The sequence below is a fragment of the Polycladospora coralii genome, assembly GCF_014773435.2.
GTDB classification, from domain to species: domain Bacteria; phylum Bacillota; class Bacilli; order Thermoactinomycetales; family Thermoactinomycetaceae; genus Polycladospora; species Polycladospora coralii.
Genome location: NZ_JACXAG020000003.1, coordinates 1 through 57,671, shown reverse-complemented (window position 1 = coordinate 57,671; position 57,671 = coordinate 1). Strand labels below are relative to the sequence as shown.

The window sequence follows — 57,671 nt, the reverse complement described above, 5'->3', positions numbered from 1 at the left end:
CGTTCAGTACGAGCCTTAACCACTCCAAGTAAAGGAACGAGTCTTTTATGCAATTTAGTGTATTAGCAAGCGGTAGCACCGGGAATTCGCTCTATGTAGAAACAGAGCAAGTCCGCATCTTAATTGATGCTGGGCTTAGCGGAAAACAAATTACAGAGCGTCTTTCACTTGTAGGAGCAGATCCCGCTACACTTACCGCCATCTTTGTTTCACACGAACACATTGATCATGTAAAAGGAGTTGGCGTGTTAGCAAGAAAGTATCAAATTCCGATTTACATGAATGAAGCGACGTGGCGCAATCTCCCCTCCAGTGTGGGAGAAATTTCACCAACCTTACAGCATATTTTTCCTGTTCATTCTAGTATCGAATTAAAAAATATTCGGATAGAGTCTTTTCCGATTTCACATGATGCCGCTCAACCTATGAATTTCTGGATTGCAAATCGAGATGCTAAATTAGCTGTTGTAACAGATTTGGGGTATGTCAATCAGAAAATTGTAGATCGTGTCACGGATGTTGATACCTTAATATGGGAGAGCAATCATGATGTTGAGATGCTACGTATGGGTGCATATCCATGGAGTGTGAAAAGAAGGATTCTAAGCGATGTGGGGCATCTCTCAAATGAAGATGCTGCAGTTGCCTTAACCGATATCTTAAAGGGAAAAGGTGAAAATGTCTATTTAGCGCATTTAAGCAAGGATAATAACTTGCGCGAGTTAGCTCATATGACGGTGAAAAATATATTAGAGGAAACAGGATTACGTAAAAATCGGGATTTTCATCTACATCCTACGTTTGATGATAAGCCTACGCCATTGCGAAAAGTAAGAACATCATGATTTTCTCTGATACAAGCTATGGTATCTGTTGAAGAAGTTCTTCGTAAAGTGGATGATCATTCACTTTACGAAGAACTCTATATACTTGTTCATTATTTCCCATTTAAGTGGCATATATTTTGTCCTGCATGCGCTTTCGCCTTGCATAGTAGCTGAAAAGACCGCTCTGCCAAAATACAATTCCGCATATTGAATCATTAACACCACTAATACGCGTTAAAATGAATATTTTATTTTATTTGATAAAATTTGTACATTAAAAGTCATATTAAAGTCTGATATTTGTACCCGGTTCACTCCTTCTCTCCATCGTAGAGATCGAGTATAATACGTTTAGAACAGTCAAATAATGTCTAAAGATAAAATGATCAGGTCAGCTCAGTCATCCAACCGTTAGAGAATTCTCCCTTAATCATGAGCAATTCACACCTCAATATCATACACGACATACTTGGATACAAAATCTTGCTACCGATCTGCAATCATACTCGTAGAGGAGGCTATATTATGGGATTTTATGATGACCAACCACAGTTTCCATCCCCAAAAAAGAAGAAGTCATCTACCATTTTGACAGCTTTGATATCAGCTATTATTGGTGGATTAATCGCACTTCTACTCATGCCATTTATACAGACCAGTGGATTAAAACAGGATGCCAATCCTTCACAGTCTACCATTAATATTGGATCGTCTGAAACAACGTCCGTAACTGTAAACTCCGATATTACCAAAGCTGTTAACAAAACCTCACCTGCTGTTGTGGGTGTATTGAACCTTAAACAATCTCAAGATCTTTTTAGTCGTGAATCCGTCCAACAAGGTACGGGATCTGGTGTCATTATTTCTAAAGAGAACGGTAAAGCAATCGTGGTTACCAATAACCATGTGATCGAAGGGGGTACGGAGTTTAAAGTAACCATTCCAGCTGAAGATAACAAGAATCATACCGTAAATGCTAAAGTGCTGGGCGCAGACTCTCTATCTGATCTAGCCGTGCTCGAAATTGATGATCAATATGTAACCAAAGTTGCTGAATTCGGCGATTCCGATACACTACAAGCAGGAGAACCAGCCATTGCTATAGGTAATCCGCTTGGACTCGGTCAATCCGTAACAGTTGGTATTATTAGTTCGCCACAACGAACAATTGAAGTGACTAAAGATATGTCTATGACAGTGATGCAAACAGACGCCGCTATCAACCCCGGTAATAGTGGCGGAGCACTTATAAATGCTGCTGGACAACTGATCGGGATTAATACCCTTAAGATTACAGAAACAGGTGTAGAAGGACTTGGTTTTGCGATTCCCATCAATGAAGCACGTCCCATCATTGAAAACTTAATTAAACATGGAGAAGTTCCACGACCATTTGTTGGGATCACCATGGTCCCCTTATCACAACTGACGCAAGAACATTGGGATATCCTTTCACTCCCACGTACAGTTGAAGACGGTGTAGTCATTAATGAGGTATTTAGAGGAACACCAGCTGATAAAGCCGGTTTACAATATAAAGATGTCATTGTAGCATTAGATGATGAGCCGATTACTTCCAGTATGGATTTAAGAGAATATCTGTACAAAGAAAAGAATGTAGGGGATCAAATTTCTGTAACTTACTACCGCAACGGTAAGAAAAATACAGTCGACCTTACGTTAACAAAAAACACAGATTAACCCCCCTTTAAATACAAACAAAAAGAAGCCCCTGCGTGGGCTTCTTTTATAAGGAGACAACAAGATGCAACATCACTGGTACGCTTGTTCTGAGCACGTTGACCTGACCATGGACGATATGATTGAAGCCTATCTACTCGCCCCTATCCTGGAGACCATATCCGAATCCGAACAAACCGAGCACCCGTGTTATTGGTGTAAACAACCATCTGAATACCAACTTACCGCCTCTTCGGAGGACTGAATAGGAGCTTTTTAGTTGAAAATACAAATTTTAACCGTAGGAAAACTAAAAGAGAAATACCTCACCCAAGCGTCTCATGAATACCTAAAACGATTATCCGCCTATGCCAATGTGGAGATACGAGAAATCGCAGAAGAAAAGACGAATGATTCACCATCAGACGCCATCATTGAACAAGTAAAAGCAAAAGAAGGGGAGCGCCTTTTAAAACACCTTTCTCCTGATACCTATCTATTTGCCCTGGCGATCGAAGGAAAAACGCTTTCCTCCCCCCAACTGGCACAACAAATCGACCACTTAACCACCTACGGCAAAAGTCACCTCACCTTTGTCATTGGCGGTTCCTACGGCCTCTCACCAGCTGTCATCAAAAGAGCGGATCAACTGCTCTCCTTCTCTAAGCTCACCTTCCCCCATCAGTTGATACGCGTCTTTTTACTAGAACAAATTTACCGCGTCTGTAAGATTAATCGTGGCGAGGCTTATCATAAGTAAGGGGTCAGTAGAATCCCCTACTTCTTTACCAGTAAAAAGTTTGATGATTTTCATGAGCTGATATTTAAGAAAATAAAGGTGGAATAAACGTATGTTACCTGACGATCCAGAAATACTTACAAATATTTTTTACAAAGATGGGAGCCTAAGAGATGTGTACATTTTTGATACGGATGAATATGAATGGCGTAAATTCTTAAACCTATTAAAAACAATCCCATTTATATGTGAATTTATGGTAAATGGAATTGAAAGTAATCATATCCACTTTGATATACAGGATATTTTAAAACTTTCAGATGAAAAGAATGTATTATTCATTATTAATTTAGATGGTGTTAAAATTCATTGTCATTTCTTCTGTATAGAAGAAATTGAATTAGATATTAACCCTAAGGAGATCAACAATTATAGAGCAATGAATTTGGTGTTTGAATTTATGAAAACCATTTCAAACAAACTGAACAAAGAAGTGATTATTACGCCAGAAAATATGCCAACCTACCCCTTATTAACCATTTATCCAAATGGCGACTACCAAATAGCGACATAGAAGCAACCCATCTTGATTACTTCTATGTTTTCTTTAATCCAATCGTACCGCCGTAATACAATGCAAGATATCGTTTATTTTCTCCGTATCCACTTGATAGCCATGTTCGTCTAGCCAACTAACCAAACGGCTTTTGTCAGCGTAGTATTCATCTTCAATGGTGCTAATCACATCAAATCGCTCTTTCTGCTTCCATCCCTCTAAATATGCGATTCGTTCTGCTTCATCTGTAAACATCAGGTCTAGGATGCCGATTCTGCCAGTCGGTTTTAAGACGCGCTTCATCTCCGTTAGTGCTAGCAGTTTTTGCTCATCTGTTAAGTGATGAAGGGCATAGCTGGTTACGATGAAGTCAAATGACTGATCGGGGTAAGGTATAGCTAGAAAATTTCCTATTCGCGTCTCTATATCTGGTAGTTTTTCCTTACATATTTTGAGCATCTCGACGGATTGATCTACCCCTTTCATTTCACAATCCGAGGATATAAGCCGTAATGTTAAATTTCCTGTGCCGATGCCGATATCTAGTCCGATTTCATCTGCCAGCGGCTGGATGGAGCAGGCTATTTGATCTAGCGCTTGATCATAATCTTGGTGCACATGAAAGCCAGCGCTTTCACTTTGCACCTGGATATCATACTGGTTCGCTTGTCGATCAAAATGCCAACGATCGACCCACGCATTTCGCTTCTCTTGCTTAAGTTTTGATTTTTCGGTTAAAGCCCATAGTTTTTCCCATGTGGCTACTGGTTCAGAATGATATTCAGTTATCATTTGATCCAGTGTAGATAAGCGATCCTTAATGCGTGTCATATCGGCAAACATCGCAGCACGTTGCAGTTGTAAATAATAGATGACTTCTTCATGATCTCCTTGATCTAGGTATGACAAAGCACTTTTAATCTCATGTATCGGCATATCTACTTCGCGTAAACAAAGTATCGTTTGTATCCGCCATGCGTCCTGCTCTGAAAAAGTGCGGTATTGGTTTTCTGCATTTTTTCTCGGCTTGATCAATCCTTTTTCTTCATAGAAGCGAATGGTACGTGTGGTGACACCGAGACGTTGTGCTAGTTCTTTGATATACAATGTACGCTCTCCCCTTCCTTATCCTACAATGCCCCTTAGATCATATTCTTTTACGTAAAGGTAAGGTCAAGGAAGTATATATGTTTCTATCACTCAAAATGTAGATAAAATTTGGCAGATATGATGTTCAGCAATTTTACGCTTATGTGTAGGTAGATTTTTTAATAGGGACAAGGCTGCATACGGAACTTTAATAAAATGAGGATCTTGCATCTCTTTTTTCCAATATCCTTCATCCAGAATAGATGCCTTATCACTTACGATGACTACCTGATTCATGAGGTGATGTGGGACTTGTCGATTTAAATACATTTGTAAACGATGCACATGCCAACCATGTCGAGCTAGTTCTTTATATTCCATCTTTTCCAATTCAACTAGAGCGTGAGCAAAGGTTACACCGTGTTCCAGCTCACCCGTAAAAAAGTAAAAATCATCACCTACTTTTTGATCAGGTATTACCCATCGACATTCTGCTAATGCAAGCTCCATTAAGTCCTGCATTGATTGATATACTGGAATTCCCAGAACATCTTTTTCTGTTAGTATTTGATAATTTTCAATTTGATAGTAACGATTTTGTCGATCTTGTAATGCTTTATCGATTAATTGTGCAATACGTTGAACTAGAAGCTCTGTCGCAAGTTGTGGTGCATGTTGGAAAGCCTTTAAAGCAAGCATACCGTATATAACACCATGACCTGATGAACGTAAAACTTCTAAGTTTCTTTTGATTGCCCGAAGCAATGGTTCGAAATCATCTGTAACTGAGGGTGACTTATCTATATTAATAAAAAACTTAGTCTGCTTCTCTTCTACTCGCGCTAAATAGCTTGTTATGCTCTCTGTAACATGATCAGGTAATTGATTTTCTCTATCCATGAAATATGCAGCAATAAAAGCTGCTCCATAATGTCCAGTGAAAACATTTTGTTCACTTGCATTTGCTAATGCCATAAGCCCTTTTTGTAAATAAGATTGATCCATCATAAATGAAAAACCTCTTTCCATAAAAATAAGAGCAGCAATGACCTATCGGACATCAATCTGCTCTTTAATCCATTACTCTTTTAAGCGTATACAGGCCGCACTTGCACCGTCTGGTCACGATCTGGACCAACTGAGAAAATAGATAGTGGAATACCTGTCAACTGATTGATTCGTTCGATATAATGCTGGGTTTCCAATGGGAGTTCATGTAAATTTCTAATTCCTGTTATATCTTGCTTCCAGCCTGGTAATTCCTCGTAGACAGGCTCACATTTGGCGAGCACTTCTAAATCAGCTGGATAGTTCGCTAATATCTTACCTTCATAGCGATAAGCCGTACAAATCCGAAGGGTATCAATACCAGTAAGCACATCTAATGAGTTGAGTGAAAGTCCCGTAATACCACTCACACGCCGGGCATGACGCACCACAACACTATCAAACCATCCCACACGACGAGGACGTCCCGTGGTTGTACCATATTCGCGTCCTACTTCCCGAATTTGGTCACCCGTTTGATCAAATAACTCTGTTGGAAAAGGACCGTCGCCCACACGCGTTGTATAAGCTTTAGCCACACCTACTACTTGATGAATCTTGGTAGGACCTACACCTGAACCAATACAAACCCCTCCTGCTACGGGATTTGATGAGGTAACAAATGGATAGGTGCCCTGATCAATATCTAACATCACACCTTGTGCTCCCTCAAATAAAACACGTCTGCCTTGATCAATATAATCATTTAGAACGACAGATGTATCTGTAACATAAGGTTTAATTCGCTCTGCACAAGCTTGGTAATCTTCGTAGATTTCTTCAAAAGTAAAGCCTTCTGTTTGATAGTATCTTTCAAGTAAGCGATTTTTCTCTTCTAAGTTGCGCTTTAACTTCTCTGCAAACAAAGACGGATTAAGTAAATCTCCTACACGTATTCCAATTCGAGCAGCTTTATCCATGTAAGCTGGGCCAATCCCTTTTCCAGTTGTGCCAATTTTACTATTCCCTTTGATTTTCTCATCAGCCAAATCAATTTTGATGTGATAAGGCATAATGACGTGGGCACGATCCGATATGCGTAAATGATCTGTTGCAATGTGATGTTCGGCTAAATAATCGAGCTCTGATACTAATGCTTTTGGATGTATCACCATGCCATTCCCTAATACACAAGTCTTATCAGAATAAAAAATCCCAGAAGGAATCATATGCAATTTATATCGCGTTCCATCAAAAACAATCGTATGGCCGGCATTGTTGCCTCCTTGATAACGGGCAACAACCTCCGCTCTCTCAGCCATAAAATCGGTAATCTTTCCTTTCCCTTCGTCTCCCCATTGTGTACCAACTACAACTACTGTAGACATTTACATCTCTCCTTAGCTGGTTAAATCCGAACATTCACTGTATCAATCAGTTCTATTTTAGCAGTAAAAAGAGGATAGTGTAAGTCTACTAACGAATAATAATCACCGTTTATTTATTAACATACGTTAAAAAGCTTGGTTTTTCATGTCTAGACTAACAAATTTATTATAGTTCTTCAAAAACAGCATCTCAATCTTACCCACAGGTCCACTCCGCTGCTTTCCGATAATCAATTCGGCGATATTCTTTTTCTCTGATTCTTCGTTGTAGTAGTCATCACGGTATAGGAAAGCAACTAGATCAGCGTCTTGTTCAATCGAACCAGACTCCCGTAAGTCTGACAACATGGGTCGTTTGTCTTGTCTTTGCTCCACTGCACGAGAGAGCTGAGACAGCGCGATAATTGGCACATCAAACTCACGTGCTAATAACTTGAGTGATCGAGAGATTTCTGAGATCTCTTGCTGTCTACTATCTATGCCACGACCAGAAATAAGCTGCAGATAGTCGATCACAACAAGACCTAATCCATGCTCCAAGTGAAGTCTACGCAACTTGGCACGAATATCATAAACTGTAATGCCGGGTGTATCATCAATGAAGATAGGAGATTCACTTAGTGAGCTAATCGCCATCGTCAGCTTTTCCCAGTCTTCATCATTTAAATTACCCGTTCGAAAGGCTTGGGCATCAATATTACCTTCAGCCGCTAACATACGCATAACCATTTGCGATGCTGACATCTCCAGATTAAATATCGCTACCGGTTTTTGTGAGCGTACCGCTACATTTTGCACTACATTTAATGCAAAAGCGGTTTTCCCCATACTGGGACGAGCCGCTATAATGATGAGCTCAGATCCTTTAAGTCCGGATGTCATACGATCCAAATCGACAAATCCTGAAGGGATACCATTAATTCCTGTCTTATTAAAATGCAATGCTTCAATTTGTTCGTATGACTCCATCAATACATCACGAATGGGTAGAAATCCACCTCGTATCTGTTTTTGAGAAATCTCTAATATTTTTTGTTCGGCTTCATTAATCACATCAGAGACAGATTCTGCACCTGTATAGCCTGATGCCGCAATTTGTGTTGCGGTTCGAATCAAGCGGCGTAAGATCGATTTCTCTTCTACAATTTGGGCATAATATTCCACATTAGCGGCCGTGGGTACCGCAGAAGCTAACTCTGTCAGATAGGTAACCCCACCAACCTCTTCTAACAATTTACGATCTTGTAAATCAGAGGTAATAGTAACTAAATCTACAGGTTCACCTTTCTCAGCTAAGTCATGCATCACTTGAAATAACTTCTGATGAGCCTGTCGATAAAAATCTTCAGCTCGTAAAGTCTCATTCACTGTAATTTGAACAGACGGGTCAATAAGTATGCTACCCAACACGGCTTGTTCAGCCTCTATATGATGTGGTGGAAGTCGGTCAGCAAATAGATCACTCATGATCTCACTCCTCCCCTCATAGTTGATCACAACAAAGAGAAGACCGAGGCTTTCGTATAGTCAAGCCACGGTCAGTCATAGTATCTTCTGTTATTCTGCAATCACTTGAACAGATAATGTTGCAGTAACCTTCGGATGAAGTTTAATGGGTACCTTGGTTACCCCTAAGGTACGAATAGGCTCTTTTAATTGTACCTGTTTTTTATCGATTTGGAGCTGGTAATTATTCTTAAGTGTCGATACAATCTGCTTAGATGTGATTGATCCGAACACACGTCCACCTTCACCAGCTTTTGTAGATAAAGTGATGGTTAAATCTTCTATTTTTTGAGCTAGCTCTTTAGCTGTAGTTAACTCTTCGCTTTTGCGACGATCATGTGCTTTCTTTTGTTCATTTAATGTATTTAAATTCCCTTCTGTCGCTGGAGTAGCTAACTTTCGTGGAAATAAGAAATTACGAGCATACCCTTCAGCTACTTCTTTTATTTCTCCTTTTTTCCCCGTTCCTTTTACATCTTGCTGTAATATCACTTTCATGTTTCAATTCCTCCTATTGATTCTATCTCTTTAATGACTTGGACTAATTGAGTTTTTGCTTCTGCTAAGGAAGACAATTTGAGTTGGCAGGCCGCGTTTGTTAAATGACCCCCGCCTCCCAGTTTTTCCATCAGAAACTGCACATTCAGCTCACCCTGTGAACGAGCACTAATCGAGATTAAACCGTCATTACGTCTTCCGATCACGAAAGAAGCACTTACACCTTGCATACCAAGCAATGCATCAGCAGCTTGTGCAATGATAAGCTGATCATATACTTCCTGCTCATCCCCTAGAGCAATGGCATACTCATTATACAATAATTGTGTGTTCTTTATAATTTCAGCACGCTTTACATATTGGTTTAAATCCTCTTTCAACAACGATTGTACCATCATTAAGTCGGCACCATGCCTCCTTAAAAATGAGGCAGCCTCAAAAGTTCTAGACCCCGATCGAAAAGCAAAGTTTTTGGTATCAACCACAATCCCCGCTAACAAAGAAGTAGCTTCCAATGTATCCATCACTAAGCGCTGATCACGATATTGAAATAACTCTGTAACCAATTCACTAGTGGAAGATGCATATGGCTCCAAATACACGAGAACCGGGTCTTTTACAAACTCTTGACCACGTCTATGGTGGTCAATCACAATCACTTTATGGGCACGTTCTAAAAGCTTAGGCTCAATCGCTAGGGAAGGTTTATGCGTATCGACCAATATAAGTAATGTATCTTTATCATCAATCATTTGCAAAGCTCGTTCAGGCGTTATAATATGATCACCTAGGTAATCATGTTGTTTAACGAGATCCATCAAACGTTGTATCGACGTATTTTCATCATCTAATACAATAAACCCCTCACATTGGTTGATCAAGGAAAACTTCACCACACCGATTGCTGCTCCAAGCGCATCCATATCTGGACGTTTATGTCCCATCACAATCACTTGTCTGCAATCGCGAATCAGATTACTCATTGCATGTGAGATCACACGTGCACGCACCCGTGTTCTTTTTTCAATTGCATTCGTTTTACCACCAAAAAAATCAATTTTTTCTTCCATTTGAACAGCTGCTTGATCCCCCCCACGCGCTAAGGCGATATCTAATGCTGCTTGTGCATATTGCGATCGTTCAATCATATTCTCACCATTGCTAGCCAATCCCAAACTGAGCGTAATCGGGATCGTATATCCCCGTGTCATTTCTCGGACTTGATCTAAAATATCGAAACGGGAAGCAATCATTTTTTCAAGCGAACGATAGTTACATACTAAAAACATCTTATCTGTTTCGATTCGTTTAATGGTAATCTGATATTCCTCAGACCATTTTGAAATGATGTGTGCAACATCAGACAGGAGTTGTGTACTTTCCTGATCAGATAAACCTTGCCCTGCATCATCATAATTATCCATATGTAAATAACCAATCACGACTCTTTCAGAGTGATATTTTTCGGTTACTTGGTGTAGTCTGGTAATATCTCTAAAAAAATACAACCGCTCATATTTTTGATGAAGAACTTCATAAACTCGGTCTTGAATCACAATTTTGATAGGAGAATCTGAATCAAAATGCACTTCCTTTAACTCTGGAAAACATTCATTCATATCAACACCGATTAAACGTGACCCCGCTTTTATTTTAGACACATAAGCATTGTGCCACTCAATTTTGCCGTCTGAATCATGCAAGATCATGCCAATTGGTAATTCATCACGCGCAATTTGACCTGCATTCGTAATTTGTTTTCCAAGCGTTTCAATATATGATGCGAATTCACTCCGAAAGGAAAGCTCCGCACGATACAACATAAAGGCTAAACCTAAAAAAATAAACAATCCCATTAAACCTAAGAACCAATGGTAAATAGAGAGTATTGCAACGAGTGTTAAACAGAAACTCATCGCAAAAACCATATGATACCCATGCCATCTTTTAATTATAAACTTTGGCATTATCAATGTCTCCTTGCACACACATACTATCTAGATCTTTTTTCGTATCGAAGTGCCGATATCAACCATGCCTAAGATCAAAAAAGGTAATGGAAATACGATATGAAACAAAACAAGACCGATCATCCATTTTTGACTCCAGTCACGACTTTTTAGCCAGAAAGAGGTGAAGGCAGCACCTTGAATCATAAATAGTAGGTATAACACATTTAGTATTCCCATTAACCAACTATTTTCCCCATTCCATAGCGATACAAGCATGAGTATCACGAAAAAATATAAAAAAATACGGGGAAGCTTCCATTTCGAAAATGGTGTGATATATTTCCCAGGAAATTCAGCTCGAATGAGTCGCTTATTCATGATCCAAATGTTGATTAATACCATACAGATGACAAACAGAAAAATCATAACCGGGAGATAATCAACTAATTGGGGTGGTTCAAGTTGTTCATATATACCCATTGTAGACCAAGTCTGGTTCAATTTTTGATCCAATAAATCTAAGAATCCAAATAAAGATTGTGCAATCCATATGATAATCCAAGAGCTGATCACACCACTTACAACACCAACCAATGCGATATCGGTTCCCGTTGTATGTTTCACTCTATAACATATCCCCATTGTGATTCCGATTAGAACAGGTGCCAAAAAAATCCCTACCGTATAAGGATTTTCTGAAGTGAGTGTAACAATAAGCAAAAGTATAGCAGGGTAAATGAGAGCGGATCTAGGATGCTTGATTGTCAGTAATAATATGGGGAGTGGTGTAATCAAACTTAGTATAGGTAAAAGCGGCATCAGTATGATAAACAAAAGGAATAGACCGGTGTATTTAAGACTTTCCAATCTCTCCTTACTTTCATTTTGGGACAAACGTGTCACCTCTTGTTAATATAATCATCGAGTGAGGACAAATCTCCGTACCATTCTTCCAACTGATGTCCATCTCGTGTATGCTCTTTTAGTTTTTCCGTGACGGCCCGATCTAAATCACCGTATGATAAACCAATTCTTCTCGCCATCACATAGATCGATATGACCAGACTAGATAAACTATCTATAATCGCTTGTTGATTCGCATGGTGGATACCTTTAAACAAATTCGCAACTTGGTCTAATATTTCTGTTTTCAGCCAATCCATCACTTTTATGTTTTTAGCAAAATGTAATCCGCGGTCCGGTCGGCTCATGACAGCAAGCACTCCTTCAGATATTTACAAGGTTAGAAGTAGCTTCCACAAGTTGCAAGCAATTTCCTGCTCTATATAAGAAAAACAGGGCAAGCAGTTGCTTGACCCCGTTTTTCAGTCCGATCAATCATTTGTATATGGTAATAGAGCCATTTGACGAGCTCTCTTAATCGCATGTGTCAATTGACGTTGATACTTAGAACTAGTTCCAGTCACACGACGTGGAAGAATCTTACCACGCTCACTGACAAAACGTTTTAATAGATCTACATCTTTGTAGTCGATGTAGCTAATTTTATTAACGGTAAAGTAACATACTTTACGACGTTTGTGTCCACGACGACGAGCCATTTCGATTCCCTCCTTTTTTCATTCAGTTAGAAAGGTAGATCATCATCTGAGATGTCAATTGGTTTTCCATCGCTAGCAAATGGATCATCACTTGGTCGATTACTGCTACCAAAGTTATTGCTGTTAAAATTGTTGTTTCCACCTTCAAAAGATCCTGAACCAAAGCTTTGATTTGAATCATTTCGGTCTCGCATCGATTCAAGGAATTGAACATTATCAGCTACTACTTCAGCATTTCGAACTTTACGACCTTCATTATTCTCATAAGAACTGATTTGTAAGCGTCCTTCAACCCCTACTAAACGTCCCTTTTTTAAATAATTGGCACATGTTTCAGCTAGGCCACGCCATGTGACAACATCAATAAAGTCGACCGCTCGCTCTCCTTGCTGATTAGAGTAGTTCCGATTAACAGCAAGCGCAAATCTAGCAACCGCAATCCCGTTTGACGTGTAACGTAACTCAGGATCACGAGTCAAGCGACCGATGAGGATGATCCGATTTAGCATAATAAAACCTCACCCCAATTTTTGATCAAAATCATTTTATTTATCATCAATGTTAACAGCCATGTGGCGAATAATATTATCGTTAATGTTGATTACACGATTCAATTCATTCACAACGTCAGCATCTGCTTTAAATGTAACGACGGTATAAATACCTTCACGATATTTATTGATTTCGTAAGCAAGACGACGTTTTCCCATGTCATCCGTATTTGTGAGCTCACCGCCATTATCAGAAATAATGGATTGAATTTTCTCACGCGTACCTTTTAATGTTTCTTCATCCGCATCTGGACGAACAATAAACATGAGTTCATAGTTGTGCATTCCGTTCCACCTCCTCTTGGACTATAACGGCTCTATTTCCTATAGAGCAAGGAGTACATAAGTACGTACAATCAAACATTTTAGCAAACTAGCAAGAATAAAGCAATGTTTTTCCAATACATTCATAGCTCATTTTAAACTGCAAAGCGGAAATTCATGACATCGCCATCTTTTACAACATACTCTTTTCCTTCCAAGCGTAGTAATCCTTTCTCTTTAGCGGCAGTTTGTGAGCCACACGAAATTAAGTCCTCATATGCGGTTACTTCTGCACGAATAAATCCACGTTCAAAGTCTGTATGAATCACTGCTGCCGCTTGGGGGGCCTTTGTGCCTTCGCGAATTGTCCATGCACGTACTTCTTTTTCACCCGCTGTAAAGTAAGTGATTAACCCTAGCAGGTGATAAGCTGCTGCGATTAATCGATCTAAACCAGAAGATGCAAGCCCTAATTCACTTAAAAAAAGTGCTCTCTCTTCCCCATCGAGTTCAGCAATCTCCGCTTCAACTTGGGCACTTATGGTTACAACGCCTGCTCCTTCTTGCTCAGCAATCTGCCGCACTTGTTGTACATATGGATTTTCCTCAGCGTTTGCTACATCATCTTCACTCACATTAGCGGCGTATAATACATTTTTCAAAGTGAGCAAGTTCATGTTTTTAATTACACGCTTTTGATCTTCCTCCAAATCGGCTGAGCGAGCTGTTTTCCCTTCTGCCAAAACAGCCTGGATCATGGTCAGAACCTCATGTTCAGCAATTGCTTCTTTATCTCCACTCTTCTTTTGTTTCGCTAATCTTTCTAAACGTTTCTCAACAGTCTCTAGGTCTGCTAATATTAATTCTAAGTTGATCGTTTCTATATCACTTGCCGGGTCGATTGTGCCTTCAACATGGGTAATATTCTCATCTTCAAAACAGCGAACGACATGAATAATCGCGTCTACTTCACGAATATGCGCCAAGAACTTATTCCCTAGTCCTTCTCCTTTACTTGCACCTTTCACAAGCCCCGCAATATCCACAAATTGAAATGATGTTGGGACAATCCGTTGTGGGTTCACAATTTTGGCGAGTTCATGTAGTCGCTCGTCTGGAACATCCACTACACCTACATTGGGATCAATCGTACAAAAAGGATAGTTAGCTGATTCTGCCCCTGCTTGTGTAATCGCATTAAACAATGTAGACTTTCCTACATTGGGTAATCCTACAATACCAGTTGTTAGTGCCATAATGGCCCTCCTCTATCTCCTATAATCCGTTCCTATTATTACAATCCTTGTCCATTATAGCTGATTCGCTCTAGTGATGCTATATATCTATTATTCAGCATAAAGAGCAAAAAAAAATGTGACGAGATCGCTATCACGTCACCTAATTACTATATTTCCTCCTGAGCTGAGACCAACACTTTTTTTAGTTTTTGCTCAAAACGTTTGCGCGGAAGAAGAACACTATGTTCACAACCCGTACATTTAATTCGGATATCCATTCCCATCCGAATCACTTTCCAAGCATTTGTTCCACAGGGATGTGCCTTTTTCATCTGAACAATGTCGCCTAACTGAAACGCTTTATTTGGCATGCGGCATCACTCTTTCCGATTCGTTCTTCATATTATAAAAATTTACAGCCAAAATAACAAGCGGACATGTAGATTTGGGTCATTTCCTATTGCAATCAGCAACTACAACTTATAATGCCTGCCCATAGGAGTAGGTTGTATGAAAGGATACAGCAAAATAGATGCTAATATACTGAGATTAATCACACCAAATATCGGATACAAGACTTCAACTAATTTAGCAAATCCAATTTGACTGAGAGGTAACAAAATAATCATACAAATAAATCCAATTACAACACGTGGCAATGGCATGTAGGCAGATAATCGAAAAACGAGTCCATGCATACTACTTACTGCCGTAGTATAAATCGCTAGCCATAATACACTACTAATTACAGCAATCCATATTGGCGATATATGTTCTACTAATGCAAAAAGTGGTATTTCATATTGTGAAATGAGGTGCTCGATCCGAAGCAATGAATTATTATAAATATAAGCAAGCCCCCCTAAGCACAACGTACTGGTTATACCTGCAAACCATACCTCACCTGTATGTTTAATTTGTTTTCCCATCGTTGATAATACTGCTAACAGCGAAATAATATTAAATGCTGTATAAGCAATTGCCGTTGGCCAGATCGGTTGATTTGCCCCACGCTTTACGCTATCTGATAGGGGATCCACGCTTTCTAAAAACTGAAAGCATACGTAAATTAAGATTGCCATGAGTACAGGTATGAGTACAACATTAATCGATAAAAGACCTTCTACATCAAATAAAAGAACGATGAGCACAGCGACAGCCATCACCAAACACCCAGCAAAAAAGCCACTAGGTCCAAACCATTGCTCAAACGTAGCTCCACTGCCAGCCATCATCACCATCGTCGTTGTTAACAGGGATAATAAGATTAACCCATCTATTAATTTTGCAAAAAACGGCCCCATCAGATATGCCAGTAGCTCTGAATAGCGACTTGTTTGCTTTTTCCAACTAACTAACATTAAGATCATACCTGCAAGCCACAATATGACCATGGAAATCACAATTCCTACTTGACTACTCTCACCATAAGAACTAAAAAACTCCCAAATTTCTCTCCCCGAAGCGAATCCTGCACCAATCGTTGTTCCCACTATTGTCATACTAATTTTTAAAGACCGAATAATACTGAAAGACATCAAACCCCTCCTCCAAATTTTGAGGTTGTCCCTACATGTATATTTCGTGTCATATTTCCGTATACTTATTAAGGAACAATTTTACGGAGGTATGCAAGATGCATAACAAATTTTCCAAATTGAATGTCACACATAAAAAGACAGATTTGTTCCGTGTTGAATATACTGAACCTTGTGCAATCGAAGACTTTTCTAAGCAACTTGCTTTAACTTTTCGTAATAAAAAACCTCAATCTGAAATCGTATGTGTATGTATTGGTACAGACCGATCTACAGGAGATGCTTTAGGCCCTATAACAGGTAACTTATTGGAAAAAAGAGCATCGTCAGCACTTAAAATTTATGGTACATTAGAACATCCCGTTCATGCTTTAAATCTTTCGAATACCATCAATCAAATCAGGCAAAACCATCCCCAAGCTTTTGTGATTGCGATCGATGCTTGTCTAGGTCACATGAAGAGTATCGGTTACATTCAATTAGGCTTAGGTCCTCTCAAACCAGGTGCCGGGGTAAAAAAAGATTTGCCCGAAATCGGAGAAGTACATATCACGGGCATAGTAAATGTAGCAGGGTTTATGGAATACTTTGTTTTACAAAATACGCGTCTCAATTTAGTGATGAAAATGGCTGATGTTATTTCATCTTCAGTAATCCGAGCTGCACACCGTGCCTATATGCCTAAAGCAAATCCAACCATGGTTCGTTAAGCTAAGTACATCGAAGCGATTAGGGGTACTGCCAACATCTATGATTTCCGTTTTCCAACCACGCTCACAGACATTTTAACCGAATTACACTTTTAATAAAAAAAACTTTATCAAACGGTTGTCTGATAAAGTTTTTTTTATTAAAAGTCAATAACGCGCTCATGATTCAGAAGTTCGATTAACCGATCCAATTCACGCTCTGAGAAATATTCAATTTCTATCTTGCCTTTTTTCTTTCCTTGTCTGATCCGTACGGGTGCTTGAAAAACTTGTTGTAATAGATCTTCATATCGCTTAAATTCTGGTGTCGTTCCCTTACTCTTTTTCTGATTATCACGATTGCTTCTGTTTAATTTTTTGATCCACTCTTCTAACTCTCTCACACTAGCTTGCTCATTTATTACCTTTTGTGCCAGTTTTCTTTGTAAATCTCTATCTTTTACGCCAATTAATGCTCGTGCATGACCCATCGATAATGTTCCACGTGAAACATCTTCTTGAATACTTTCTGGCAATTGAAGTAATCGAATAAAGTTCGTAACATGCGGCCTACTTTTTCCTACTTTCTCAGCTACTTCTTCTTGCGTAACACTGAAATGCTTCATCAGTTTTTGATAAGCATTTGCAATTTCAATCGGATTTAAATCTTCTCGCTGTAAGTTTTCAATTAGAGCCATTTCCATCATCTGATCGTCGTTTATTTCTTTTATGACGATTGGAACAGTAGATAACCCAACTAGCTTAGCTGCTCGATATCGTCGCTCTCCAGCTACGATTTCAAAGCCATGAATGCTTTTTCGTACTACAATAGGTTGAACAATGCCGTGTTTCCCAATCGATTGCTTTAGTTCAGTTAAAGCATCCTCATTAAAGAACTTTCGTGGCTGATACGGGTTGGGGCGTAGATCTTCCAATGCTACTTCTTCTGCTAGTTTGTGATCCTCAGATTCTGAAGGGGATAATAAAGCATCTAATCCACGACCTAGTCGTTTACTACTCATTATCCATCACTACTTCCTCTGCTAAATTTTGATAACACTTGGCACCTCTCGAACGTGGATCGTAAACGATAATCGGTTCTCCATGACTAGGTGCTTCACTTAGCCTGATATTTCGAGGGATCACCGTTTGGTATACTCTTTCTTGAAAGTATTTTTTGACTTCTTCCATGACTTGAACGGACAAATTTGTCCTACGATCAAACATCGTTAGTAATACGCCTTCGATTTCCAATGACTTATTTAAATGTTTCTGAACCAATCTGACTGTATTTAATAGCTGACTTAACCCTTCCAGTGCATAAAATTCACATTGGATAGGAATTAAGACCGACTCCGCTGCAGTAAGTGCGTTCAGGGTGATAATTCCTAATGAAGGTGGACAATCAATGAAGATATAGTCATATTTAGGTTTCATACTAACCAATGCCTTTTTTAAACGTAATTCTCGTGAAATGGCTTGCGATAACTCAATTTCTGCTCCAGCAAGTTGAATTGTAGCGGGAATTAAATCTAAACCTTCTACTGCTGTGGAGATAGTGGCCTGCTCTCCCTCAACATCATTAATTAATACGTCATAGATACAGCTTTGTACATCCGCTTTATTTATCCCCATTCCACTGGTTGTATTGCCTTGTGGATCTATATCTACTATAAGTACACGACGTCCTATTGCCGCTATACTTGCTGCCAAATTGATCGAGGTTGTCGTTTTTCCTACTCCGCCTTTTTGATTGGCTATCGCTATGATCTTCCCCAACCGTTTCACCTCTCTCTATCACGCTATTTATGTTATAAAGAAGCTATCATAAGCCTACTCACTTCACTGCTGTTGCTAATTTTGAATTATAAAGACCCCATTAACTGACTCGAACCGTTTTTTAGATTGAGTCTCCTTATCCATCCATAAAACGCATTACAATTCATTTGAAAGGGGGGCAGAACTTACGATCGAATTATGCGCTACATCTCTGGATATGCAACACAACCGAAACAATAAAATAGTTTTGAATTTCTTTCATACCATACTGATATATCGTTTAAAACATAATCGATTTGCTTCACTATAAGTCACGTTTTCATTATCGTCATAATAACAAATAATAGATATACTTGCGAGATTTAATCTATAATTTTTCCTCATCTACCTGATGACCTATCAACCGCTATGCTTTTTTCTTTTTAGGAATACGAATCGTTAATTCAAAGAACTGTTCATCTTCTTGTTCATCTGCCTCAACTGTTAATCCAGTTTGTTTAATGAGATCAATTGAATGACGAATCGTATTTACCGCTAAGCGGACATCTCTAGAATAAGCCCTGCGCTTTGCTTTTGGAGGTTGCTCTTCAGTTTGAGCAAGGATTCGCTTAACTTTCTCCTCTGTCTGTTTGACATTCAAATCTTTTTCAATAATCTCTTCTAATAGTTTAAGTTGGATTTCATCCTCTTTTAACGGTAATAATGCACGTGCATGTCTCTCAGAAATCAGTCGATCCATTAACTTCTCTTGCACACCTTTTGGAAGATGTAATAAGCGTAACTTATTGGCAATTGTCGACTGACTTTTTCCTAGTCGTTGCGCTAAGCTCTCTTGTGTAAGTTGCTCAATCTCGATTAGCTTTTGATAGGCATGTGCTTCCTCAATAACGGATAGACCTTCTCTTTGTAAGTTCTCAATTAAGGCTGCTGAGGCAACTTGACGATCATTCATTTCACGTATGAGAGCTGGAATAGTTGAATTACCTAATTTTTTAACGGCTCGCAACCTTCTTTCTCCAGCAATTAACTCATAATGCTCTCCTTTTTGTCTAACTACAATAGGTTGAATCACACCGTGAAGACGAATCGTATGGCACAACTCATCTAGTTTATCTTCTTGAAAAAGAATACGTGGTTGGTAAGGACAAGGGACAATATCTTTTGTAGCAATCTCCATGATTTGATCTTGTTTTTGTTCAGATTTACCAAAAAATCGAGAAAAGGACTCTCTCATCACTAAAACATCCTCTCATCTCGTCTAAAAAAGAGATCTCTAATTTCCTAGATTGAAGTCACCTTAACAGCTTACACTATGTAATATTCGCTACTTTCTTCTGCCTCCCTGCACTAATTCGGGATTACAAATTTTGCGAGCGGGAAAGCCCAGTTTCTTTAGGATTGGAATAAAAGCGAGCGTTGCTTAACCCCTTATGGGGATGCTTAGGGAACAGACATGAGCCGTACTCGTCCTACTTGTAGTAAGCTTTGTTCCCTAAGATATAACCGTATGGGGTTGCTACTGTGTAAAACGATGAACGTTTGAAAAAAGGAACTAAAAGACTAGTAACTGGTGTCGTGCCCATGTAAATACATTTCTAATTGCATGAGATGGGGTGATTTGGCAATTTCATCAAGCAGAAATCTACCCAAGAATCCCACACTAAGGGGCCATCTTTATTTATTCAATCTATGTTCCACGTGAAACATAGATTGAATCTCCTAAAAAACAATTTTGATAGTGAATATACTTAGAAAATGATAAAGAGAAAAACCATGCAAGTTGGCCCCCTTTAGCAACTGCTTAATAAGTCTATGACTTCATTATTAGATTCAATCATTCAATTAAATTAATTGAATTAAATGATTTAACACTTTCAAATCTCTCCATAATTCGTTATGCTAGGGGTGTAAGCTTTATAATAAACAATTCGACTTTTATATTCGAAGAACTACTATTATTTTTTATTATGTATCACAAACGATCCTATCAATAAAGCCCTTTCTAACCCTAAGTAATCACCTAACATTCATATGCTTAATCTGTTATTTTCCTATCACTATACTTGCATTAAAGTCTGCTAGATATGTTCCGACTAAAAAGGGCAAGTATTTACATGCTTAATTTTATATATACGATTCCTAATATTGTAATACGATAGCAACAGATCAGGTAAAATAAAATAGTGGAGATATGATATAGTTACCTAGTAGAATACATATGAGATAATCTTGCGTAACACAATGATAATTGCGTAAAGTAACGGATGAAATCCTTGAGGAGGAAATAGAATGACTACACCTGTTTATATTGGTAATGACCAAGGGTATTATGGTACAAAAGTGGTAAGCCGTACAAATGGAAAGTTCTATAAGATGTTTATTCGCAACATGGTTGTTCCTAACCGTGTAGGTGAAATTACTTACAACAACGATTCCCACAATATCATGTATCGTGAACATGAAGGAGATCGTGAATGGTTCTGTGGTAAATTAGCCATTGAACAATCCGGCGATGATGAACTATTTGATTCACATAGGCGCCGCTTGTTCAGCCCCACTTGGTTTCGCGAACAAGAGTATCTGATTATGTTTCGTGTGAGCACCGGTCTCATGTTACAAGGAAATCAAGAACCAGTTGTGTCGGTTGCGCTTCCAACTGATAGCTATATCGACTATAAGGATGAATTAAAAAAACGCCTCGTTGGAAAACACAGCTTCGAAGTAAAACAAGGCAACTTACCTTGGCGTAAAATTGAATTTGAAATCAAACAAGAAAATCTATTCGTTATTAGCCAACCTATGGCGACATTGTTCCATATCGCACTTGACCGTGATGGAAGACTACTAAATGAAGACCTCTTTATTCAAAAAGTGAGTATTAATGATTTAGGCTTCGGCACATCTGACGTGGAAACGCTTCATGGGGAAACCATTATTAAACGCCAAAGCTTTACATCACGTCACGCGATGTTAAACGTTTACCAATTACTGTCTAAGCGATTGCTTGAGTTTACTGAAAATGTAGACTCGGATGGAAATGGAAAAGAATATCCAATTTGGAGTTTGCCTCGTATTGTGAATTCAGGTGAAATTAGCTTTAAAGGAAAAGTGCATGATGTCAGCAATTTAATACAAGCTTCTATTAAAGAAGTTGGGGAAGCCTTAATAGACGAAGTATGGAATCGTCTTGACTACGGTGATGATATTACCTTCATTATCTTAACAGGTGGCGCATCGATTCCGTTTAAACCCTTCTACCGGGAACGTTTTGGTGAAAAACTAATCTTTGCTGAAGACTATGGCATTGAAGCCCAATTTGCCAATGGATTTGGGCTTTGTAAATTTGCTCAATCTAAAGCAAACAACACGAATAGTAAAGGTATTATAGAAGCTGCCGCTGCTATTCACCAAGAGTTTAATGTTCCTGAAAAAGTGGGAGAACCAACTGCTAATAAAAAAAGCGTACAGCGCATTAAGAACAAGTAAAATCATACCATCAAAATCATTTATATACCCCAAGGGCTCCCTTGGGGTAATCATATATCGTAAAATGATCGTAAAAAGAGCTAAATGATTATAAGAAAATTACTAGAATATGCTAGCTATCCTAAGCTAAAAGAGAGATAATAATTGAGAAGAACATCTTCGAACGGGTAGTAAAAGGAGGGGTTTCAAGAAGATGAAATCTCAATATGACGTTGTCTTAATTGGATCAGGTCAATCAGGACTTGATTCTGTCAAGCATCTTGAAGAAAATGGTAAACAAGTTCTTTATCTCAATATAGACCAACAAACACTAGCCACTTTAATTCAGGTTTCTAATCATGATGCAAGCCCTATTAATCAAATCACATCAGAAGAACCCAAAACTGAAACTTTTAACATGGGCTCAGCAGAAAGCAGGCTGCATTTACATAAGCAAACGATTGAGACACAAACAACAACTTCAACAACTTTTACTTTTCAGTCAGCTCCCGAACTAGAGGAACATACAGAACCACAAGAACATGAAAAAGATGTAATCGAAGCACAAAGGGTGAACGCTTTCCCTTTTCTCATTAAACAAGATGCCATTGAAGCAGATATTAAAGACCGTGAATCGCATATGAATCACGATGATACAGCTGATGCACCTTCACATTATCAAAAGCAAACCATATTCGAATCACCTATATATCGTCGTAGTTCAAATACCGATGAGTATGATCACAAATATGAATCTGATCCTAATTCCTATCTAAATCGTTCTGCTCCGATGTCAAAACGTCCTTTTACAGAACAAGAAAACATATTAAAAGATCATCCTCTAGCTCTACCGAGTGCAGAACTTACTGAAGCTGAGAAAAAAGAAAAAACTTCTCCCAGAAAACGTACTCGTCTCACGAAAAAGAATCGATTAGCTCAAAGACGCTCTGTACTTTCCGGTAAAATGGATGAGAATGAATCAGAAGCAGAACAGACCATTAGTGAATCAAAAGATCATACACCTTCATTTAACACAACCTCCATACCACTTGCTCATATAGATAGCGAAGAACATCTTGACAAAAAAAAAGAAACAGGTAGCGAAAAACTTAAAAGTGATCAAATCGAATTTGAAGATGCTTTCGGTTATAGTTCCTTCGAAGAATTTATTACACCCTTTTCCGAAAACAGCCGAAAAAGACAAGAAATCGATCAGATTGAAAAAAGAAAAATGGCACTACGTGGACTTCATAATTTAATTAATCATTTAGGGTGAAAAAAGAGACAAGTGCATCCGTGTATGCATTGTCTCTTTTCATTAAACAAGCGGTTGTTTTACGGGTAGTCCAGCCCGTCTAGGATATGCTTTAGGACTGTGATCTCTTTTTTGCATTTGTAGTAATGACCGCGTACCCATTGATGCAGGCAATTCAAACGTGGTCTGTTTAAACGTTGCCTTTCCCATGACATGCAGTGCTTTCTTAGCTGATTCCACCTCATCAGACATTACGGTCCCTTTCATCGAAATAAACATCCCCCCCACTTTTACAAAAGGCAAACAATATTCGGCCAGTACATTTAATTTAGCTACAGCACGAGCCGTTGCAAGATCAAAAGAAGCTCGATACAACTTCTGATGTGCTAGCTCTTCTGCACGGCCATGTATGCAGGTTACGCCAGATAAATCTAAATGATTGACTACAGATTGTAAAAAGTGAATGCGTTTTTTCAGTGAATCGAGTAGCACAACTTCTAGATCTGGAAATGCAATTTTAAGGGGTATCCCAGGGAATCCAGCACCTGTTCCTACATCGATAATAGACTTCGTTTTTTTAGGATCAAATGCCGCAATTAAGGTTAATGAATCGTAGAAATGTTTAATATAAACTTCATCTCTATCCGTAATGCCGGTTAGGTTCATGACTTTATTTGTCTCAATCAAAAGCTCATAATACTGCTGAAATTGCTCCAATTGGTGCTCTGTCAAATCAATCCCCAGCCGACTCACATGCTCTTGTAACCACTGATCGTGTTTCAAAATCTAGATCGCCTCTCATTCATCTATTGTATATACCTTACCACTTTGCTCAATATATACCATCAAAATGGAAATATCAGCAGGGTTTACACCTGAAATACGAGAAGCTTGTCCTAAAGAGATCGGTTGCACTTGTTGTAATTTCTCACGTGCTTCAGAAGAAATACCTGCTATTTTAGCATAATCTACCCATGACGGAATATGCTTTTCTTCTATTTTCTTCATTTTTTCCACTTGCTGCAAAGATTTTTTGATATAGCCTTCGAATTTCAGTTGGATCTCTACTTGCTCAGCTGTATCTTTCATTAGTGGTTCTGGTGGTGCTGACATTTTGGCAATCTCATCATATCCCAATTCAGGTCGCTTAATCAGCTGTGCTAGCTCGACTGCATTATTAATTTCAGGGGTGCCCATCTCTCTTAAAATCGCTTGTACCTCTTCAGTCGGTTTTACTTTTACTTCATGTAAACGTTTAATTTCGAGTTGAACAGCTTCTTTTTTCGCTGTAAATCTGTGATAACGTTCTTCTGGAATTAAACCGATATCATATCCAATTGGTGTTAATCGCATGTCTGCATTATCATGACGTAACAATAATCGATATTCCGCTCGTGACGTAAGTAAGCGGTACGGCTCATTTGTTCCTTTCGTTACTAAGTCATCAATTAAAACACCGATGTATGCTTGAGAGCGATCTAAAATAACAGGGTCTTTTCCCTGTGCTTTGCGCGCGGCATTTATACCCGCCATAATCCCTTGCCCAGCTGCCTCTTCATAGCCAGAAGTACCGTTAATTTGCCCAGCAGTAAACAGATGAGGAACTGGTTTACTCTCTAGCGAAGGCCACAGCTGTGTCGGCACAATCGCATCATATTCAATCGCATATCCAGTCCGCATCATTTCTGTTTTCTCAAGTCCTTTAATCGTACGTAAGATATTAAGTTGGACATCTTCAGGTAAGCTAGTGGAAAGCCCTTGTACATACATTTCTTCTGTACTGCGCCCCTCTGGCTCTATAAAAATTTGGTGTCTGCCCTTGTCAGCAAAGCGAACAATTTTATCTTCAATTGAAGGACAATAGCGCGGACCAGTCCCTTCAATTACACCCGAATACATAGGTGCACGGTGTAGATTATCACGAATATAAGTGTGCGTATCATCATTGGTATATGTTAGCCAACAAGGCATCTGATCCATGATGTAAGAAGTCGTTTCATATGAAAAGGCTCGTGGTTCATCATCACCTGGTTGAATCTCCATTTGGCTGGTATCGATCGTTCGTTTATTGATACGAGGAGGTGTGCCTGTTTTAAAACGCACCATATCAAAACCGAGATCCATTAAATGAAGGGCTAAGTTAACTGATGGTTGTTGATTGTTCGGACCGCTTTCGTAAGCTAAGTCTCCTACGATCACCTTGCCACGTAAATAAGTGCCTGTTGTCAGCACAACCGCTTTTGCATGATATCGTGCTCCAGTTCGTGTTATAACACCCTTAGCTACACCCGCTTCAATGATTAATTCTTCCACCATACCTTGGTGGAGTGATAGATTAGGTTGTTCCTCAATCGTTTTTTTCATCTCTTGCTGATATAGAAACTTGTCCGCCTGTGCTCGTAAGGCATAAACAGCAGGACCTTTTCCAGTGTTAAGCATGCGCATTTGAATATGGGTTTTATCGATCACTTTGCCCATTTCACCGCCGAGGGCATCTATTTCTCTTACCACATGACCCTTCGCAGGCCCCCCAATTGAAGGATTACAAGGCATATACGCAATCGTATCTAAACTAAGTGTAAGCAGTAATGTAGAACAACCCATACGTGCTGCCGCCAAAGCAGCTTCGCAACCCGCATGTCCTGCACCAATCACCACGACATCATACTCTCCACCTACATAACTCAATTTCATTCACCTCTCATCTATTTACCTAGACAAAAATTAGCGAAAATCTGATCGATTAAATCCTCTGCTACCGCATCTCCAATGACTTCACCTAGGGATTGCCATGCATTCTTCATATCGATCTCCACCATATCAAGTGGCATCCCTGCTTCAATCCCCATCTTCACTTCACCAACACTTTGCTTCGCCGTTTTTAACAAGTGAATGTGGCGCGCATTACTCACATAAGCACCTTCGTGAAGTTCCACACGCCCCAACTGAAACAACGATTCAATCGCTCGTTCGAGGTCATCTAATCCCCGATCTTCTTTCATTGAAGTCGTAATCAAAGGACGTTCTCCAATCAACCGCTTCAGCTCGTCTAAATCTAGTTCACGTGGTAAATCTGTTTTATTTACAATGACAATCACTTGATTCTGTTTCATCTGCTCCATTAATCGTTTATCATCTTCTGTTAGTCCTTCAACATGACTTAAAACCCATAATACTAAATCAGCTCTTGTCAGTTCTTGTTGGGAACGTTCGACACCCATTTTTTCTACGATATCCTCTGTTTCTCGAATCCCTGCTGTATCTAACAAGCGTAGCGGAATTCCGCGTACATTAACATACTCTTCTATGACATCCCGAGTCGTACCGGGAATATCCGTTACAATTGCTTTATTTTCTTGGGTAAGCGCGTTCATTAACGAGGATTTACCCACATTAGGCCGCCCCACAATTACCGTCGCAATACCTTCTCTGTATATTTTCCCTTGCTTAGCCGTTTGCAGTAGACGCTCAATTTCTCCTTCAATATAACTGCATCTTTCCATAACATATTGACTTGTCATCTCTTCTGCATCATACTCCGGATAATCCACATTTACAGCTAAGTGGGCTAAAGTCTCCAAAATCTCTGAACGTAGCTTCTGAATGAGATGCGACAACTTACCCTCATGTTGAGTTAGCGCCACTTTGGCAGCCCGATCTGTCTTTGCACGGATCAGATCAATCACCGCTTCAGCCTGTGATAAGTCAATGCGCCCATTTAAAAAAGCTCTTTTCGTAAATTCACCCGGCTCTGCCATCCGGATCCCGATTGTTTGCAAAGCTTCTAAGATTTCTTTTACCGGAACCATTCCACCATGACAGCTGATTTCAACCACATCTTCACGTGTAAACGTGCGTGGCGCTCTCATCACAGTAACCAATACCTCATCTATACGCTCACTCGTTTCTGGATGAACCATATAGCCATAGTGAACGGTATGGGACGACACATCTCTTAAATTGTTTTTACCCTTATAGATCTGGCTCACTTTCCCTACCGCATCTGATCCACTCACTCGAATCACAGCAATTCCACCTTCACCAGGTGGCGTAGCAACAGCCGTAATCGTATCCGTTTCCATCTTATTCACACACCTCTATTAATCTTAGATATTAATGTACCATACCGGTTAACAGGATACAAAATAAAGAAAATTTGTCGATTAACGCGGGGATGGTGTGTAAACAGAGTGTGTGGAGACAGAAACAGATATCACGGTCATTTCTGGACAAGCCATCATTTGGAGGGAACAATTAACGATTAAGCGAGAAAAAGAAAATCCTACAATAACGGATGAAACGGGAAAGTTTACATTCGAATTGCAACCCCTTGACCCCTACCTTATGGCTGAAGGCTCAAATTAGTGGAGAGATCGTTCAAGATGGATTAGGAAAATTGATAGCAAAAAAAGAAAACGTCAAAACAAACTGCGAGGCTATCCCATATTTTATTCGTTTAAATAATCCAAATACACAAAAAGGGAAGTTTAGATGAACCCAAAAAAAGTATTATCGGAATCTATTATGATGATCAGAAACACCATGATATTTTTTGATTTTGGAGAGGGGTCAGTCCCTCACTTCTATTTGCAAATTGAATTGACTGTAGGTAAAGCATCTAAAATTTAGGCTCAAAAGTTATGACATTTATACTAATAGATACATATAATATCATATAAAAATTGAGGGAGGGATTAAATATGATAGCAGAAGTTTCTTTTTTCTCGCCACCTACTCCGTCTATTAATGGTATAGACAAGCTATCTGGTAATCCGGTAACAAATATTGGTATTACAGGAGGGTTGTTTTTTACTATTCAAAATGGAGGTGCCTTAGTAACAGGAGGACCACTAGTGATTCTATTTAGACTTGGCGGTGTAAACTATTCATTTACAAGTAATACGGTACCTAATGACACCATATTAAATCGAGTTAAAGGTAGAGTAAGGGATAATATTGCTATATTTCAAGGAAGTAATAGTCGATCACTACATGATACAGGAACGCAGGATACAGACTTTAATTTAGCACATTTGAGAGTTCCCATTATTGGAAGTCAGCTTACTACGTCAAACAATGACTCACAAACACTACGATTTTTGATAACAGATTCTAGTAACAATCCTTTATTTAATATATTTGTACCAGATGCTGCACCGATTCAAATTGGAACGTTTAACGCAGTATCATAGCGATAAATATATAATTGGCTTTAGTAGGCGGATTATTCCGCCTTTTTTCATTACTAATCTCTCGACTATAAACCATTTCAAAAATGCAGCAGGCATATAATGATGCGAGCAAGCACACAAAAACCGCGATATAATCGAGCACCATGTTCATATCCAATGACCAGGCGCCAAAAATTATCCATCCAAGCAAAACAACGCTCAACCTTGTATCGTTGTTAGCAGGTTTCTTGCCATGCTTTTCGCATAGGAACGCGAAAAAGAATCTCCTCTGAAAGGATCGAATTGGGTACCCTTTATTAGGGTTTTTGTGGGAAACGAATATCATTCACGATCTTCTCAAGTTGATCCCGTGAGGGGTCGCTTCTTCGACACGTAAAGCAACCGGGAGCTCCCTTTTGATTTTCGACGATACATAAGACTTACGAGCCTTTTCCAACCTTTATTCCTCCCTTTTCAGCAGAAACAAAACTGGCGTCTAGATGAACGATGTCCAGTTTGATTTTACCCTCCTCAAACGCAATTTTAAAAGTATATCGTAAATTTTATGATAGAATAAATATACTGTTTCCAAATGAGAGGTGTTTAATCGTGATACAAAGATGTGGATTTATCCTAATATTTTTACTGTCCATTGGGATTTTGACCTCATGTTCAGAAGAATATACTTCTAGAGAAGTCATTATTCCAGAAGACACAATTATAACGGATCAAGATAAAACTATTATTTCGGGTAGTGCAACGCCTAAGACTAAAATTCTGGCACAAGTTAAAAACGTAAGCTCAAATGACTATGAAATCTCATACGAAGAAAAGGTAGACGCAAATGGTCACTTTACTCTAGAAGTCGATACGCCAATTGATCATCTGACTTATACAGTTGAAATCAGCGTAAATCCTGGTAAATATACGGTTCCCATACATCGAACCCATAATGATAGAGAAAAGGTCATTTTCAAGCAAAACTGTATAAGCTTAGATCAATTGTTGTCTAATTCAGATCAATCAAATATCAGCAGTTGGATAGATGAAAATAGTGAACAATGTGTGAGAGTTTCTGGAGTAGTAACCGTTGATGATAAAGGGGATACCTTGATAAGCTCAGGTTCGAATCCATATCGAATTTTTTCTATTCGAGAAGGTTATCAAACTGTAGCACCGATTAACAATTATAGGGATGGTAAAACTTATTCCATTCCTGATGATGAATTTGAAGAAGGGAAAACCTATTCCGTATATGGACTACTAAGTCAAGTCGTATACACTGGGGATTATCATCCTTCAGTTAACATCGAAATGCTTTATTACGATAAAGTTGAAGGTGCGAATGAAGAAAATCAAAGTAAACCTGAGTTTTTGAGTAACGATGAATTAATAAAGAAAATTACAGAGAAGCAAGATGGACCTAGCTTTATTGCAGATGTAAAGATCGAGGGGAAAACTTTAGTTGTTACATACGGAGGACTTAGGAATGATTCAAAGTCTATAAATATCTATGACGTGTTCAAAAAACTATTGGCTGAAGCAGGTCCACGTTATCTTCGCTACAGCAATACTTTAGACCGAATAAAGGTAGAAGTAGGAATTGATGGATATTCACACACTCTAAATGTATCAAGGAGCGAACTGGAATCGTTTTTTGGCGTGAAGCTATCGGATATGCAAAACGCCACCGTATGGGCAGAAAATGTAGATAGAATACTAGAATCTCCTGAAAAAGTAGACGAATTACATAGAAAGTATGTAAAAATCGTCGACCATCATCCAACCGGACAATAGTTAGGTTAACTGATTTCTCTTTATCAATGCGTCTTACCTTGTTATAGATTCCTATGTATATCCATTATCATGCTTGACGGGATCTCAAATTTTGTAATGAGTCATGATTTACGAGCTTGACTCGTTGGTGGGGATTAGATCCCACATTTGATGAGCGTTTATCTAGATTTATCCGTACATAAAAAGTAGCTGGAGTTGGTTTCAGGATCGATGACAACAAAAACACCTCACATACTCAGTAAGTGAGGTGTTTCATCGTACACGCTTTAAGCTTTTACTGGCTTATTTTTCTTAAAGAAAATCAGGTAAGTTAAGATCGTAAAGATATTTCCGATCACCCAGTATAAAGACAATGCAGATGGGAAATTCCATGCTAAGAAAAAGATCATGACTGGCATAAAGAATAGCATGATTTTCATTTGTGGATTATCACTAGCACCGGTAGCAATCAGCTGTAGATAGGTAGTGACGGCTGCCAGTAATGGTAAAATGTAATAAGGGTCAGCTTCTCCTAACTGTAAATAGAGGAAAGATGCCTCTGCAATATGTTCATTCCCCATAATCGCTTGATAAAAAGCAAATAAAATCGGGATCTGTAAGAGAATTGGAAAACAACCAGCCATCGGATTTACATTATGCGCTTGAAACAATTTCATCGTTTCTTCTTGCAGCTTTTGCTGGTCTTTTTTATATTTCTCTCTTATTTTTAATATATGTGGTTGAAGTTCTTGCATCGCCTTGGTACTCTTCTGTTGCTTCCATTGTAAAGGAAAAACGGCAATCCGAATGAGAATGGTAACAACAACAATCGATAGCCCATAGCTACCCATGTATTGCTCAAATAGATCTAATAAACTTGAAAGGGGAATCACCAAATACTTTTCCCACAAACTAGGGTTCTGATAATCGATTTTAAATTGCGTTGTATCTGGAACACAGCCTGCCATCATCACCATTGTCATGACAAGCAATAGTACCAACGCCAGTTGACGTCGTCTTTTGAACACGAGAGGTATCCTCCTCGAAATTTATTTATTTTTCTCAGGTACGTGATCAATTCCACCGGGATGAAAAGGTTGGCATTTGAGAATTCTGACAAATGTGTACCAGCTACCCACGAAAAATCCATGTCTTTCAATCGCCGTTAAACCATACTGAGAGCAAGTTGGAACAAATCGACAAGTTGGCGGCGTATATGGAGAAATATACCTGCGATAGAAGCGAATCACTCCTATAGCACTTGCTTTAAGCATCACTCACTCCCCTTTCATTCCTTTGGCGGTCTCGTATGAAACAGTTTTCCGCGCTGAAACACATGGTTTAAGCTGGACTTAATCTGATGGTAGTCCATCGTCGCCACTGGATTTCTGACCACAATGACAATGTCCACTTGTGATTTTATGTATGGAATCCAATTCCTTACAATCTCTTTAATGGTACGCTTAATACGATTTCTAACCACAGCGTTACCCACTTTTTTGCTCACCGAAATACCGACACGCACCTCTTCTAGTTCCTCATTACGACGCGTGACAAGTACAAATTGCCTATTGGCGACCGAATTCCCTGCTCGAAAAATTTTTCGAAAGTCACTTCGTCTTTTAAGACGATACTTCTTTTGCAAGAAAATCCCTTCCAATCTTATTCTCATTCACTTTAGTGGACTCGTATCAGCCTTGGCTGAAACATCGGAGGAATCAGGTCCAGGATTAAAGCCCCACTTCACTTATAGAAGTGAGGTCTGAACCCACCCTAAAGATCATACTGATATAGGAAAAAGGCCACTGCAACAAGTGGCCTTAAATTATGCAGATAGTACTTTTCTACCTTTTCTTCTACGTCTCGCAAGTACTTTGCGACCGTTTTTCGTGCTCATACGCGCGCGAAAACCATGTACATTTTTCCGCTTACGCTTACTAGGTTGATATGTGCGTTTCATAATAGCGTACACCTGGTTATCATTCTGCCTTATAGCATATCGTGCGAGATCTCCGAACATGAACATTCCACTCGCAAAGGCAAGATAGTGGGAACGACAGATCTAATTCAACCACCGAACCAGGCATCCTCCCTTCTGTACAACTGAAGTCGATCTATCTCACAAATACAATCCCTCTCATTATAGACAGCCCATAGCTTAGTTGTCAAGAAAGCAATCGTGATTACTTTTACTTATCCACATGTGGATAAGATTTTAAGCCGACTGTATTTATCCACTGCATATCCACTAGTTATCCACAAATTCACACATTGTGAATAACTGTGTTTATATGACTTGTGAATTGTGGATAACATGATGGATTTCGTTGTAAATGCTTGTATTATTTGATATTCTATTCTTGGCTTAGCAGTGGATAACATCATATTAACAATTAAATTATCCACATCCTGTGGATAATTTAATTTCGTTTCATCCACATCCTGTGTAAAAAGATATCCACAACATGTGGATATTGTGAATAGATAGGATCAGCTTTGTTTATGGTCATATTTTGCCTGTGGATAATTTATTTTTTGTGATACGGAAGGGGGAACTTCGTTGCAACACATCCAAGAATTATGGACACGTACTTTAGAAGAGGTACAAAATCGTGTCAGTAAGCCTAGTTTTGAAACCTGGTTAACTGCTACTGAAGCAGTCGAATTGCAAGATAATACATTGTCTATCGCCGCACCGAACGATTTTGCCAGAGATTGGTTGGAATCGCGTTATGCTGATTTGATTCGTGATGCCTTAAAGGAAGTAACAGGCGCACACATTGGTGTCAAATTTATCAGTCAGACGACAGAGAAACCAAAAGGGGATACCCCGCAAGAAAAAAAGCAGGACCTCGAGGAAGAATCGGATCAAGATGGCATTCCCATCGCAAGATTAAATCCTCGATACACTTTTGAAACCTTTGTAATCGGGTCTGGCAATCGCTTTGCTCATGCTGCTTCATTAGCAGTAGCCGAGGCTCCTGCTAAAGCATATAATCCTCTTTTCATTTATGGTGGGGTAGGACTTGGGAAAACGCATTTGATGCATGCGATTGGTCATTATGTAATGGGCCATAATCCTTCCAGTCGAGTGGTATACTTATCCTCTGAGAAATTCACGAATGAATTTATTAACTCGATTCGCGATAACAAAGCGGAATATTTTCGCAACAAATATCGATCTGTTGATGTTCTACTCATCGACGACATCCAATTTTTAGCTAAAAAAGAACAAACACAAGAAGAATTTTTCCATACCTTCAACGCCCTACATGAAGCAAGTAAACAAATTATTATCTCAAGTGACCGTCCCCCCAAAGAAATTCCAACTTTGGAAGACCGCTTACGTTCTCGTTTTGAATGGGGACTCATTACAGATGTGCAACCGCCCGATTTAGAAACACGGATTGCGATTTTAAGAAAGAAAGCAATTGCCGATAAATTAGATGCGCCAAGTGAAGTACTCGCTTTTATAGCTGATCGTGTGGATACCAATATTCGCGAACTTGAAGGGGCTCTCATTAGAGTTGTAGCTTATTCCGCTCTCATGAATCAGCCGATTTCCCCTGATTTAGCTGATGAAGCATTAAAAGATATCATGCCGGATACACGTCCCAAAGTGATTGGTATTTCCGATATTCAACAAACGGTTTGCACCTACTATCGTCTTCGTATGGAAGATCTAAAAAGTAAAAAACGGACAAAAACAGTCGCTTTTCCTAGACAGATTGCGATGTATCTGTGTAGAGAGCTTACGGAGTTTTCACTTCCCAAAATTGGTTATGATTTTGGTGGGCGAGATCATACCACAGTTATGCATGCACACGAAAAAATTAGGCGCAGTTTAGAAAATGATCCCCAGCTCCAACAAGCGATTGAAGAATTGAAAAAAAGAATTTTAAGAGGTACATAGCAGGTACTTTGTGGACAACTGTGAACAAATGTGGATAAAATTGACCTACTTATACACAGATTGTACACAGCCATCATCCGATATCGTTAAAGGGCTCATATCATTTATCCACACTATCCACAGCCCCTACTACCAGTACTACTACTATTTTTATTAAATATATATATGTATATGGGATTGATTTGGCTAATATGCATAAACTTTTTTGGATCTAAAAATGCTAATCTGACTTGTAGGCATTCACATAAACAATTAGTTCGCTTTTAAAATGGTTTAGGAGGATACCGATGCAAATCCGAATTCAAAAATCGATTTTAGTAGATGCAGTTTCACAAGTATCAAAAGCAGTCTCGCAAAAAACCACGATTCCCATATTAACGGGAATCCTTTGCCAAGCAACTTCGGAAGGGTTAACACTAACAGGAAGTAACTCGGATATTACGATTCAAGTTTTTATATCGCTAAAGCACGATGAAACAGATCAGGTTTTTATTCAACAAACAGGAGAAGTCATTCTACCTGGCAAAATATTTGCAGACATTGTACGTAAATTACCAGGTGATACAGTAGAATGGGTAGTGGGAGATCAATATCAAACCACGATTCGTTCAAAACAAGCAGAGTTTCACTTAAATGGATTACCCACTCAAGAATTTCCTAGATTACCACAGTTAGAAGAAGAGAACGTTGTCAGTATCGCTACTGATACATTAAATGCATTAATTCGACAGACGGGTTTTGCCGTATCAACTTCAGAAGCACGAGGGGTCCTAACAGGCGTACTCATACAGCTTCAGGAGGGAATACTCACATGTGTTGCGACAGATAGTCACCGCTTATCTTACCAACAAGCTATGGTTGAGGTTTCAAATGATGTACAGTTAGAGAATGTAATTGTCCCTGGGAAAAGCTTAGCAGAACTTGCCAAAACTTTTCATGATCAGGATGAAGTTGTTGACATTATCGTAGCTGAGAACCAAATGTTAGTGAAAACAGAACACATCTCCTTTTATTCAAGGTTGTTAGAAGGTACTTACCCGGATACAAATCGTGTTATTCCTAAAAATGGTGAAACCCATTTGCTCGCGTCCACCCGTGATTTACTTCAGTCTGTAGATCGGGCATCGCTAATGAGTCGTGATGGACGTGATAATGTGATAAAATGGACGATAAAACCAAATTCGATTGAGGTAAACTCTGCTTCACAAGACATTGGTAGTGTTTCGGAGGAAGTAGCTGCGCAAGTAGAAGGAAATGAATTAAGTATATCTTTTAACGCACGTTACATGATTGACGCATTACGGACCATTGAGAGTGATCAAGTAAAGATTCAGTTTACTGGAACGATGACCCCATTTTTAATTCAACCAGTAGACACTTCAGACTCTCTACACGTGATTGTACCCATTCGTACGCGTTAAACAGATGTACAGCGGGGTTGCGCTAAATCCACTCCTAACTTTTGGATAACGGGAGGCATCATACATGCAACAACTCAAACTAGATACACCCTACATTACTCTGGGACAGTTGCTAAAAAGACTAGATTTAATTTCTAGTGGGGGTCATGCGAAGTTCTTTTTAGAGGATGTAGCAGTTAAAATCAATGGACAGATTGAACATCGTCGTGGGAAGAAAATTTATCCACAGGATGTTGTGGATATCGAAGGTTATGAACCGCTACAAGTGGTTTAGTTTGTCAAAGGAGGCACAGTTTTGCGTGTTCATTCCTTGCATTTGAAGCAATATCGTAATATAAATGAACTAACGTTACAATGTCAGGAAACGCTTCACTTCTTTGTGGGCGCTAATGCACAAGGGAAAACCAATATTTTGGAATCTTTGTATGTACTGGGTATGGGCAAATCTCATCGCTCGCGGACACACAAAGAACTGATTCAGTTTGGTAAAGAATCGGCGCAGCTTCAGGCACAGGTAGTAAAAGGTACGCAGAAAATGAAGTTAAGTATTACCCTGACAGAGAAAGGGAAAAAAGTGAGTCGAAATGGGATTGAGCAAACCAAGCTAAGCCATTACATCGGCTCGCTTCCTATCGTTCTGTTTGCGCCTGAAGATTTATCCATCGTAAAAGGAAGTCCACAAGTGCGACGACGCTTTCTGGATATGGAGATCGGTCAGGTTAGCCCAGCGTATATCCATTATTTAACACAGTATAATAAACTGGTGTCACAACGTAATAGTCTACTCAAACAACTAGCGCAAAAAAAATCACATCCCTCTCTACTTACAGTGATCAATGAACAACTTATTTCCTTGGCATGCGAAATCTGGTTTCGTCGATTCCGGTTTTTGATATCTCTCCAGAAATGGGCACAAGAAATTCACCAAGCCATCACCCAACAAACAGACGAACTTGTGGTAAAATATGTACCTTCAGTCAAATTATCAGTGGAGATGAAAAAAGAGGAGCTAGCGCAGGTAATGGAAGCAGAATTAGCGAAAGTGATGGACAAAGAAATTCAGAGAGGAACCACTTTAGTTGGTCCACACCGTGATGATTTAAACCTAACTGTAGGCGGAATTGATCTACATACATTTGGATCACAGGGACAACAACGTACTGCTGCTCTTTCGCTAAAGCTAGCTGAGATTGAACTGATTTACCATGAAACTGGCTACTACCCCATTCTACTTTTAGATGATGTGTTATCAGAATTAGATGATCAGCGCAAGACACATCTTTTAGAGTCGATCAAAGGACGCGTGCAAACGTTCGTGACGACGACTAGCTTAGATGGTATTGACCCTGTTTTATTACAGCAATCAAAAGTATATCAAGTAAAGCAAGGCATAATTATGGAACTGGAGTGAGATTTTACTGATGTTTATTCACTTAGGTGGCAACCATATGTTACGCATCCGCGAGATTATTGCCATTTTAGATGCGAGCCATGCACGAAAAAGTCAAACGAAAGTTCCATTCATTGAGCGTGCGATTGAACGAGGTCAAATAGAAAATTTAACGGCAGATGAAGTAAAATCCTATGTGATTACACAGAACAAGATATACACTTCTCCAATTTCATCTATGACTTTAAAAAAAAGAGTTCATGAAAGTCAGTAACGATCAGAGGTATTGATTATCCAAACTTAGGAAATCCCTCTCCTGCCCCACTCATAGAAGTAGGGGGGATATATTTATTTTGATGAAAGTAGGTGTCTCAATTGAGTGCACAACACACCAATTATGATGAGTCACAAATTCAAGTACTAGAAGGACTAGAAGCGGTACGGAAACGACCAGGTATGTATATTGGCTCAACTTCAAGTAGAGGTCTACACCATCTGGTATGGGAAGTTGTCGATAATAGTATTGACGAAGCGCTAGCAGGTCGGTGTGATACAATCGACATCATCGTCAATCCTGACAATAGTATTACTGTCGTAGATAATGGCAGTGGCATTCCAGTTGGTATTCACAAGAAAATGGGGCGACCTGCAGTAGAAGTAGTTATGACCGTACTACATGCTGGAGGGAAATTTGATAGCGAAGGCTATAAATTTTCAGGAGGCCTTCATGGTGTAGGGGTATCCGTTGTAAACGCACTCTCAGATTGGCTGGAAGTAGAAGTAAATCGTGATGGAAATATTCACTTTCAAAGATATGAAAAAGGGGTTCCAACTGCTGACTTAAAAGTGATTGGTTCTACGAAACAAACAGGAACCAAAATTACGTTTAAACCAGACCCTACGATCTTTACCGAAACGACAGAGTATGACTACAATACGCTACAATCTCGTATTCGAGAGCTAGCTTTTTTGAATAAAGGTGTAACCATTATCTTAACAGATAAAAGACCTGAGGAGGAGAAGCAGGATACCTTTCAGTATGAAGGTGGAATACAATCCTACGTGGAGTACCTCAATCGCAATCGGCAGACTATTCACCAACCTCCTATCCATATGGAAGCGGAAAAGGAGGCGTTACATGTAGAGATTGCACTACAGTATAACGACTCTTTTTCGTCCAACATCTACTCTTATGCCAATAACATTCATACACATGAGGGAGGAACGCATGAGTCTGGCTTTAAATCAGCCTTAACACGTGTGATAAATGACTATGCGCGTCGTAATAGCTTACTCAAAGACAAAGACAGCAATTTAACTGGGGACGATGTGCGTGAAGGTTTAACCGCTGTGATTAGCATTAAAATAGGTGATCCACAATTCGAAGGTCAAACCAAAACGAAGCTAGGAAATAGCGAAGCACGAACGATTACGGAGCAAGTTTTTACAGAGCATTTTCAAACTTACCTCGATGAACATCCAGCCGTTGCCAAGAAAGTGATTGGTAATGCGGTAACTGCGGCTCGAGCGCGTGAGGCAGCACGTAAGGCGCGTGATTTAACTCGCCGTAAAAATGCTTTAGAAGTGAGTTCATTGCCCGGGAAATTAGCAGACTGTACTTCCCGTAATGCTGAAAATAGTGAACTTTATCTTGTTGAGGGTGACTCTGCTGGAGGAACTGCAAAACAAGGAAGAGACCGGATGTTTCAAGCTATCTTACCCCTGCGAGGTAAGATTATTAATGTGGAAAAAGCAAGATTAGATAAAGCTTTGTCCAATGAGGAAATTCGTACGATTATTACAGCATTAGGCACCTCGATCTCCGATGACTTTAACATCGAGAAAGCACGCTATCATAAAATTATTATTATGACGGATGCCGATGTTGATGGGGCCCACATTCGAACCTTACTTCTCACATTTTTCTATCGCTATATGCGTCAGTTGATAGAAGAAGGTTATGTTTATATTGCTCAGCCTCCGCTTTATAAGATTTCGCAAGGGAAAACAATTCGCTATGCTTATAATGATCGTATGAAAGAAAAAGTAATGGCCGAGATGACTGGGAAAGGCAAGATTGAAATACAACGTTATAAAGGTTTGGGAGAAATGAATGCTTCTCAATTGTGGGAAACAACCATGGATCCTGAGAGTCGTACTTTGCTTAAGGTCTCTTTAGAAGATGCGATACAGGCAGATCAAGTGTTTGAAATGTTGATGGGCGATCAGGTAGAACCAAGACGTGACTTTATTCAAGAGTATGCAAAAAATGCAACACTAGATGTATAGTGGCTTTTTCGTTGTTAGATCGAGGAGTTGAAAAATGTGGAGCAAATACAAGATATTAACATAAGTGAAGAAATGAAAAGCTCTTTTTTGGATTATGCAATGAGCGTAATCGTTAGTCGTGCTTTACCAGATGTACGTGATGGGTTAAAGCCTGTTCATCGGCGTATTTTGTACACGATTTATGAATTAGGAATGACACCTGACAAACCATACAAAAAATCTTCCCGTGTTGTAGGTAACGTAACAGCCAATTATCATCCGCATGGGGATGTTGCTGTGTACGATGCGATGGTACGTATGGCGCAAGATTTTTCTTATCGTTATATGCTAGTAGATGGACATGGAAACTTTGGTTCGGTGGATGGAGATTCACCTGCTGCTATGCGTTATACAGAAGCCAAGATGGCTCCTATCACAATGGAGTTATTGCGAGATATTCAAAAAGATACCATAAACTATGGTCCCAACTATGACGGACAGCAGGAAGAGCCACTTGTTCTTCCTGCTCGGTTCCCCAATCTGCTCGTAAATGGTGCAGCTGGCATCGCAGTAGGGATGGCAACGAACATTCCGCCACACAATTTACGTGAAATTGTTGCGGGAATTCTTATGATGCTCGATGATCCAGATGTTACAGTAGAACAGTTAATGAACGTTATCAAAGGCCCTGATTTCCCAACTGGTGGGACAATCTTAGGGTACGAAGGCATTCGTAAAGCGTTCCATACTGGTAGAGGAAGTATTAAACTGCGGGCTAAAACGCGCATTGAGGAAGCGAATAATGGCAAGATGCGCATTATCGTGGAAGAGCTGCCGTATCAGGTAAATAAAGCGAAGCTGGTAGAGAAAATTGCACATCTAGTGCGTGATAAGAAAGTAGAAGGAATTACGGATCTACGTGATGAATCCGATCGCAATGGTATGCGTGTGGTGATTGAATTACGTCGTGATGTAAATCCTCGTGTTGTGTTAAATAACTTGTATAAACATACGACTCTACAAACTAGTTTTGGTGTGAATATGCTTGCTCTGGTAGAGGGGCAACCACGTGTTTTAAATATAAGAGAAGCGATTCATTACTATGTCAAGCATCAAATTGAAGTGATCCGAAGACGGACACAATTTGACCTTAACAAAGCTGAAGAAAGAGCACACATTTTAGAGGGATATCGCATTGCGCTAGATCGAATTGATGAAGTGATTGCATTAATCCGCGGCTCACAAACAACACAGGAAGCGAAGCAAGGTTTAATTACGAATTTCGGCCTTTCTGAGAAACAAGCGCAAGCCATTTTAGATATGCGATTACAACGTCTGACCGGACTTGAACGAGAAAAAATTGAAGAAGAATACCGTGAGTTGCAAAAGTTAATCGCAGAATTAAAAGCGATCCTAGCGAGCGAGGAAAAAATTCGTGATGTGGTTCGAACCGAGATTACCGAGATCAATCAAAAATTCGGGGATGAACGTCGCACAAACATCGTCATAGATGAGTCTGAGATTGCAGATGAGGATCTAATTCCAGAAGATGAAGTTACGATTATGTTGACACATCGGGGCTATATTAAACGGATGCCGCTTTCTACTTATCGCGCACAAAAACGGGGTGGAAAAGGCATAACCGGAATGGGTACTAGGGAAGATGATTTTGTACAAACCTTATTTGTTACCCATTCTCATAACCATCTTCTTTTCTTCTCCAATAAAGGTAGAGTATATCGAATGAAGGCTTATGAAGTGCCTGATTTAGGGCGAACGGCTAAGGGGACACCGATCATCAACCTCATTCAAATTGCTCAGGATGAGCATATTCATGCCATTATCCCTGTAAAAGAGTTTACAAATGATCAGTTCTTATTCTTTGGTACTGCTCATGGTGTTGTGAAAAAGACAGCCTTACTTGGGTTTGAAAACATCAGAAGGAATGGCTTATTTGCCATCAAACTTCGTGATGGTGATGAGTTGGTAGGTGTTCGTTTAACAGATGGTGAGCAAGAAGTGATTATGGGGACTAGTCAAGGTATGTCGATTCGATTCCATGAGTCCGACGTACGTGAAATGGGTAGGTCTGCAACTGGTGTAAAAGGAATAACACTAGCCGAAGATGATAAAGTAATTGATATGGATATCATTTTACCTAATCATAATGTGCTTATCGTCACCCAGTATGGTTATGGAAAACGAACCCCAATTGATGATTATCGCGTACAATCTCGTGGAGGTAAAGGGATAAAAACCTTAAGTATTACCAAGAAAAAAGGAAATGTTGTTGGACACAAAGTCGTATCGGATGAAGAAGATCTCATGATTATTACGCAAGCAGGTGTCGTAATCCGGTTAAATATTTCCGAGATCTCTGTATTAGGCCGCTATGCACAAGGCATGAGATTGATTAAGGTAGACGGTGGTGAAGTTGCTACTGTTGCGAAGGTGCAAATCGCTGATGAAGAAGCGGACGATGAACTTGAAGATTAATGCATAAGATCAAAAATGAGACGAGGCCATTGATCCATAATCAGCTCAATTGCTTGTCTCACTAATATACTTTCCGTATGCCAATTTCCTAGTATGACATCACGCCACAAAGGGGTGTCATAACGGCATAGCATACTGAGCGAAAATAGTAGCATAAATTGAGTAGCTACTTGCGGTAAAGGATAGGCAAGGTGATTATTTTGGATCCATAACAAATAATCACCTTGTTTATTTTTGACAAACCAGGGATGCTGTATGGACAAACTGTCATGATGTTGCCACGTGTAATAGATGTAAGGCGATGTTGAACTGGCATACTTGAAATAATGCCCGAATCGATTCAAATGACTTTCGTAACTTGTAGGGGTTAGATTTACTCGATCTAAAATCGTTTCATGAACACGCCATTTGATCCTTTTTGAAGTAGGTTCTTGTTGCATGATTTCGATTGGCACTAGCGTTTGCTCTTTTAGAAGGAAATGATAACTATCTTGCATATCAGGTATAAAACTGAGTAAATCTTTGACATGATAACGATGATCTACTGAAATAGATGGATTGAGATAAGACATAAAAAGCGGGAACAGTCCTTCTTTCTGGATACGAATCTCATCTTGTAGAAAGAGAAAAGGAATTTTCTTTTTTTTGCGGGTCGATAATCCGTGTTGAAGGACGGCACTGCTTCGTGGATAATCTGGATCGACTGTTAAAAGATACGCTTTGATCAAGTTCATCGCGCCATAATAGAGCATTAATGGTTTGATCGTAAGATCAACAAGATGGGCGGTTTTGAATTGGATATGTGCTTGTTGTACATAAGAAGTAAAGGTTTCGGTATTCCGATACGCTATTGTGTTGTTATTACTTAAGTCTAATTTTCGATATTTGTCCATTAAGAATTGACGTACATACGCATGATTCTCATAAAATAAATATGGATCCATTATGCGATTGCTAAAATCATTTGAAAATGACATTAGTAAAAAATCCTTTCCATTGTTTTCACTTTATTATGAACAAATGATGTAATATTATCCAGTAGTGTCGATGATCCAAACTACACGATAGTCAATTGAAAAAAATCATGCAAATCGACATACTTGAATATGATCACGTTAGCGATATAAGGACGTGCAAATAAGATGATAAAAAGATTGTTGCCCCTACTTCTGATTTGCGGCTGTATGGTTGGTTTTTTTTACCCGAGTACAGCAATGCCTCAGAAGGACACACATGACTTGGTTCTCATTCATGGATATAATAATCGTCACCAATGGAGCTATGAATTCCTACAGCAACTTGTGCTAAGTAAGGGTTCGCAAAACGTGTTTGTTGTTTATGCGAATGAATCAGACAAGATTGCAACGGAGATAATCGGTGGAAAAGTGGTTACATTTATTGGGGATCGTAACTTTACTGCTGGTATTCAATCCATTGAAGAACAAGCAGAGATTGTATCTAAAAAGCTGAAGCTGTTGCAACAGAAGCAGAAGCTAGACCCCGTCTTTGATATTGCTGCGCATAGTATGGGCGGTTTAGTGGCTAGGAAAGTCGTCTATTTATTGCCGAACCAAGTACACGATTTAGTTACAATTGCTACCCCGCACCAGGGGACGCCTCTAGCGCGTGAGTTTGAATGGCTTGCCTATTTTGTAAAAGGTCAGGAAGGGATTAAAAGCATGACTCCAGCATATGTGGAAAAATTTAACCGATTATACCCAGTTGAAAATAGCCCTTTTTATCGAGATGGAAAATGCTATACGATAGCAGGAGACGCAGATTCTTGGATCGATCGCGGAGTGAGTGGTGAACTTGCAGTCGGGTGGACCTTATTATCCTTGAAATATGGACAAGATAGTGATGGCGTTGTTTTTTCTGGGGAAGCTACTATAACTGGAGCGGTTCATGTAGCCGATTTTCCAAATTATAATCACTATGAACTTATAAGGGAAGGCGAAGTAGCAAACAAAATTATTCGAATCCTGGATGAATAGCAAAATTTTCCCAATAAATGTAAAAAAATAAGAAGAGATACGCCATATTTTTTAAAGTTATCCACATATGCACATGACTTATACACATATATTGTGGATAACTCCCTTCGCTTCCCCAATATGTCGTTTTAAATAACTTGACATGAATTTTTACCGTTTGATAAACTTGCAACAAAAATAGGGTGCTGGAGAGAGGATGGATTGTATATGTGGAAAGATAAATTCGCAAAAGAAGGACTAACATTTGATGATGTACTACTTTTACCTGCTAAATCAGAAGTTTTGCCACGCGATGTCGAAACAAAAGTTCAACTGTCACCACATGTTAAGTTAAATATTCCATTACTGAGTGCAGGAATGGATACGGTTACTGAATCAGCACTTGCTATTGCAATCGCCAGACAAGGCGGAATGGGGATTGTTCATAAGAATATGGAGATTGAAGAGCAAGCAGAAGAGGTAGATCGTGTAAAACGCTCAGAAAGTGGTGTTATTACGAATCCATTTTTCTTACACCCAGACGATAAAGTACATGATGCTGAAGCTCTGATGGCTAAGTATCGCATATCTGGTGTCCCGATTGTGGACAAACAACAAAAGCTAGTGGGTATCCTAACCAACCGTGATTTGCGTTTCGTTCGTGATTTTTCTATTGCGATCGATGAAGTCATGACAAAAGAAAATCTGGTTACTGCTCCAGTAGGTACGACACTTAAAACCGCGGAAGAAATACTTCAAACTTACAAAATCGAAAAACTTCCTCTCGTAAACGAAAAAAACATCCTTAAAGGTTTAATAACAATTAAAGATATTGAAAAAGCAACTCAATTCCCACATGCTGCTAAAGACAAGCAAGGACGCTTAATTGTAGGTGCTGCTGTGGGTGTATCGAAGGATACAATGAAGCGTGTGAAAGCATTAGTTGAAGCTGAAGTAGACGTGATTGTAATTGATACTGCTCATGGTCATTCTATAGGTGTGATTCAAGCTGTACAGGATATTCGGAAGCAGTATCCCGACCTAACCATTATGGCCGGTAATGTGGCAACGGGTGATGCAACACGAGCACTTATCGAAGCTGGGGCAGATGTGATTAAGGTTGGAATCGGACCTGGATCGATTTGTACCACACGGGTTGTTGCTGGAATTGGTGTTCCCCAAATCACAGCTGTTTATGATTGTGCTACGGTAGCTCGTGAATACGGAATCCCCATTATCGCTGATGGTGGAATTCGCTATTCTGGAGACATTGTAAAAGCAATTGCTGCGGGTGCTGAGGCAGTCATGTTAGGCAGTATTTTAGCGGGAACAGAAGAATCACCTGGGGAATCAGAAATTTTTCAAGGGCGACGATTTAAAGTTTACCGAGGAATGGGTTCGATTGGTGCGATGCAGTCTGGAAGTCGGGATCGCTATTTCCAAGAAGATCAGAACAAACTGGTGCCAGAAGGGATTGAAGGGCGTGTAGCATACAAAGGCCCTGTAGCAGATACGGTATACCAGTTAGTAGGAGGCTTAAAAGCAGGGATGGGGTACTGTGGATCATCTGATATCTCAGCTTTACAAAATAAGTCGCAATTTGTTCGGATTACAAATGCCTCATTACGCGAAAGCCATCCACATGACATTCAAATTACGAAAGAAGCCCCTAACTATCATGTATAAATGATAATATATAAATAGGCTCACATAAAAATAGAAACCAGACCGGTTTCTATTTTTATGTCATATTGCTGAATAGATGAATTGAAGTTTTTGCAAATGTGTTACCATCATATAAAGTAGGAATGGAGCATAAATTGTGAAAAAAAACACATATCGAATCATTATTTTATTTCTTTTGATGTTTCATATATTACCAGGAATTCCAACTACATATGCACTATCTTCACCTGAAGTAGAGGCGGAATCCTTTATATTATTAGATTATGAGACGAATGTTGTGCTTGCTGAAAGAAACAGTCATATTGCGAGACCACCTGCTAGCATGACCAAAATGATGTCTGAATTTATAGTCTTAGATCAAATCAAATCAGGTAAGTTATCGTGGGAAGAACAAGTAACGGTAAGTGCTCGTGTCGAAGGGATTGACCAAGCACAAATTTATTTGCAAACAGGTGAGCAAGAAACGGTTAGGGAATTGTTTGTTGCGATGGCCGTTCAATCTGCCAATGATGCTGCTGTGGCATTAGCAGAGCATATTGCAGGTAGTGAAGAACATTTTGTGAAAATGATGAATGAGAAGGCGAAAGCTTTAGGAATGGATGATACGACGTATTGTAATGCGACGGGTTTAGATCCACATTTATATCGCGATCCACCAGAATGTACGAGCAAACACGTTATGTCTGCCCGTGATGCGGCTACCTTAGCTATTCAATTAATTAAAGCGCATCCTCAAGTTGTTAAGACTACTTCTTTGTCAACCTATACATTTCGACCAGGAACCCTTCGGGAACAAAAAGTAACGAATTGGAATGAGATGTTAACGGGTTTGAAGTATGCATATGCAGGTGTAGATGGTGTAAAAACAGGACATACCAATTCAGCTGGATATTGTTTCACAGGTAGTGCAAAAAGAGCGGATCGTCATTATATCACCGTCGTGATGGGGACTCATTCTAAAAGTAAACGCTTTACTGAGACAAAAAAGTTATTTGACTTTGGTTTTGAGAACTTTAAACCAAAAGAGTGGATTACTAAAAATAAAAGTATCGAAAACGGCAAAGTTTTACCATTACCTAATGGTGTAGAACGTGAAGTGGTCATCGTGCCCAAGGATTCCCTACGTTTGCCTACAATAAATGCTGAGCAAGATAAATATGAAGTAAAAGTGATGCTAGAACCCGGTTTAAAAGCACCAGTTAAGTCTGATCAAGTGGTCGGACAAGCTACAGTATATTACGAAGGTAAAGAAATAGAGGGGGTTATACCCGTTGATATTGTTACTACGACAGGTGTAGAAGAAGCGAGCTGGCTTCGTTTATTTTTTCGTAAAGGAGGAGATGAGATAAGGAGTTGGTTTTAACATATGGATGAAGGAAGCCTCCCACTTCGCATTGGCGGGAGTGCAGGTTACATACCAGCAAACAGAAGAAAACCGATTATCTGTATTTTATGGAATGAAGGAGTAAAAACTTCTTAGCTGAATGTATATGTATTTGCATATTTGCAAGAAATATCGACTAGTTGTCAAGTGCAACCCTTTGCTTTAAAATGAGCGTTAGTAAGTACAGGGTCGATCCATTACATATGGTCGAGATAAATGAGGAGGCAGGTATGATGAGCGAAATACGTCAAGTGGGAACAGAGCGTGTAAAACGAGGTATGGCTGAAATGCAAAAGGGTGGCGTCATCATGGACGTCGTAAATGCCGAACAAGCAAAAATTGCTGAACAGGCAGGTGCTGTTGCGGTAATGGCGCTAGAGAGAGTACCTTCCGACATTCGTGCTGCCGGTGGGGTTGCACGGATGGCTGATCCGACCATTGTCGAGGAAGTTATGAAGGCGGTAACGATCCCTGTGATGGCCAAAGCGAGAATTGGACATATTGTCGAGGCCCGTATTTTAGAAGCGATGGGTGTAGATTATATAGATGAAAGTGAAGTATTAACACCAGCTGACGAAGTTTTCCATTTGGAGAAATCACAGTTTACGGTTCCGTTTGTTTGTGGTGCACGTAATCTAGGAGAGGCTTTGCGCCGAATCGGAGAAGGTGCATCTATGATTCGTACCAAGGGGGAGCCAGGGACTGGGAATATTGTAGAAGCGGTTCGTCATATGCGTATGATGCAAGGACAGATTCGTAAAGTTGTCAATATGTCTCGTGATGAACTGATGACGGAAGCAAAAGAACTAGGTGCGCCTTATGAATGGCTACTCCACATTCATGAAACAGGAAAATTACCCGTTGTAAACTTCGCTGCCGGTGGAGTAGCTACACCAGCTGATGCTGCCTTGATGATGCACTTAGGATCAGATGGTGTTTTTGTGGGATCTGGTATCTTTAAATCGGAGAAACCAGAGAAGTTTGCGAAAGCAATTGTAGAAGCAACGACGCATTATGAAGACTTTGCGCTTTTAGCCGAGTTATCTAAAGATATTGGTACGCCGATGACAGGACTAGAAATTTCAAAGATTAAAGCTGAAGATCGTATGCAAGAACGAGGTTGGTAAATATGAAGATTGGTGTTTTAGCACTACAAGGAGCGGTTCGAGAGCATATCCATTTATTAAATCAAGCAGGCGCAGAAGCAACGGCTGTAAAGAGAGCAGAGCAACTACAAGATTTAGATGGTTTGATTATTCCAGGGGGCGAATCAACAGCTATTGCCAAGCTCATGAATCAGTACCAGTTGAAAGAGCCAATCCTCAATATGCATCAACAAGGTAAGCCTATCTTTGGAACATGTGCAGGTTTGATATTAGTCGCCAATCAAGTGGAGGGACTCACAGAGCCACACCTCAACTTAATAGACATTGCAGTCAAACGAAATGCTTTTGGACGTCAAAAGGAGAGTTTTGAAGCAGACTTGAGTATCGAGGGAGTTGGAGACAATTTTACGGCTGTGTTTATTCGGGCACCCTATATTGAAAGAGTAGGTCCTGAAGTACATATTCTAGCCAAAATGGATGGCAAAATCGTTGCTGCTAGACAAGGAACTGTAATGGGAGCAGCATTTCATCCAGAGCTTACAGATGACCTAAGAGTTCATCAGTATTTTGTAAATATGGTAAAGGATTCACTGGTTGCAAATTCATTAAAATAGGGTATACTACAATTATCCATATTTGAACGCAGAGAGAAGGACTAGTACTTATCCCGATTTAGCACAGAGAAGCGATGGTAGGTGGAAATCGCTCTAAGTCGAATAAGGAATCCACCCTTTGAGTGAGACGTGAAAGGTTTCCGGTTAACGACCGTTACATCGTAAGAGTGGATCTTCGCGATCAACAAGGGTGGCAACGCGGGCCTACCGTCCCTTACCTAGGGATGGTAGGTCTTTTTTCTATTATCAAGGAGGTTAAAGTGATGTTAGATATCAAACAGGTTCGAAATCAATTAAGTGATGTAAAAACACAATTACAAAAGCGAAAGGGTCAATTCGACGAACTCGATCAGGTTCATAACTTAGACCAACAAAAACGTGAGATTATTCAAGAAGTAGAACAGCTAAAAAATAAGCGAAATCTCGTCTCTAAAGAAATTGCGCAGAAGAAAAAAGCAAAAGAAAATGCAGATCAAGAGATTTTGGAAATGCGGCAGGTAGGAGATAAAATAAAAAGCTTAGATGATGATTTACGGCAAATCGATGAGAACGTGCACCATATGATGTTGACATTACCTAACTTACCGCATGAATCTGTTCCAGTGGGAGAAGATGAGGAAGAAAACCAATTTGTGCGTCAATGGGGAGAAGTTCCCCAGTTTGATTTTGCTAAAAAAGCACATTGGGAATTAGCAGAAGAACTTGATTTACTTGATTTTGAGCGCGGAGCTAAAGTTTCGGGAACGCGTTTTGTTTTCTATAAAGGATTAGGGGCTCGTTTAGAGCGGGCTTTGATGAATTTTATGCTGGATTTACATACAGACCAGTATGGATTTACAGAAATTTTACCACCCAATATTGTGAATCGAGGTACATTACTTGGTTCTGGACAATTACCTAAATTTGAAGAAGATGTGTTTAAAGTGGAAGGTGACGACAAGTACCTTATTCCCACATCAGAACCTGCGATCGTAAATTACCATCAAAATGAAATTTTAGACGGTGAAAGCCTACCTCTTCAGTATGCAGGATTTAGTGCTTGTTTTCGTTCGGAAGCTGGATCTGCCGGGCGAGATACCAGAGGTTTAATCCGTCTGCATCAGTTTTACAAAGTCGAAATGATTAAATTTACGCATCCAGATGAATCCTATCATGAATTGGAAAAGATGACCGCTCAAGCAGAAGCGATTTTGCAGAAGCTAGAGCTTCCGTATCGTGTGGTGAACTTATGCTCAGGTGATCTAGGGTTTGCAGCTGCTAAAACCTATGACTTAGAAGTATGGATGCCAAGTAACGACACCTATCGGGAAATTTCTTCTTGTAGTAATACAGTAGATTTTCAAGCTCGGCGTGCCAATATTCGCTTCCGTCAAAACAAAAAGGACAAACCAGAATTTCTGCACATCTTAAACGGATCAGGCCTTGCCATTGATCGTACGGTAGCGGCTATTTTAGAAAATGGTCAGCAGGCTGACGGTAGCATCCGTATCCCTGAGGTATTGCGCTCATATATGGGAGGACGAACGCACATTAACAAGTAATAAAAATGAACGGACGAAAAAGTAATAGCTTGACATGCGATAAAAAACATGTATAATAGTTAATTGTAGCTTGCTAATTCGTCCATGGAGAGGTGGTCGAGTGGTTTAAGGCAACGGTCTTGAAAACCGTCGTGCGTGTGAGCGTACCGTGGGTTCGAATCCCACCCTCTCCGCCAAATAAGAAAATGCCCTTCTCAGCTGAGAAGGGCATTTTCTTATTTGCTTACACTTTGGCAACATAAACTCATTTCAAGTTAGATAGCTGTTCTGCTCGTTCGTTTGTAGCTTGTACGGCTTTTTGCATCAGTGTTTTAAACTGATTTTGCTCTAAGATTTCAACGCCTGCCGCCGTCGATCCACCAGGTGTTGTAACTTGATCGCGTAGAAAGGCAGGGGAATCCCCTTGTTGGAGTAGATGAGCGGAACCATAAATCATTTGCGAGACCATTTGACGAGCATCGGTTTCAGACAGTCCATATGAAGTTGCAATTTGCTCTAGAGATTCAGCAAAATAATAAAGAAAGGCACTTGCACTTCCGGTTATCGCTGTCAGTTTTTGTATTTGTGTTTCGGTACATAGTTGATACGATCCAATTCGCTTTAATAAATGCACTATTTTTTCACGCTCGGTAGCGGCGACATATTGATTACAGGTATAAAGCGTCATAGACTCTCCTAATTGAGATGCTGTATTGGGCATCAGCCATGCTGCTGCTGTTTTTGGAGGAAGTAATTTTTCGAGTGCAGACAAGGTATAGCCACCTGCTATGGTGATGACACATTGGTTCTGAATATAGGGCCTCATTTCTGTTAAAACTTCTTTGTGTAATTCAGGTGGAAACGCTAGAATGATGATATCGGCTTTTGCAATAAATTGGGACCAATGGGTTACGAATTCAATTTGATAACGATCTTTTAAATCCTGAAGTCGTGACTGATTATCCCGATTCGTAACGGTGACGCAAAATGCAGGGTCCTCATATATTCTTGAAATGATAGCATTAGCCATACGCCCCGCACCACAAAATAATATCTCTGTTTGATTCAATTTGTATCTTCCTTTCCAGACAATAAAGCCGCAATTTCCAGCTCGACTTCTTCAACATATTTCATGTTGTGTTGTAAGTCAAATATGTAAGTTGCTTTTTGTAAGTACGAAATGGCGGCATCTATTTGCTCTAGTTGTTGTAAATTCACGCCTTTTTGATAGAAGAGTTCACCTAAAGTATGCATAGACTCATAATATACACAGTTTTTAATACCTTGATCGCAATAATAAACAGAATCTTCTAATTTGCCTGTGAATGTTAGGCAACGCGCGTAGTTATAGTAGACGCGATTAATAATTTCAACATTTTTTTTAACGGGAAGAGCTTTATATTGCTCGATCACTTGATTGTAATAAGGGATTGCTTTGTGATACTCGCTGGTGCTGGTATATACATTACCAATGCTATTTATAATTTCCATCTCACGTATAGAGTAAACGGAATTTAAAGTGAGAGAGAGGGCTTTTTTCATTAACATTAGCGCTTTCTCTTTATCCTGATGAATACGAAACACGCAAATCCCCTCATTCCACAATAAGAATTGTTTATTGCGCACCGTTTGAAAAAGGGGGTTATTACGTTCTGCTTTTACAATGTTGTACACCTTTTCATACTCTCTATTACGTAGATAATCACGAATTAGCTCGATCACATCTGTGACATAATCTAATCGAGGGGTCTCACAGATATCAAAAAAATAGTTGATATCTACACCCAGCTTGTTCGCAATCATATATAGTGTTGTAGATAACGGATAAACACAGCCGTTCTCAATCTTACTAATCTGTGCTTGTGTACAGATGCCATCAGCTAAATCTGCTTGGGAGATATTCATCTTTTTTCTCAGTTCTCGAATGTTATGCCCAATCTTGGAAAAATCCACAATGACCACTCCCATTATAATCGATCTCTATTATAGTACGAACATGATAAAATGAAAACATGAAGAATTATGAAGAAGGTATTCATGCACTTGAAGATTTAATGTATGATGTGTTATAGTTAATAGGCGTGCTAGATGGGGAGCTGGCGGTGCCCTGTAACCCGTAATCCGCCTTAACGGGATTGAATTCCTGCCTGAGGCATCGATTGTGCGAGGTCTGGTCTATTCGATCTGTGTTGAAGATTGGGTCCTACGCAACGAGAGCTTTTGAACCGTGTCAGGTCCTGACGGAAGCAGCACTAAGGAAGAATCCTCGTGTGCCGTAGGAGTGCCTGGTCTGAGCAGATAGGATAGTGCCCGCTCGGGCTTCCGGTGTCGAAGGCTGGTGCACGCTCATATGATTTAAGTCGAATCAACCCTTTTTTACGAAAAGGTTTTTTTATATGCGATAAATATTAAAAAAGTTTTGTTTAAAGAAGGAAGGTAAGAATAAAAAGCGAATTAAGCAAATAGTGAAAATTGGATACATTTGTTAATATGTGCTGAAATGTTAAGTTGTTGTGTATATATTTCAATATATAATCGAGTAGGAATAAGTTGAATCACTGGTGTTGATGATCCAAATACACAATGTCCCGTATGGAAAAATCAAAACAGTTGAAGTTGAATGATTGGGAGACCTTTATTTTGACAATGTGACTTCCTCTTTCTAACTGTACAGGTTGTGTATATCAAATTTCTATTTGCTGGATGAAAGGGAAGCTGTTATGTGGTGGTGTAAAGATGATTAAAACTGACATACAAGTATTTAACGATAAAGATGATCGTGATCGATTGCATGTATTACCGTGTAATTCTGATGTTTCTTACATGAAAATGAGTACACAGATTATTTCTCACTTACAATTGGGTATTATGGCATTTGATAATGAAAACCAAGTCTTACAATTAAATCAAAAAGTGTGTCAGTGGTTAGGCTTATCTAATTTCGGTTCAAACCACGCATCGCTTGAAAGTCTTATTGGTCATTTAGACCAGGATCAAGCTGAATATGATCACTTAGCCACTTTTTTGCACTCTTCTAAAGAAAAAGCGTCATCTATTCAATTAGAGTGGGCAGTGGGGCGAGGAATTTGTTATTTTAATGTTTCCATACATCCCGTCTACAACACAAACAAAAAGAAGAGTGGATATTATATCGTCTTTGAAGATGTGACCAGGCAAAAATTATTAGAACAACAAGTGCGTCACAAAGATGGACTAGCAACAATTGGACAAATGGCGGCTGGTACTGCACATGAAATTCGTAATCCTTTAACGGCTATAAAAGGGTTCTTGCAAGTTATTGGACACAAGTTACAAGACAACGGTTTATATAAAGAGCAAAGCTATATTGAGGTTATGCAGAAGGAAATTGACCGAATTAACCAGTTAGTTAGGGAGTTTCTCTTGCTAAGTAAACCACGAGATATCCGGGTTTGTACAGTGGGGGTTGAAGATTTATTTGCAGAAATTCTCCCAATCATTGAAAATGAAGCTTTATTATATAACGTGTCCGTTTTAATTGAGAAGAATCATGAAGCAGGTGTTAATGTAGTAGCGGACGGGGAATTGTTGAAGCAGGTCTTTCTCAATTTGTGCAAAAATGCAATAGAAGCGATGTCTGACGGTGGCACGCTGGTGCTACGTACCCATCAATTAAATGACGAGCAAAAAATTGTTGTTGAAATAGAAGATACCGGAGTGGGAATGGATGATGCATTGATCGCTCAGATATTTGATCCTTTCTTTACGACAAAGGAAAATGGGACTGGGCTTGGTCTTCCTATTTGCAGACAAATTCTAACTGAAATTGGGGGAGAGATACAAGTCTTTTCACACGAAACAGGATCTGTATTTCAAGTTCATCTTCCCTTAGCATATTAAAAAAGATATGCCTCGCTCGTTTTGAAAAACACTGTTTTAATATAGTATGATAGAAGAGGTACAAAAAAAGCCCTATCATGGGGGGCGAGGTGAAAGCGTTTGTCCTATCGGGCGTTATATCGAGTTTGGAGGCCACGACAATTTTCGGATTTGGTTGGACAAGAACATGTCACACAAACGTTGACTAATGCTCTTAACGAAGGGCATCTATCACACGCATATTTGTTTACGGGACCCAGGGGAACTGGAAAGACGAGTGCTGCTAAGTTATTAGCTAAGGCGGTTAACTGTGAATTGGGGCCAGATGCAGAACCTTGTAACCGTTGTGAAGCATGTCGTCTTATATCAGAAGGGGCTTTGATGGATGTTGTCGAAATCGATGCTGCTTCCAATCGTGGGGTCGATGAGATTCGTGATCTGAGAGATAAAGTGAAGTATGCGCCAAGTGAAGTACGATACAAAGTTTACATTATTGATGAAGTTCACATGCTCACAACAGAAGCATTTAATGCATTACTTAAAACACTAGAGGAACCACCAGGACATGTAATCTTTATACTGGCTACAACTGAACCTCACAAACTTCCGGCGACAATTATTTCACGTTGTCAAAGATTCTCCTTTCAGCGTTTTACTATCGAAACGATTGTAAAGCGACTAAAAACGATATGCCAAGCTGAAAATATCTCATATGAGGAATCCGCCCTATCCTTCATTGCACGAGTAGCAGATGGAGGGATGCGTGATGCCCTCAGTTTGCTTGATCAATCATTAGCGTTTGGCGGAGATAGTCTGAAAGAGAGCGCTGTTCTATCGGTTACTGGATCTGCTTCCAGTGAAAATTTACATCATATTTTAGCTTCAGTTAAAGATGGCGATATCAGTGCCGCTTTAACCCGGCTCAATCAGATTATACGAAGTGGAATCGAACCTGAGAAAGTGATTTCCGATTTGGTTCAAGCGGTTCGGGACATCTTGTTGTTTCAAGCTGCTCCGGGTTTGTTAGAAGCACAAGTTCCATTCTTATCTGAGGATGAAGGGAAGAACCATTTAACGGCTACTCCTACAACACAACTAACAGACATTTTAAATGTTTTAATTGATTATCAACAAAAAATGAAGTGGTCTTCTCATCCACGTATTTTACTTGAAATGTTGATCATTGAATTAGCGAACTTTACTTTAAGAGAGCATCGTGCGGATATACATGAAATGAATCAATTACTAGAAAAGGTGAGTCAGCTTGAACGCACGGTTGCGGCTCTGGAGAAACAACCACCACAATTACGAACAGAAGAGCATAAAAAAGCAAAATCTGTGAGTGAAACCCATTCCAATTCCACCACACCTACTCTTAAAAGTCGGTTAGATAAAAAGTGGTTAGAAGATCGTTCTGAGGTACAGCTAGATAGAGTACGCTCAATATGGGGAGATTTACTGCAACGTGTGAAAGTGGAGCGAATTACCGTTCATGCTTGGCTCATTGATGGAGAACCGGTCGCAGCTACTGACAACACAGTGTTAGTTGTGTTTAAAAGCAAAATTCATCGCGAGACAACGGATAAACCTGCAAACAAGAAAATGATTGAGCATATTTTGTCGGATCTGTTAGGCGTGAAAACGCAACTTTTGACATGCATGAGTGATGAATGGGAAAATATAAATCCTAAAAAAAAAGTGAGTAACGACTCAAAACGAGATGAAATTGAGGTAAATCATACCGCAAACACGCTAAAAAATGATATTGTAAGTTTGGCGATTGAAATCTTTGGCGAGAAAATGGTTGAAGTACAAGCGAGTTAGGAACATGATATTGCGTTTCCCATCTGAAATTGGTTACTGGAGCGTATTGGTTACGATTGTAAATAGAGGAGGATAAGTAAAATGAAAAATATGAACCAAATGATGAAACAAGTAAAAAAAATGCAACAGGAGATGTCGAAAGCTCAGGCTGAGTTAGAAAAAAAAGAATTCATAGGAACAGCTGGTGGTGGAGTCGTTAAGGTAACGATGAATGGACATAAACAACTACTAGGTATTGAAATTGAACAAGATGTGGTTGATCCAGATGACGTGGAAATGTTACAAGATTTAATTACTGCTGCCTTTAACGATGTAATGAAGCAAGTAGACGACTTAGTAGCAAAAGATATGGGTAAATTTACTGGGGGAATGAACATACCCGGCCTTTTTTAAGTGAAGGAGCGTGAATGGAATTGTATGTTCCTGAACCGATATCGAAATTAATAGAGGGCTTCATGCGTTTACCAGGAATAGGTCCTAAAACCGCACAAAGGTTAGCTTTTTATGTGCTCACAATGGAAGAAGATGACGTATTGGATTTAGCTAAAGGGCTTGTCCGTGCAAAAAGAGATCTACATTCCTGTTCAATATGTGAAAATATAACGGACCAAGATCCTTGTTATATATGTAGTGACAAAAAGCGAGATCGAACGATTATATGTGTGGTACAGGATACGAAAGATTTGATGGCGATGGAAAGAACGCATGAATTTAATGGGTTGTATCACGTCTTACATGGTGCGATATCCCCAATTGAAGGAATAGGACCTGATGAACTCAAAATCCCAGATTTACTAAGGCGACTGGGAGATGATGAAGTACAAGAGCTTATTTTAGCTACCAATCCCAATATTGAAGGAGAAGCTACAGCCATGTACTTGTCAAAACTGGTCAAACCATTTGGATTAAAAGTGACGAGAATAGCACATGGTCTGCCAGTGGGTGGAGATTTAGAGTATGCAGATGAAGTGACATTAACAAAAGCGCTTGAAGGAAGAAGAGAGTTGTAAAAATAGGAGTATATCGATTTTGCGATATACTCCTATTTTATCTCAACGGCTAAGCATACATATAAGGCTGTCCACATAGATTAAACTGAACTTAAAGTAGCGGAGGTTAAAAAATGTGGATGGAAATGAAATATTGGGTATTGCTAGGCGTAGGTGGAATCCTATTTTTCATGATAATCAGTCAATCTTATAAAAAGCCTATAAAGTGGATGATTTATGGTATTTTATATACAGCTGTAGGCGGAATTGCATTATTTCTTATCAATTTAGTGGGACAATATATTGATTTAAATATCCCTATTAATCCTATAACTGCATTTATTACAGGTGTACTAGGTATTCCTGGTGTGTTGTACCTCATTGCTACGAAAATCTTGTTAGTTGGATAAGTGATTTAAGAGCATGAGATGAAAAAATTCTGCCCTTATTTGCTAAAAAATGTTTGACACCTATTTGTTTGCGTGATACTATATTACTTGTCGCCACGATAAGGCGGTAACAACTGAAATGTTCCTTGAAAACTAAAGAGTGACACATGACCTGTTCAATTTTTAAATGAGCTTACAAGCTTACCATTATATGGAGAGTTTGATCCTGGCTCAGGACGAACGCTGGCGGTATGCCTAATACATGCAAGTCGAGCGGATGAAGTACCTTCGGGTACGGATTTAGCGGCGAACGGGTGAGTAACACGTGGG

58 protein-coding genes, 1 tRNA gene, 1 rRNA gene, 1 other RNA gene and 1 other annotated feature (1 of these 62 running past the window's edge) are annotated in these 57,671 nt (G+C 39.5%); of the genes, 34 read left to right on the top strand and 27 right to left on the bottom strand.

The annotated features are described in order from the left end of the window. The 6 genes from yycI to IC619_RS08395 all read left to right on the top strand — a co-directional run. Window positions 1-19 carry the 3' portion of a two-component system regulatory protein YycI gene (gene yycI, locus IC619_RS08420; RefSeq protein WP_191139438.1) on the top strand. Its footprint begins 731 nt before the window's first position, so only the last 19 of its 750 coding nucleotides appear in the window; the start codon falls outside the window, past its left edge; it ends in the stop codon at window positions 17-19. A gap of 28 nt (window positions 20-47) precedes the next feature. Then, window positions 48-845 carry an MBL fold metallo-hydrolase gene (locus tag IC619_RS08415; RefSeq protein WP_191139437.1) on the top strand — a complete coding sequence of 266 codons (798 nt, stop codon included), beginning with the start codon at window positions 48-50 and terminating at the stop codon, window positions 843-845. A 507-nt stretch (window positions 846-1,352) separates the two neighbouring features. After that, window positions 1,353-2,528, top strand: coding sequence for a S1C family serine protease (locus IC619_RS08410; RefSeq protein WP_191139436.1), 1,176 nt, complete (start codon window positions 1,353-1,355; stop codon window positions 2,526-2,528). Between the two features lie 64 nt (window positions 2,529-2,592). After that, on the top strand, window positions 2,593-2,772 hold the full coding sequence (locus IC619_RS08405; RefSeq protein ID WP_191139435.1) for a CxxH/CxxC protein: 180 nt from the start codon (window positions 2,593-2,595) through the stop codon (window positions 2,770-2,772). Window positions 2,773-2,787: 15 nt separating this feature from the next. Next, window positions 2,788-3,267: a 23S rRNA (pseudouridine(1915)-N(3))-methyltransferase RlmH gene (gene rlmH, locus IC619_RS08400; protein WP_191139434.1), complete on the top strand. Its 480-nt coding sequence runs from the start codon at window positions 2,788-2,790 to the stop codon at window positions 3,265-3,267. A 91-nt stretch (window positions 3,268-3,358) separates the two neighbouring features. Next, window positions 3,359-3,820, top strand: a complete 462-nt coding sequence (locus IC619_RS08395) for a hypothetical protein (protein ID WP_191139433.1) — start codon at window positions 3,359-3,361, stop codon at window positions 3,818-3,820. 33 nt (window positions 3,821-3,853) lie between these two features. Here the strand turns inward: IC619_RS08395 and IC619_RS08390 are convergent, their stop codons facing one another. The 14 genes from IC619_RS08390 to IC619_RS08325 form a co-directional block, all read right to left on the bottom strand. Next, the gene (locus IC619_RS08390; protein WP_191139432.1) at window positions 3,854-4,909 is read right to left on the bottom strand and encodes a methyltransferase domain-containing protein; all 1,056 of its coding nucleotides are present in this window, start codon (window positions 4,907-4,909) and stop codon (window positions 3,854-3,856) included. 93 nt (window positions 4,910-5,002) lie between these two features. Next, window positions 5,003-5,899: a hypothetical protein gene (locus IC619_RS08385; RefSeq protein ID WP_191139431.1), complete on the bottom strand. Its 897-nt coding sequence runs from the start codon at window positions 5,897-5,899 to the stop codon at window positions 5,003-5,005. A gap of 80 nt (window positions 5,900-5,979) precedes the next feature. Beyond that, a complete protein-coding gene (locus IC619_RS08380; protein ID WP_191139430.1) occupies window positions 5,980-7,266 on the bottom strand; it encodes an adenylosuccinate synthase in 1,287 nt (428 codons plus the stop codon). 126 nt (window positions 7,267-7,392) lie between these two features. Beyond that, on the bottom strand, window positions 7,393-8,733 hold the full coding sequence (gene dnaB / locus IC619_RS08375; protein WP_191139429.1) for a replicative DNA helicase: 1,341 nt from the start codon (window positions 8,731-8,733) through the stop codon (window positions 7,393-7,395). 90 nt (window positions 8,734-8,823) lie between these two features. Then, window positions 8,824-9,270, bottom strand: a complete 447-nt coding sequence (rplI, locus tag IC619_RS08370; protein WP_191139428.1) for a 50S ribosomal protein L9 — start codon at window positions 9,268-9,270, stop codon at window positions 8,824-8,826. Beyond that, window positions 9,267-11,237, bottom strand: coding sequence for a DHH family phosphoesterase (locus tag IC619_RS08365; RefSeq protein ID WP_191139427.1), 1,971 nt, complete (start codon window positions 11,235-11,237; stop codon window positions 9,267-9,269). Before IC619_RS08365 ends, rplI begins: the two co-directional genes overlap by 4 nt. Window positions 11,238-11,267: 30 nt before the next feature. Continuing rightward, the gene (locus tag IC619_RS08360; RefSeq protein ID WP_191139426.1) at window positions 11,268-12,116 is read right to left on the bottom strand and encodes a DUF2232 domain-containing protein; all 849 of its coding nucleotides are present in this window, start codon (window positions 12,114-12,116) and stop codon (window positions 11,268-11,270) included. A gap of 5 nt (window positions 12,117-12,121) precedes the next feature. Further along, complete coding sequence (locus tag IC619_RS08355; protein ID WP_191139425.1) at window positions 12,122-12,433, bottom strand: MazG-like family protein; 312 nt, start codon at window positions 12,431-12,433, stop codon at window positions 12,122-12,124. Window positions 12,434-12,556: 123 nt separating this feature from the next. Further along, the gene (rpsR, locus tag IC619_RS08350) at window positions 12,557-12,784 is read right to left on the bottom strand and encodes a 30S ribosomal protein S18 (RefSeq protein WP_191139424.1); all 228 of its coding nucleotides are present in this window, start codon (window positions 12,782-12,784) and stop codon (window positions 12,557-12,559) included. Between the two features lie 26 nt (window positions 12,785-12,810). Then, complete coding sequence (gene ssb, locus IC619_RS08345) at window positions 12,811-13,293, bottom strand: single-stranded DNA-binding protein (protein ID WP_191139423.1); 483 nt, start codon at window positions 13,291-13,293, stop codon at window positions 12,811-12,813. Between the two features lie 36 nt (window positions 13,294-13,329). Then, entirely contained in the window at window positions 13,330-13,620 is a 291-nt protein-coding gene (gene rpsF, locus IC619_RS08340) for a 30S ribosomal protein S6 (protein ID WP_191139422.1), read from the bottom strand. A gap of 134 nt (window positions 13,621-13,754) precedes the next feature. Beyond that, complete coding sequence (gene ychF / locus IC619_RS08335) at window positions 13,755-14,855, bottom strand: redox-regulated ATPase YchF (protein ID WP_191139421.1); 1,101 nt, start codon at window positions 14,853-14,855, stop codon at window positions 13,755-13,757. Between the two features lie 149 nt (window positions 14,856-15,004). Continuing rightward, window positions 15,005-15,208 (bottom strand): DUF951 domain-containing protein, encoded by a 204-nt coding sequence (locus IC619_RS08330; RefSeq protein WP_191139420.1) that lies wholly within the window; start codon window positions 15,206-15,208, stop codon window positions 15,005-15,007. Window positions 15,209-15,310: 102 nt separating this feature from the next. Further along, on the bottom strand, window positions 15,311-16,375 hold the full coding sequence (locus tag IC619_RS08325; RefSeq protein ID WP_191139419.1) for a YkvI family membrane protein: 1,065 nt from the start codon (window positions 16,373-16,375) through the stop codon (window positions 15,311-15,313). Between the two features lie 98 nt (window positions 16,376-16,473). Here IC619_RS08325 and yyaC point away from each other — a divergent pair, with 98 nt between their 5' ends. Then, window positions 16,474-17,085, top strand: coding sequence for a spore protease YyaC (gene yyaC, locus IC619_RS08320; RefSeq protein ID WP_191139418.1), 612 nt, complete (start codon window positions 16,474-16,476; stop codon window positions 17,083-17,085). A gap of 140 nt (window positions 17,086-17,225) precedes the next feature. On the opposite strand, the gene IC619_RS08315 is transcribed toward yyaC, so the two are convergent. The 3 genes from IC619_RS08315 to noc form a co-directional block, all read right to left on the bottom strand. After that, on the bottom strand, window positions 17,226-18,086 hold the full coding sequence (locus IC619_RS08315) for a ParB/RepB/Spo0J family partition protein (protein WP_191139417.1): 861 nt from the start codon (window positions 18,084-18,086) through the stop codon (window positions 17,226-17,228). Continuing rightward, entirely contained in the window at window positions 18,079-18,843 is a 765-nt protein-coding gene (locus tag IC619_RS08310; RefSeq protein ID WP_191139416.1) for a ParA family protein, read from the bottom strand. The genes IC619_RS08315 and IC619_RS08310 overlap by 8 nt, the downstream gene beginning before the upstream one ends. Window positions 18,844-19,249: 406 nt before the next feature. After that, window positions 19,250-20,077 (bottom strand): nucleoid occlusion protein, encoded by an 828-nt coding sequence (gene noc / locus IC619_RS08305; RefSeq protein ID WP_191139415.1) that lies wholly within the window; start codon window positions 20,075-20,077, stop codon window positions 19,250-19,252. A gap of 1,055 nt (window positions 20,078-21,132) precedes the next feature. Here noc and IC619_RS08300 point away from each other — a divergent pair. Then, entirely contained in the window at window positions 21,133-22,329 is a 1,197-nt protein-coding gene (locus tag IC619_RS08300) for a ParM/StbA family protein (protein ID WP_191139414.1), read from the top strand. Between the two features lie 193 nt (window positions 22,330-22,522). After that, complete coding sequence (locus IC619_RS08295) at window positions 22,523-23,584, top strand: hypothetical protein (protein ID WP_213260855.1); 1,062 nt, start codon at window positions 22,523-22,525, stop codon at window positions 23,582-23,584. Between the two features lie 42 nt (window positions 23,585-23,626). Here IC619_RS08295 and rsmG read toward each other — a convergent pair whose 3' ends face one another. From rsmG to mnmE, 3 genes are read right to left on the bottom strand one after another with little or no spacing between them, the layout of a single operon-like run. Beyond that, a complete protein-coding gene (rsmG, locus tag IC619_RS08290; protein WP_191139408.1) occupies window positions 23,627-24,346 on the bottom strand; it encodes a 16S rRNA (guanine(527)-N(7))-methyltransferase RsmG in 720 nt (239 codons plus the stop codon). Between the two features lie 15 nt (window positions 24,347-24,361). Further along, complete coding sequence (gene mnmG / locus IC619_RS08285) at window positions 24,362-26,251, bottom strand: tRNA uridine-5-carboxymethylaminomethyl(34) synthesis enzyme MnmG (RefSeq protein ID WP_347239782.1); 1,890 nt, start codon at window positions 26,249-26,251, stop codon at window positions 24,362-24,364. 17 nt (window positions 26,252-26,268) lie between these two features. Next, window positions 26,269-27,645, bottom strand: a complete 1,377-nt coding sequence (mnmE, locus tag IC619_RS08280; protein WP_191139406.1) for a tRNA uridine-5-carboxymethylaminomethyl(34) synthesis GTPase MnmE — start codon at window positions 27,643-27,645, stop codon at window positions 26,269-26,271. Window positions 27,646-27,757: 112 nt separating this feature from the next. Between mnmE and IC619_RS08275 the strand changes: the two genes are divergently transcribed. From IC619_RS08275 to IC619_RS08260, 4 genes are all read left to right on the top strand, one after another. After that, window positions 27,758-27,928 carry a hypothetical protein gene (locus IC619_RS08275; RefSeq protein WP_191139405.1) on the top strand — a complete coding sequence of 57 codons (171 nt, stop codon included), beginning with the start codon at window positions 27,758-27,760 and terminating at the stop codon, window positions 27,926-27,928. A 126-nt stretch (window positions 27,929-28,054) separates the two neighbouring features. Then, window positions 28,055-28,192, top strand: a complete 138-nt coding sequence (locus IC619_RS08270) for a hypothetical protein (protein WP_191139404.1) — start codon at window positions 28,055-28,057, stop codon at window positions 28,190-28,192. Between the two features lie 71 nt (window positions 28,193-28,263). After that, the gene (locus tag IC619_RS08265; protein WP_191139403.1) at window positions 28,264-28,755 is read left to right on the top strand and encodes a hypothetical protein; all 492 of its coding nucleotides are present in this window, start codon (window positions 28,264-28,266) and stop codon (window positions 28,753-28,755) included. A 588-nt stretch (window positions 28,756-29,343) separates the two neighbouring features. Next, window positions 29,344-30,531, top strand: a complete 1,188-nt coding sequence (locus IC619_RS08260; protein WP_191139402.1) for a hypothetical protein — start codon at window positions 29,344-29,346, stop codon at window positions 30,529-30,531. Between the two features lie 266 nt (window positions 30,532-30,797). On the opposite strand, the gene yidC is transcribed toward IC619_RS08260, so the two are convergent. The 4 genes from yidC to rpmH all read right to left on the bottom strand — a co-directional run bounded on the left by yidC (window position 30,798) and on the right by rpmH (window position 32,470). After that, entirely contained in the window at window positions 30,798-31,493 is a 696-nt protein-coding gene (yidC, locus tag IC619_RS08255) for a membrane protein insertase YidC (protein ID WP_191139412.1), read from the bottom strand. Between the two features lie 66 nt (window positions 31,494-31,559). Beyond that, on the bottom strand, window positions 31,560-31,784 hold the full coding sequence (gene yidD / locus IC619_RS08250; protein ID WP_191139401.1) for a membrane protein insertion efficiency factor YidD: 225 nt from the start codon (window positions 31,782-31,784) through the stop codon (window positions 31,560-31,562). Between the two features lie 14 nt (window positions 31,785-31,798). Continuing rightward, window positions 31,799-32,155: a ribonuclease P protein component gene (rnpA, locus tag IC619_RS08245; RefSeq protein ID WP_191139400.1), complete on the bottom strand. Its 357-nt coding sequence runs from the start codon at window positions 32,153-32,155 to the stop codon at window positions 31,799-31,801. A 180-nt stretch (window positions 32,156-32,335) separates the two neighbouring features. Next, complete coding sequence (gene rpmH / locus IC619_RS08240; RefSeq protein WP_191139399.1) at window positions 32,336-32,470, bottom strand: 50S ribosomal protein L34; 135 nt, start codon at window positions 32,468-32,470, stop codon at window positions 32,336-32,338. A 600-nt stretch (window positions 32,471-33,070) separates the two neighbouring features. On the opposite strand from rpmH, the gene dnaA reads away from it, so the two are divergent. The 7 genes from dnaA (at window position 33,071) to gyrA (ending at window position 41,998) form a co-directional block, all read left to right on the top strand. Next, window positions 33,071-34,423: a chromosomal replication initiator protein DnaA gene (gene dnaA / locus IC619_RS08235; protein ID WP_191139398.1), complete on the top strand. Its 1,353-nt coding sequence runs from the start codon at window positions 33,071-33,073 to the stop codon at window positions 34,421-34,423. A gap of 287 nt (window positions 34,424-34,710) precedes the next feature. Next, window positions 34,711-35,844: a DNA polymerase III subunit beta gene (gene dnaN, locus IC619_RS08230; RefSeq protein ID WP_191139397.1), complete on the top strand. Its 1,134-nt coding sequence runs from the start codon at window positions 34,711-34,713 to the stop codon at window positions 35,842-35,844. 64 nt (window positions 35,845-35,908) lie between these two features. Beyond that, entirely contained in the window at window positions 35,909-36,118 is a 210-nt protein-coding gene (gene yaaA / locus IC619_RS08225) for a S4 domain-containing protein YaaA (RefSeq protein ID WP_191139396.1), read from the top strand. A gap of 21 nt (window positions 36,119-36,139) precedes the next feature. After that, complete coding sequence (gene recF / locus IC619_RS08220) at window positions 36,140-37,255, top strand: DNA replication/repair protein RecF (protein WP_191139395.1); 1,116 nt, start codon at window positions 36,140-36,142, stop codon at window positions 37,253-37,255. A gap of 10 nt (window positions 37,256-37,265) precedes the next feature. Then, on the top strand, window positions 37,266-37,508 hold the full coding sequence (gene remB / locus IC619_RS08215) for an extracellular matrix regulator RemB (protein ID WP_224749605.1): 243 nt from the start codon (window positions 37,266-37,268) through the stop codon (window positions 37,506-37,508). 92 nt (window positions 37,509-37,600) lie between these two features. Continuing rightward, a complete protein-coding gene (gyrB, locus tag IC619_RS08210; RefSeq protein ID WP_191139393.1) occupies window positions 37,601-39,523 on the top strand; it encodes a DNA topoisomerase (ATP-hydrolyzing) subunit B in 1,923 nt (640 codons plus the stop codon). A gap of 36 nt (window positions 39,524-39,559) precedes the next feature. Continuing rightward, window positions 39,560-41,998: a DNA gyrase subunit A gene (gene gyrA / locus IC619_RS08205; protein WP_430624108.1), complete on the top strand. Its 2,439-nt coding sequence runs from the start codon at window positions 39,560-39,562 to the stop codon at window positions 41,996-41,998. Here gyrA and IC619_RS08200 read toward each other — a convergent pair. Then, complete coding sequence (locus tag IC619_RS08200) at window positions 41,995-42,975, bottom strand: YaaC family protein (RefSeq protein ID WP_191139391.1); 981 nt, start codon at window positions 42,973-42,975, stop codon at window positions 41,995-41,997. The genes gyrA and IC619_RS08200 overlap by 4 nt on opposite strands. A gap of 165 nt (window positions 42,976-43,140) precedes the next feature. On the opposite strand from IC619_RS08200, the gene IC619_RS08195 reads away from it, so the two are divergent. The 7 genes from IC619_RS08195 (at window position 43,141) to IC619_RS08165 (ending at window position 50,478) form a co-directional block, all read left to right on the top strand. After that, the gene (locus IC619_RS08195) at window positions 43,141-43,992 is read left to right on the top strand and encodes a PGAP1-like alpha/beta domain-containing protein (protein ID WP_191139390.1); all 852 of its coding nucleotides are present in this window, start codon (window positions 43,141-43,143) and stop codon (window positions 43,990-43,992) included. A gap of 207 nt (window positions 43,993-44,199) precedes the next feature. Next, a complete protein-coding gene (gene guaB, locus IC619_RS08190; RefSeq protein WP_191139389.1) occupies window positions 44,200-45,657 on the top strand; it encodes an IMP dehydrogenase in 1,458 nt (485 codons plus the stop codon). Between the two features lie 136 nt (window positions 45,658-45,793). Then, the gene (locus IC619_RS08185) at window positions 45,794-47,020 is read left to right on the top strand and encodes a serine hydrolase (RefSeq protein ID WP_191139388.1); all 1,227 of its coding nucleotides are present in this window, start codon (window positions 45,794-45,796) and stop codon (window positions 47,018-47,020) included. A gap of 254 nt (window positions 47,021-47,274) precedes the next feature. Continuing rightward, window positions 47,275-48,168, top strand: a complete 894-nt coding sequence (gene pdxS, locus IC619_RS08180) for a pyridoxal 5'-phosphate synthase lyase subunit PdxS (protein WP_191139387.1) — start codon at window positions 47,275-47,277, stop codon at window positions 48,166-48,168. Between the two features lie 2 nt (window positions 48,169-48,170). Then, the gene (gene pdxT / locus IC619_RS08175) at window positions 48,171-48,761 is read left to right on the top strand and encodes a pyridoxal 5'-phosphate synthase glutaminase subunit PdxT (RefSeq protein WP_191139386.1); all 591 of its coding nucleotides are present in this window, start codon (window positions 48,171-48,173) and stop codon (window positions 48,759-48,761) included. 22 nt (window positions 48,762-48,783) lie between these two features. After that, window positions 48,784-48,979: a binding site (T-box leader), on the top strand. 45 nt (window positions 48,980-49,024) lie between these two features. Beyond that, window positions 49,025-50,302: a serine--tRNA ligase gene (serS, locus tag IC619_RS08170; protein ID WP_191139385.1), complete on the top strand. Its 1,278-nt coding sequence runs from the start codon at window positions 49,025-49,027 to the stop codon at window positions 50,300-50,302. A gap of 86 nt (window positions 50,303-50,388) precedes the next feature. Beyond that, window positions 50,389-50,478, top strand: a tRNA-Ser gene (locus IC619_RS08165). A 68-nt stretch (window positions 50,479-50,546) separates the two neighbouring features. Here IC619_RS08165 and proC read toward each other — a convergent pair. Together proC and IC619_RS08155 are read right to left on the bottom strand one after the other, a co-directional pair. Then, complete coding sequence (gene proC, locus IC619_RS08160) at window positions 50,547-51,350, bottom strand: pyrroline-5-carboxylate reductase (RefSeq protein WP_224749603.1); 804 nt, start codon at window positions 51,348-51,350, stop codon at window positions 50,547-50,549. Beyond that, on the bottom strand, window positions 51,347-52,234 hold the full coding sequence (locus tag IC619_RS08155; protein WP_191139384.1) for a helix-turn-helix domain-containing protein: 888 nt from the start codon (window positions 52,232-52,234) through the stop codon (window positions 51,347-51,349). Before IC619_RS08155 ends, proC begins: the two co-directional genes overlap by 4 nt. Window positions 52,235-52,360: 126 nt before the next feature. On the opposite strand from IC619_RS08155, the gene ffs reads away from it, so the two are divergent. The 7 genes from ffs to IC619_RS08120 form a co-directional block, all read left to right on the top strand. Then, window positions 52,361-52,627: signal recognition particle sRNA large type (ffs, locus tag IC619_RS08150), an RNA gene on the top strand. A 390-nt stretch (window positions 52,628-53,017) separates the two neighbouring features. Then, window positions 53,018-54,160, top strand: coding sequence for an ATP-binding protein (locus tag IC619_RS08145; protein ID WP_191139383.1), 1,143 nt, complete (start codon window positions 53,018-53,020; stop codon window positions 54,158-54,160). 99 nt (window positions 54,161-54,259) lie between these two features. Continuing rightward, entirely contained in the window at window positions 54,260-55,963 is a 1,704-nt protein-coding gene (gene dnaX, locus IC619_RS08140) for a DNA polymerase III subunit gamma/tau (RefSeq protein WP_191139382.1), read from the top strand. Between the two features lie 81 nt (window positions 55,964-56,044). After that, window positions 56,045-56,356 (top strand): YbaB/EbfC family nucleoid-associated protein, encoded by a 312-nt coding sequence (locus IC619_RS08135; RefSeq protein ID WP_191139381.1) that lies wholly within the window; start codon window positions 56,045-56,047, stop codon window positions 56,354-56,356. 20 nt (window positions 56,357-56,376) lie between these two features. Next, the gene (gene recR, locus IC619_RS08130; RefSeq protein WP_191139410.1) at window positions 56,377-56,973 is read left to right on the top strand and encodes a recombination mediator RecR; all 597 of its coding nucleotides are present in this window, start codon (window positions 56,377-56,379) and stop codon (window positions 56,971-56,973) included. 113 nt (window positions 56,974-57,086) lie between these two features. Beyond that, on the top strand, window positions 57,087-57,362 hold the full coding sequence (locus IC619_RS08125; protein WP_191139380.1) for a pro-sigmaK processing inhibitor BofA family protein: 276 nt from the start codon (window positions 57,087-57,089) through the stop codon (window positions 57,360-57,362). 187 nt (window positions 57,363-57,549) lie between these two features. After that, a 16S ribosomal RNA gene (locus IC619_RS08120) occupies window positions 57,550-57,671 on the top strand; the annotation flags it as partial.

Bases quoted from the DNA above. Each gene is read 5' to 3' on its own strand.
- IC619_RS08415 (WP_191139437.1), top strand. From the start codon at position 48: ATGCAATTTAGTGTATTAGCAAGCGGTAGCACCGGGAATTCGCTCTAT.
- IC619_RS08410 (WP_191139436.1), top strand. From the start codon at position 1,353: ATGGGATTTTATGATGACCAACCACAGTTTCCATCCCCAAAAAAGAAG.
- IC619_RS08405 (WP_191139435.1), top strand. From the start codon at position 2,593: ATGCAACATCACTGGTACGCTTGTTCTGAGCACGTTGACCTGACCATG.
- IC619_RS08395 (WP_191139433.1), top strand. From the start codon at position 3,359: ATGTTACCTGACGATCCAGAAATACTTACAAATATTTTTTACAAAGAT.
- IC619_RS08385 (WP_191139431.1), bottom strand. From the start codon at position 5,899: ATGATGGATCAATCTTATTTACAAAAAGGGCTTATGGCATTAGCAAAT.
- IC619_RS08380 (WP_191139430.1), bottom strand. From the start codon at position 7,266: ATGTCTACAGTAGTTGTAGTTGGTACACAATGGGGAGACGAAGGGAAA.
- dnaB (WP_191139429.1), bottom strand. From the start codon at position 8,733: ATGAGTGATCTATTTGCTGACCGACTTCCACCACATCATATAGAGGCT.
- rplI (WP_191139428.1), bottom strand. From the start codon at position 9,270: ATGAAAGTGATATTACAGCAAGATGTAAAAGGAACGGGGAAAAAAGGA.
- IC619_RS08365 (WP_191139427.1), bottom strand. From the start codon at position 11,237: ATGCCAAAGTTTATAATTAAAAGATGGCATGGGTATCATATGGTTTTT.
- IC619_RS08355 (WP_191139425.1), bottom strand. From the start codon at position 12,433: ATGAGCCGACCGGACCGCGGATTACATTTTGCTAAAAACATAAAAGTG.
- rpsR (WP_191139424.1), bottom strand. From the start codon at position 12,784: ATGGCTCGTCGTCGTGGACACAAACGTCGTAAAGTATGTTACTTTACC.
- ssb (WP_191139423.1), bottom strand. From the start codon at position 13,293: ATGCTAAATCGGATCATCCTCATCGGTCGCTTGACTCGTGATCCTGAG.
- rpsF (WP_191139422.1), bottom strand. From the start codon at position 13,620: ATGCACAACTATGAACTCATGTTTATTGTTCGTCCAGATGCGGATGAA.
- ychF (WP_191139421.1), bottom strand. From the start codon at position 14,855: ATGGCACTAACAACTGGTATTGTAGGATTACCCAATGTAGGAAAGTCT.
- IC619_RS08330 (WP_191139420.1), bottom strand. From the start codon at position 15,208: ATGCCAAATAAAGCGTTTCAGTTAGGCGACATTGTTCAGATGAAAAAG.
- IC619_RS08325 (WP_191139419.1), bottom strand. From the start codon at position 16,375: ATGTCTTTCAGTATTATTCGGTCTTTAAAAATTAGTATGACAATAGTG.
- yyaC (WP_191139418.1), top strand. From the start codon at position 16,474: ATGCATAACAAATTTTCCAAATTGAATGTCACACATAAAAAGACAGAT.
- IC619_RS08315 (WP_191139417.1), bottom strand. From the start codon at position 18,086: ATGAGTAGTAAACGACTAGGTCGTGGATTAGATGCTTTATTATCCCCT.
- noc (WP_191139415.1), bottom strand. From the start codon at position 20,077: ATGAGAGAGTCCTTTTCTCGATTTTTTGGTAAATCTGAACAAAAACAA.
- IC619_RS08300 (WP_191139414.1), top strand. From the start codon at position 21,133: ATGACTACACCTGTTTATATTGGTAATGACCAAGGGTATTATGGTACA.
- IC619_RS08295 (WP_213260855.1), top strand. From the start codon at position 22,523: ATGAAATCTCAATATGACGTTGTCTTAATTGGATCAGGTCAATCAGGA.
- mnmE (WP_191139406.1), bottom strand. From the start codon at position 27,645: ATGGAAACGGATACGATTACGGCTGTTGCTACGCCACCTGGTGAAGGT.
- IC619_RS08270 (WP_191139404.1), top strand. From the start codon at position 28,055: ATGAACCCAAAAAAAGTATTATCGGAATCTATTATGATGATCAGAAAC.
- IC619_RS08265 (WP_191139403.1), top strand. From the start codon at position 28,264: ATGATAGCAGAAGTTTCTTTTTTCTCGCCACCTACTCCGTCTATTAAT.
- yidC (WP_191139412.1), bottom strand. From the start codon at position 31,493: ATGACAATGGTGATGATGGCAGGCTGTGTTCCAGATACAACGCAATTT.
- yidD (WP_191139401.1), bottom strand. From the start codon at position 31,784: ATGCTTAAAGCAAGTGCTATAGGAGTGATTCGCTTCTATCGCAGGTAT.
- rpmH (WP_191139399.1), bottom strand. From the start codon at position 32,470: ATGAAACGCACATATCAACCTAGTAAGCGTAAGCGGAAAAATGTACAT.
- dnaN (WP_191139397.1), top strand. From the start codon at position 34,711: ATGCAAATCCGAATTCAAAAATCGATTTTAGTAGATGCAGTTTCACAA.
- yaaA (WP_191139396.1), top strand. From the start codon at position 35,909: ATGCAACAACTCAAACTAGATACACCCTACATTACTCTGGGACAGTTG.
- remB (WP_224749605.1), top strand. From the start codon at position 37,266: ATGTTTATTCACTTAGGTGGCAACCATATGTTACGCATCCGCGAGATT.
- IC619_RS08200 (WP_191139391.1), bottom strand. From the start codon at position 42,975: ATGTCATTTTCAAATGATTTTAGCAATCGCATAATGGATCCATATTTA.
- IC619_RS08195 (WP_191139390.1), top strand. From the start codon at position 43,141: ATGATAAAAAGATTGTTGCCCCTACTTCTGATTTGCGGCTGTATGGTT.
- guaB (WP_191139389.1), top strand. From the start codon at position 44,200: ATGTGGAAAGATAAATTCGCAAAAGAAGGACTAACATTTGATGATGTA.
- pdxS (WP_191139387.1), top strand. From the start codon at position 47,275: ATGAGCGAAATACGTCAAGTGGGAACAGAGCGTGTAAAACGAGGTATG.
- pdxT (WP_191139386.1), top strand. From the start codon at position 48,171: ATGAAGATTGGTGTTTTAGCACTACAAGGAGCGGTTCGAGAGCATATC.
- serS (WP_191139385.1), top strand. From the start codon at position 49,025: ATGTTAGATATCAAACAGGTTCGAAATCAATTAAGTGATGTAAAAACA.
- IC619_RS08145 (WP_191139383.1), top strand. From the start codon at position 53,018: ATGATTAAAACTGACATACAAGTATTTAACGATAAAGATGATCGTGAT.
- IC619_RS08135 (WP_191139381.1), top strand. From the start codon at position 56,045: ATGAAAAATATGAACCAAATGATGAAACAAGTAAAAAAAATGCAACAG.
- IC619_RS08125 (WP_191139380.1), top strand. From the start codon at position 57,087: ATGTGGATGGAAATGAAATATTGGGTATTGCTAGGCGTAGGTGGAATC.